This is a genomic window from Roseateles sp. GW821-FHT09G09, assembly GCF_059415965.1.
Genome location: NZ_JBWKOG010000009.1, coordinates 1 through 49,887 on the forward strand (window position 1 = coordinate 1; position 49,887 = coordinate 49,887).

Sequence of the window (49,887 nt, forward strand, 5' to 3'; positions counted from 1 at the left end):
TCGGCATGGCGCCGAAGCGCCTACCCTGGGCTGGTCGGCCTGTGGCGGCCTGGGCGTACTTTGCTACATACAAGGGCCGGGGTGAGGGCCAGCGGCGGTGGCACTCCTGAACCCCCTTGTTGATTCTTCTCCCGCTTGCGGGAGACTGACCTACAGCGCCTGCACCGCCGCCTCGCTCAGCAGTCGCCTGGCGGCGGCCAGCGGCGCCGGGTCGATCCACGCGCCGATGTCGAAGTCCGTCTGGATGAAGCCCCACTTCAGCAGGAACTTCTTCTGCACCTCCAGCGCGGCGACCGCCGTGTCCGCGAGGTCCGTCGTCTGCCGGCGCGGCAGGTCGTCGCCGTAGGCGCGCTTGACCCACGGCACCTTGCCGCCGGTCTCGCGGCTGATGTAGGCCAGCGTCTCGTACGGATGCTTGGCCGCCCAGTCGCTCACCGCGACGATGCGCGCCAGGAAGCGCGCCACGATGTCCGGATGACGGTCCAGCAGCGACTGGTGCACGGTGATCGGCCGCGGCGTCCCGTTGTGCGCGCGCACCAGCGGATCCGGATCCCGGCTGATGTCGAACACCACGTGCGCGCCCGTCTCATGCGTGAGCTCCAGCCCGCGATCCCCCTTCAGGTAGATCGCGTCCACGTCGCGGCGCTGCAACGCCGCGACCAGCAGCTCGTACTCGGTCTGCGAGCTGAGCAGCTGGGAGCCCGGCAACGGGCCGTCCGCGCTCGACGGGCCCGGCGAGCCCGGCGAACCCGGCGAGGCGGCGCCGGGCGCGGCGACCGGCTCGACCGGCACGTCGACCACCTCCACCTGGCTCAGCGACAGGCCCGCCAGGTCCAGCGCGACGAGGAAGCCATGCAGCGCCTCCGAGCGCCGGCTCTCGATCCGGTTGCTGTACAGCGGCAGGCCGATGCGGCGGCCGCGCAGGTCGCGCGGCTCGATCACGCCGCTGCCGGGACGGCTCACGATGCCCTGGTATTCGTCGAGCCAGTTCAGCCCGATGACGCGGCTGGCCGCGCCCTGCGAGCGCGCCCAGATCGCCGGCACGTTGCCGCCCTGGCGGAAGGAGTTGGGCAGGTGGTGGTCGTTGCGCGACTGGCGCAGCACCGGATCCGGCGTCTCCTCCAGCGTGAAGATCTTGATGCCGTCGGCGCGGAACTCGTCGTGGAACCAGCCGAGCTGGGAGGCCAGTCCCAGCGGCGTCGGATTGGGCGTGCGGGTGTACCACAGGATGTCGGGCACAGGGCTCATGGGCGATGCGATGTTCTGGTTGTGGGGGTTGGCCCGGGCGCGCAGCGCGATCGCGCGCGCGTCGTCGATGTCCCGGACCGTGCGGCCAGGCTCAGGCTTCCTCTGCCTGACCCTGTCCGTGGGTGAGCACGTGGTCGTTGGAGGTCTCCGCCTCGTCCGCCTCTTCCGTCTCTTCCGCTTCTTCCGTCTCCTCGGGGCTCGTGCCGTCCCCGATCAATCCATGCCGCTTCAGCAGCGTGCGCATGACATTGCGCGACACGCCCAGCAGCGCGCCGGCCCGCACCTGGTTGCGACCGCTGACGCGGTAGCTCTCCTCGACGAGCAGACGCTCGACCTCGTTGAACAGCGACTTGGGCGGCGACTCCAGCAGCGCCTGCACGGCGCGGCGGAGCAAGGCGGGCGGTGGTTCCGGCGCGGTGGCGGAGGCCTGCGGGAAGCTCGCGCCCTGCGGTGTGGGGGCGATCGACGTCGGCAACGCGTGCAGCGAATGCGGCGGAGCCGACGGCGAGGGCTCGGCCGGGGCATGCCGCCGCGTCGGCTGACCGGCGAGCTTCAGATGCTCGGGCCGGATCTCCTGCTCGGACGCGACCAGCAGCGCGAAGTGGATGACGTTCTCCAGCTCGCGGATGTTGCCGGGCCAGTCGTAGGCCTGCAGCGCGCGCAGGGCCGCGTCGCCCAGCCGCGGCTCGGGCAGGCCGAGCCGCTTGCTGTAGAGCGACAGGAAATGGCGCGCCAGCGGCCCGATGTCGCCGATGCGCTCGCGCAGCGGCGGCAGCCGCACCTGCACGATGTTGAGCCGGTAGAAGAGGTCGAGCCGGAAATGCCCCGCCGACACCGCCTCGCCCAGGTCGACGTTGGTCGCCGTGACGAGCCGGACATCGACCGGGATCGGCTTGCGCGAGCCGAGCCGCACCACCTCGCGTTCCTGCAGCACGCGCAGCAGCTTGACCTGCAGCGACAGCGGCAGGTCGCCGATCTCGTCGAGGAACAGCGTGCCGCGATGCGCGGCCTCGAACCAGCCCTCGCGCCGGCCCTGCGCGCCGGTGAAGGCGCCCGCCTCGTGGCCGAAGAGCTCGCTCTCCGCCAGGTGCTCGGTGATCGCGCCGCAGTTGATCGCCAGGAACGGACCGTTCCGCCCGCTCAGCGTGTGGATGTGCCGCGCGATCAGCTCCTTGCCCGTCCCCGAGTCCCCGCCGATCATCACCGGCGCGCCGCTCGGCGCGACCCGCTCGATCAGCTGCAGCACCGCCTGAGACGCCGGATCGACGAAGGCCAGCGAGCGCGCCCGGATCGACAACGGCCCGGCCGAGGCGCTGTCCAGGGTCAACAGCCCGGTGTCGTTGGCGTCGCTGGGTGGCATGGTCGGGCTTGCTCCTGGAGATGGCGTCGGTGGAGGCCCATGCTAGGAAGCCCGCCCCCGCGCAGGAACGAAGTTTTGCCTCGTTGCATATGCGGCCGGCGGTCATCGTCGCCGTCTTCGGCGTGGCGGCGGTCCGGATCACAGGTCCGTGTCGCGCAGCAGGTGCAGTTCCTGGGCGCGCTCGTAGAGCTTGCCCATCTTCCACTGCTGCTTCAGCACGCCGGGGCCGAGGTCGCGCGAACCGCCCAGCGCTTCGGCCAGCGCCTGGATCTGCGCGCCTTCCTCCAGCAGCAGGATGAACTCCGCCGTGTCGCGCAGGCCCTTGCGGCCCCAGACGGTGGCGCCGCCGTTGGCCTCCAGGATCGCGGAGACATGCGGGTTCTCGCGCAGGCGGTCGAGGATGAAGTCGACTTCCTGCTGGCGGCGGTCGATGTAGACCGGCAGCTCGCGGAACAGCTGGTGGCGCTGCACCGGCACGTAGCGGATCGGCAGCGTGCGGTGCGTCTGCGCCCAGGCGCCGAGGTAGGGCGCGTGCACGTGCGAGATCGTCGTGATCTCCGGATGCTCGATGAACAGCTTGGTGTAGCGCCCCTGTCCGGCCTTGGCGGCGGCGCCGACGTAGACCGTGCCGTCGAAGCCGGTCACGGTCGCGGTCAGCGGCCTGTTCCGGTCGAACGGCCCCGGGTAGTTCACCGAGACGAGCTTGTCCTCGCCCGGGATGCGCTCGATGAAGCCGACCGTGCCGAAGGCGGTGATCGTGCCGGTGTCGCGGTAGGCCTCGAAGATGACGGCGGCCTGCTGCTTCACCTGGGCGACGAACTCCTGCGCCGCGGCGCTCAGCGGCGGCGGTGCGTCGGTGGCGGGCGCGGCGGTCGAAGGTTCGATGACGGTGGACATGCGGTTCCTTTCGGAGAACGGGTGGACGATGAATCAGGCGGCGAGCGCCACGGTGGCGACGTTGAGGGCGGGCCAGCCCAGCAGCGCACGCGCCTGCGCCGCGGCCAGCTCGATGCGCGCCTGGCTGGCGACGCGGTCGGCGGCGAGCTGGTACTGCTCGAACTCGCTGTCGCGCACGTAGACGCCGGCGGGCACGGTGTGCAGCTCCAGGAAGCTGGCCAGCGGCCGCCACTGGTGCTCCAGCACCAGCGCGTGGCGGTCGCTGCCGCCGGTGGCGGCGAGCACTGCGACCTTGCCGCGCAGCCGCGTCGGATCGAGCAGGTCGATGAAATGCTTGAACAGCCCGCTGTAGGAGCCTTTGTAGACCGGCGAGCCAAACACGACGACGTCGGCCTGCGTCAGCAGCTCCTGCGCCGCGGCCACCGGCGCAGGCAGGCGCTCGAAGCTGGTGACGCCGGCCAGCGCGGGCGCCAGTTCGGCGATGTCGACGACGTCGATGCGGACATCGGTCCCGGCGGGTCGACCGTCGGCGACGCGCTCGGCGATCGCGGTGACGAGGCCGCGCGTGCGCGAGGGACGGCTCAGGCTGCCGCTGAGGGCGACGATGCGGGTCATGGTGAAGTCGCTTTCTTCATGGAGATCGGAGGAGCGAAGTACGGGGCGAAAGAGGCGGTAATGCGGGTCGGTGGGCGTTGCTCATGCCAGCCACAGCTTGTCGAAGCGCCAGGTCGGGAAGTGCGTGTGCTCCGGCTCGAGGCCGCCGACGCGCGTGCTCGCCGCGTCCAGCGTGTTGGCGAAGCCCCAGATGAGCAGGCTGCCGCGCTCGTACTGGATGCGTTGCGCCTCGTGCACCAGCGGCGCGCGCTTGACGGGATCGGGCTGCTGCATCGCGGCGGTGACCAGCTCGGTGAAGCGGGCATCGCGGAAGCGCGTCTTGTTGACCACCGCCTGCGGGCCGTCCGCGTGCAGCGCGGACACCAGCCACGCGTGGCCCAGCGATCCGCCGGTGCTCAAAGGCCAACTGGTGCGGCGCGGTCCGGCGAAGGTGGCGGCGTCCACCTGCTTGACGTCGATGCGCACGCCGGCCAGCTTGGCCTGCTCGGCGAAGACGAGCGCCGCGCGCGCGCCGGCGGCCGTCGTCACCAGCTCGACGCTGAGCGCGGCATGCCCCGCCGCGGCCAGCAGTGCGCGGGCCTGCGCCAGGTCTTGCCGACGCTGCGGGATCGAGTGGTCGAAGGTCGGGTCCTGCGGCGCGTACAGGTCGTTGGCGATGCGGCCCTGGCCGTTGAGCGCCCGGTCCACCAGCGCCTGCCGGTCGGCGATCAGCCGGAAGGCCTGCCGCACGCGCACGTCGTTGAACGGCGCGAGCTCGACGTTCATGTCGAAGGACTGCCAGTAGTTGGTCTCCGAGATCACCGTGCGCAAGCCCGACGACCGGCCGAGCAACGGCAGCTGTTCCGGCGAGATCGCGTTGACCACGTCGACCTGGCCGTTCTGCAGCGCCTGCAGGCGCGAGGTCTGGTCCTTGAAGTCGATGATCTCCAGCTCGTCGGGATACGGCCGGCCGGGTTTGAAGTAGTTCTCGAAGCGCGTGAACAGCGAGCGCTGGCCGGGGATGAACTCCTTGAGCTTGAACGGTCCCGCGCCGACCGGCTTCGTCGGGTCGTAGTCGGTCGGCACGATGCCGCCGAAGTTGACCCAGGCGTCGGCCAGCGGCACGTAGCCTCGGTTCTCGCGGAAGGTGACGCGCACGGTGCGGTCGTCCAGCTTCTTCAGCGCGTCGCGGTCGACGACCGAGACCAGGCCCGCGTACGGCGAGGCCAGCTGCGGATCGGTCAATCGGCGGATCGAGAAGATCACGTCGTCGGCGGTGATCGTCTTGCCGTGGTGGAACTCCAGGCCCTTGCGCAGCCGGATCGTCCAGGTCTTCGCGTCGGGCGAGACCTCGGCCGATTCAGCGAGCGCGGGCTCGGGCGCCATGTCGGCGCTCCACTCCCACAGCTTGCTGTAGAGCGCGAAGCCGCGCAGCGTCGAGGCGCCCGCCGTCGGCTTGTGCGCGTCGAGGTTGCCGGCCTGGCTGCCGTCGATGACGCCCAGGCGCAGGCGGCCGCCGCGACGCGGCGCGCCGGTCGGGCCCGAGGCGCTGATCGCGGGCGCGTTGGCCGCCGTGCCAGCGGTCGCGTTGGCCGCGGCGTTGCCGCCCGCGTCTGCTGAAGCCGAAGCGGCACCCGCGCCGCCGGAGCGCGCATCGCCGCAGCCGCTCAGCCCGATCGCGCCGATGCCGGACCAGCCGCCCAGCGCGATCGCACGGGCCAGCAGCTGGCGGCGGGACAGGTCGTGGTCGTCCATGCCGGGCTCCTCAGAAGTGATAGGCCACGCTGACCTGCGCGCTGCGCGAGGGGCTGGGCACCAGGAACTCGTTGGTCGTTCCGGTCAGTCCGGCGCTGAAGTTCTTCTCGTTGGTCAGGTTGCGGACCGTGAGGCTGAGCTCGTAGCGCGGCTGGCGGTAGTAGAGCGTCCAGTCGACCGCATGCTCGGCCGGCACCTTCACCGTCTGCGTGATGCTCGTGTACCAGGCGCTGGTCCACCAGGCCGAGAGCTGCGTGCCCAGGCCGTTGTCGAACTGGTAGTCGACGAAGCCGGAAGCCGAATGCTTCGGAATGCCCGGCGCCTGCAGCGATCCCGGCGCGGGGCGCTTGTTGAGCACGTTGCCGTCGCCGAAGACGGTGGCGTTGTCGGCGACGAAACCCCACGGCGAGAAGAACCCGCCCGAGCCGAAGCTGACGAAGTCGTAGCGCGCGTTGATGGCGCTGGCGTTGAGGCCGGCGGAGAGCTGACTCGACAGCTGCGCGCGGATCGCGGCCTCGGTCCCGTGGATGCGCAGCCGCGCGATCGAACCGTCCGGCGCGGGCGACAAGTCGCGCTCGGCCTTGTAGTACGCCAGCGAGGCGAACAGGCGGCCGGGGATCAGGTCCGCCTTGGCCCCGACCTCGCGCAGGTTGGACAGGCTGCGGAAGGCCAGTGGATTGAGCTGGTTGTTCGACCCCCAGGTCAGCACGTCGGCGAAGCCGCCGGTGTTGATCGCGTAGGAGCGGTCGACGGTCGCGTAGATCGTGCTCTGGTCGGTGGGTTTCCACAGCAGGTTGACCTGCGCGGCGGGCAGCCAGGTGCCGCGGTCGTCGGACGCGACCTGCGCGGCGGTGGCGGCGAGCGGGTTCTCGATGTGGGCGTCGACCTTCGTCGCGCTGAGCCCGACGTTGAGGCCGAAGCGGCCGTCCACCAGCGTGTTGAGCTGGGTGAAGACGCCGGTGTTGGTCCAGTCGCCGCGGGCGGTGTAGGTCGCGCCGCCGACGGTGGCGGAGCCACCCGCCTCGGCGTAGAGGCCGTTGGCGACGGGGTACATCCTGGGCAGGTTGAGGTGGCCGAAGGACGTCTGCTGCGGCACGCCCGCAGTGCCTATCCACGAGCCGGAGCCCGCCGGCACCGGCAGGCCGTAGATCGTTGCCGGCGTCTTGAGGCCCAGCGGCGCGGTCAGGTCATAGGGCGCGGTGAAGAAGCTGTTGTTGGCCGCGAGCGTGGTGAAGCTCTCGCGCCGCAGCGACACGCCGGTATTGCTCTGCAGGTCGATGCCGACGCCGCCCAGCTCGAAGTGGTGGCGCCCGCGCAGCTCGGTGCGGTTGTCCAGCAGGTGGTCGCTGAACTGCGTGAAGAAGCTGCCGACCGAGTCGCCGGTGTCCTTCGAGTACTGGAACAGCGTGCTGTTGGCCAGCGACCAGGATGAGGAGAGCTCGGCCACGACGCGCAACTGCGAGGTCGCGCGCTTGGCCGTGTTCTTGTCGTTGGGGTTGGAGAAGTCGGAGCGCGAGATCGAGGTCGCTCCGTTCCCCGGCGTCGTCGGGTCGTAGACCCAGCCGCGGACGGTGCCCGGGTTGGTGGCGCTGGTCAGGAAGGACGGCAACTGCGGGCCAGTCAGCAGCGGACCGGCGATGAACTGGTTCTTCGCATTGGGGGTGCGCTCGACCCAGCCGGTGATGGCGCTGTTGTAGGCGCCTGAGGCGTAGACCGGCGAGTAGTAGCGGGTCGTGGTGCCGACGGTCTGCGCGACGATGGGCGTCGCGCGGCCGCCCCAGTACTGGCCGCTGTCGACGGAGTCCTGCGTCGCGCGGTTCCAGCCGTGGATCACGTTGAAGTCGTAGTAGTCGTCGTACGCGAGGTTCCAGTCGACGCGCACCTTGCTCGTCGGTTTCCACGCGAGCGCACCGTAGAACGCGTTGTAGTTGTTGCTGACGCCGTCGTAGTAGTCGTCGGCCCGCTGCGGCGTGAGGCTGACGCGGTAGGCGAGGGTGTCGCTGACCGGGCCGGTGGTATCGAGCGTCAGCTTGCCCGTGCTCCAGCTGCCGTAGCTGCCGCTGAGCGTGGTGCGCTGGGTGCTGAAGTCCGGTTTCTTGGCGAGGTAGTTGGCGTAGCCGCCGCTGCGGCTGCTGGGCCCGAAGACCTGCGAGGGCGGGCCGGCGACGATGTCGACGCCTTCGAAGGCATTGGTGTTGAACGGGTGGCGGACGTTGTAGGTCCGCTGACCATCCTGGAAGAGCTCCGAGGCCTGGCCGCGGATCAGCGGCGCGATCGAGACGTTCTGGCCGCCGTTGCGGGTGATGCCCGGGGCGTAGCGGACGAGGTCGTCGGCGTTGCGCAGCGGCTCCCGGCGGAGCTGCTGCTCGTCGATCTGGAAGACCGAGCGGGGCACGTCGACGACGGCGGCGTCGAGGCCGTCGACCGAGCCGCTCGGCCGATCCGGCAGCACGGAGCCGGCACGCTTGCCGTTGATGCTGACGGACTCGATGCGCTGCGCGCGGGAGCCGCCGCCGGCGGGCTCCGGCGAGGCCACTTCGGCCGGGGCCGGAGAAGCCGCGGCGACGGTCTGTGCGAAGCCGTTCGCGCACAGCAGTCCACAAGCCATTCCGACGGCGGTGATCGGCAGGAAACGGGAAGGCGACGTGGAGCGGCGGATGGCTGTCTTCATGACCTCGAACGTGGGTGGAGTGGCAGGGAGAACCGTCCCTTCGCAGCATTCGTGCCAGCTCGTTCAATGCATCGGAAGGCCTTGGAAGGCCGATGAACACGCCATTCCCTCCGATCCGATAAGCATTTCAGGATTCGTCGCATGACGTGACCAGGCGGTCTGTTGCCATCGCAGCAGCGGTGTGCTGCTGTCGGGCCAGCGCTGCGCAGCGTTGCGCAGGGCCTCACCGGGGCGTGGCCTGGGGGACCGCGTCGAGCCCGGTGGCCGGGGGCGTCGCGCTCCGGCATGTCTCTTGCAGACGGTCCGCGGGTTCGATTCCGAATTCAGAAGGAGCGCCCCATGGGCATCAAGATTCTTTGGTACATCAGCAGCCCCGATGGCCCGGTGCCGTGGGAACGCGCGCATGCGTGGCAGAACGATCCGGCCCAGCTGATCGCGCAGGCGCGCAACATCGACCGGCTCGGTTTCTACGGCGCGCTGCTGGCGACCGACCAGCACGAGTCGCTGAGCCTGACCGGCCTGCTGGTCGCGCACACGGAGCGCATGCGCTTCCTGACTGCGCAGCATCCGGGGCTGATCACGCCCGCGAAGCTGGCGCAGATGGCGCTGACGGTGGACCGCTTCAGCCAGGGGCGGCTGCTGTTCAACGTCGTCAACGGCAACGACGCGGGGCTCAAGAGCATGGGCATGCCGATCCCGCACGACGAACGCTATGCCTACAGCTACGAGTTCTGGGACGCGTTCCAGCAGCTGTACGCGGGCTCCAACGACGGCTACCAGGGCAAGTACATCCAGATCGCCCCGCGCGCGGTGGTGCCGCTGCGCAATCCGCTGCCGCCGACGCAGACGCCGACGATGCCGCTGTGGGGCGCTGGGACGTCAGAGCCCGGCGTCGAGCATTCGGCCAAGTTGCTGGATTGGTACCTGAGCTTCGCGGACGCGCCGCCGCGGTTGGGCGACAAGTTCCGCCGCGTCGGCGCTCGCGCCGCGGCGCACGGGCGCAAGCTGCGCTTCGGCACGCGGCTGCAGATCATCGTGCGCGACACGGAAGAGGAGGCGTGGGCGCATGCGCAGTGGGTCCTCGATCAGACCTCGCATGAGACGGCGGTGCGGCTGGCTTCGCGACACCTCGGACCCAAGGGGCTCGATGAAGAGGTCGTCAGCGACGACCCGCTGGTCCAGCGCCGCATCGCCGCGCTACGCGCCGGCAAGCTGCCCGCGCTGCGCGACCTGGAGGTCTATCCCAACGTGTGGGTCGGACCGAGCCCCTTCGGCTTCGACATCCTGCATCCGTGGGCCGGCACGTGGATCGTCGGCAGCACCGAGCAGGTGGCGGAGCGCCTGAAGGAATTCCACGCGCAAGGCACGGAGGCGTTCATCCTGTCGGGCTGGCCGCTGGTGCCCGAAGCGCAGCGCATCGCGCGGACGCTGCTCCCGCTGCTGGACCTGGAGCACGGCTTCGACGTGCCGGCGTTCGATGAGAACGATCCTGTGCACGCGGAGCTGGCGGCGACCGTGCCGCCTTACGCGACGTCCCGAGGGCTCTGAACCGGGCGCGGCGGCGTCTCAGCGCAGACCTGCCGTCAACCGGCGCCAGGCCAAGCACCACGCAGGCATTGCGCTGGTGGACTGCCCGGGCCGCTGGCCCTCACCCCAGCCCTCTCCCGCAAGCGGGAGAGGGAGCAAGAGGGGCTAGCGTAAGCGGGAGAGGGAGCAAGATGGCGGCCTGCCCAGGCCGCTGGCCCTCACCCCAGCCCTCTCCCGCAAGCGGGAGAGGGAGCAATAGGAGCCAGCGCAGGCGGGAGAGGGAGCAAGAGGGGCCAGCGCAGGCGGGAGCGGGAGCAAGAGGAGCTAGCCCCTCGAGTCGAGCCGGTCGGACTCCCTCTCCCGCCTGCGGGAGAGGGTGGGGGTGAGGGCCAGCAGCCTCCGCAGGTGGAACGGCGGATCAAGCCGCCTTGCGTTGCGCGGCCTGCTCGCGACGCGCCACCTCCTCGCGCACGGCGGGGATGATGTAGCGCCCATAGTCGATCGCATCCGGCAACGGGTCGTAGCCCCGGTTCAGGAAGGTCGTGACGCCGATGTCGTAATACGCGAGCAGCGACTCGACGATCGTGTCCGGCGTGCCCACCAGCGACGTGCTGTCCGTGCCGCCGCCGATCGCCGTCGACGTGCCGAGGAACAGCGCCTTGTCATGCACCTCACCCTTCGCGGCCAGCGCGAGCTGGCGCTCGGCGCCGCCGCTCAGGCCGCTCTGTTCGATGCGCCCACGCGCCGCGGTGCCGGCCTTCAGCGCCGCCTCGATCTCGCGCGCCTTCTGCCAAGCCAGCTCATCAGTCGGACCGATGATCAGTCGAACCGACAGGCTCACGCCCGGCGCGGGCTTGTTCGCCTCGGCGGCGATCTCGCGCAGCTTGCGGATGCGCGCGGCCGTGTCCTCCAGACTCTCCGCCCACAGCGCGTAGAGGTCGGTGTGCTCGACGGCGACGCGATACGCGCCTTCCGACGATCCGCCCAGCGAGATCGGCACATGCGGCTGCTGGATCGGCTTGACCGGCGAGAACGCGCCTTCGAGCCGATAGAACCGGCCCTCGTAGTCGAACGGCTTGTCCTCGGTCCACACGCGGCGGACGATGTCCAGGTACTCGCCGGCGCGCTCGTAGCGCTCGGACTTGTCGTAGAGACGTTCGCCGTGACCGGGCTCCGGCGCGTGGCCGGTGATCGTGTGCAGCCGGATGCGACCACCGGTGGTCTGGTCGAGCGTCGCGAAGGCGCGCGCCGCCACGGTCGGTGGCACCAGGCCGGGCCGGTGCGCGATCATGAACCCGAGCTTGTCGGTGTGCGACGCGGCAAAGGCCGCGAGGTACAGCGGATCGCCGCCGCCGTTGGCGATCAGCACGCGGTCGAAACCGGCGTGCTCGTGGGCGCGAGCGAGGTCGCGCAGGTAGGTCAGGTCCAGGTGCGGCGAGGCGTTGGCCGCGCGCTGGGCCAGCTGGTTGCGCGGAAAGAGGCCGCCGACGAATTCGATGGGCATGGAGAGCTCCTCAGGGTGGGTGGGGCGATGGATCGTTGAATGCGGATCGTGGAAGCGACGAACGGACGGGGATCAGAAATCGACCCGCGCCGACACGGCGTAGAAGCCGCCGGCACCGGTGATGGGGCCGTTGTTGACGAAGGCGTAGCTCTGGAACTTGTTGAGCAGCGGATCCGGCAAGGTCGCCGGCTTGCGGTCGAACAGGTTGTTGGCGGTCAGCGCCAGGCGCACGGTGGGTGTGAGCTTCCAGGCGATCTCGAGGTCGGTGGTCCAGAGATTGCCGACGTCGTAGACGATCTCGCGCTGGCCGGCCCACGGTCCCGTCGTGGGAATCGCGGCCGGCGAACCGACGCGCTTGATCGTCCCGTAGTGCGTGAGCCGCGTCTGGACGGACCAGTCGTTGCGGCTCCAGTTCAGCGTGAAGATCTCCTTGTCGCGCGGCGCGAGGTACTTCAGCGTGTTCTGCTGCGCGACGCTGAAGACCGGCACGTTGTAGGCCTGCAGCACCGCGGGCGTGTCGGCGACGCGGGTGACGACGGTCTCGTTGTAGTTGAGCGCGGCGGACCAGCGCAGCCGGCCCCAGCCGTTGCCCTTCAACGCGCCGTCCAGCGTGACGTCGATGCCGCGCGTGCGGGTGTCCGCGGCATTGATGAAGTAGTTGATGCCGTCGGCGAATCCCAGGCCCGCCGCCTGCACCAGCGCGCCGGTGCCGGGGTAAAGGGCTTCGCGGAAGCTGGTCGAGGTGGCGATGCGGTCCTTGACCTTGATCTGGTAGACGTCGACCGCGACGTTCAGGTCCTGCAGCGGCGAGGCGACGACGCCGAAGCTCAGGTTGTCGGACTTCTCCGGCCTGAGCGGCCGGGCGCCGAGCGCGATGGCCTCGGGGGAGGAGACGCGCAACTGGTGGTTGGCGTAATCGTTGGCGATGTCAGTGGCGCGCTGCGACTGCGCGGCCAGCGGCGGCGCGTGGAAGCCGGAACTCACCGAGCCGCGCAGCGCGAAGCCCGAGGCGATCTCGAAGCGCGTCGCCAGCCGGCCGGTCGTCGTGCTGCCGAAGTCGGAGAACTTCTCGCGCCGCACCGCGGTGTCGACGACCCAGTCGCGCAGCGGCTTCAGCGAGAGACCGGCGTAGATTGCCTCGCTGTGGCGCTTGGCGTTGATGACGTCCTCGGGCCGGTTGCCGGTGTCGGCCTGCGAGCCCGAGAAGCCGTTGCCCAGCGGTTTGCCGGCGTTGGGCCCGTCGAGGACCGGCTGGCCGCCGTGCGCCCAGGACTGCTCGTCGCCGACGCCGCGCTTGAAACGCTCTTGGCGCAGCTCCGTGCCCAGCGACAGCTCGCCGGCCAGGCCGCCGAGGTCGAGCGTGCGGCGCAGGTCGCCGTTGGCCGTGTAGGCGGTGTAGGTCTGGTTGCCGAGGAAGAAATCGCGCTGGCTCGCCAGGCCATAGGTCGGGCTGACGGAGTTGTAGATGTAGGTGTCGATGTCGTCGCGGCCGACGCCGGCGCTGACGTCCCAGCGCCAGCCGGTGGCCTCGCCGCCGCGCACGCCGGCGGTGGCGGAGAGGTCGTTCTCGGTGATGCCGGAGAAGGGCGTGAAGCCGTCCGGGTAGAGCGCGCGGACCACCTCGTCGCGCGAAGGATGGCGGAAGTACTGCGGCGCGCGTGCCTTGCGGTGGGCGTAGGTCGCCAGGCCGTAGACCTCGATGCCGGCGCCGAGGTCCAGCCCCGCGTCGGCGCTCAGCGAGCCGAGCTCGAAGCCCTGCAGACCGCCCAGGCCGAAGACCTGGTGGCTGTTGCGCGTGGCTTCGCGAGGGTCAGGCGTTGCGCCGACGGGCAGCGTCGGATTCGAGGCGAGGCTGCCCGACGGCAGGATCGGCTGGCCCGACGCGTTGCGCGGGAAGTAGAAGAGGAAGGTCGATGGCACCGGGCTGTCGCGGAAGACCGGTCGCTGCTTGTCGTACTGGGCGGCCAGGCTCAGGTGGCCGTCCTTGCCCAGCGGCAGGCCGAGGCGGCCCTGGTACTGCTGGGTGAGGCCGTCGCCTTCGTAGTACTCGCCCACGCGCGCCTGCACGCTGCCGCCTTCGCGATCCTGGCGCGTGATGATGTTGATCACGCCGGCGATCGCGTCGGAGCCGTAGAGGGCGGAGGCGCCGTCGCGCAGCACCTCGATGCGCTCGATCGCGCCGGTCGGGATCAGCGAGAGGTCGGCTGGCGCGGACGCGGCGAAGCCGCCGGCGCCGAGCAGCGCGGTGCCGTGGCGACGCTTGCCGTTGATCAGCACCAGCGTGTGGTCCGGGTTCAATCCGCGCAACTGACCGCCGCGCACCAGCGTGCTGTTGCCGAAGCCGACCCAGTTGGGCAGGTTGAAGGACGGCACCAGCGAGTTCAGCGTCTCCAGCAGCCCGGGGCGGGCAGCGCCGGCTATCGCGTCGGCGGAGAAGACGTCGACCGGTGTCGGGCTGGATTGCACGGTGCGGGGTTCGGCGCGCGCGCCGGTCACCAGCACGGACGGCACGACGATGGCAGCCGTTCCGCTGGTCGCCGAGGCGGCCGAGGTGCTGGAGGCGGCGTCGGCCGAATCCTGGGCGAAGGCGGCTTCGCCGCTGGCGAGCAGCAATGAAGCAGTGAAGGCGCGGCCCGCGGGTCGGCGCGACAGGCGTCTGGTCATGGAGAAGTCCTTGAAGGCGGAGATGGGCGGGAAGTCAGGTCATTCGAGCGAGGGCGTACAGCGCGGCGCGATCGGCTCGCCGGCGGTGGCCTTCTTCGCGAAGGGCACCGAGTCCTTCAACGAGGCGTTGACGGTGGCGCTGCGGCCGAGTCCGGGGGAGGCTGCGCGCGGGAACTAGTTGCTGCTGGCGCCGGCGTTGGCGCGGCGTTCGCGCAGGGCTGCGCCGTACTCGGCCGGATCGACGCCGTTGAGGTAGTAGTTGCCGACGTGATGCAGGCGCCAGCGGATCGGGTCATGCGTCGTGTGGACGCGCGCATTGCGCCAGAAGCGGTCGAGGTTCCACTTCGTCAGGCTGGAATTGGCGCCGAGCAGCGAGAACATGTCGCTGGAGATCCGCAACGACGCGTCGTCCGAGGCCGCGCGCGCCGAGGCGACCGCCAGGATCAGCTCGTCCTGCAGCGGCTTGCTGTCGGGGTCGGCGCGATGTTCGTCGAAGAGCGCGGCGGCGTGGCGCAACAGCGCCTCGGCCGCGCGCACGGCGACGGCGTACTCGCCGATCGTCTTGATGATGTGAGGCTCCTGCGCGGCGGCATCGACCTCGGCGTCGACCCAGGGCCGCGTGTTGTGCCGCAGGTGGTGCACGGCGGCGTCGAGCGCGCCGCGCGCGATGCCGGTGTCGATCGCCGCATGCAGGATCTGCGGCCAGGTCAGGCCGGTGCGCGGCATGCCGCCGGGACCCTGCGGGCGACGCGGCACGAAGCGCTCGTCGACGACGACGTCGTTGAAGCGCGCGGTCCCGCTGACCGAATGCTGCTGGCCGAACGCATGCCAGTCGTCGAGCAGCTCCAGCCCGGGCGTGTCGCGGTGCAGCAGCACGTTGATCGGTCCCTCGGTGGAGCCGGCGCTCAGCGAGATCCATTCGGCCAGGTAGGAGCCGGTCGAGTAGAACTTGCTGCCGCGCAGGATCAGCCGGCCGTCGGGCTGGCGCTCGGCGAAGGTCTTGTGATCGAACTTGTTCTTGCCGCCGACCTCGGCCAGCGCGTTGCCGAAGCGCTTGCCGTCGAGGATGTCGGCGACCAGGCGGTCGCGGATCTCCGGCGCGAAGCCGACGCCCACGCCGCGGATCATCACGTTGTGGATCTGCAGCAGCTGGCCGACGCCGCCGTCGGCCACCGAGATCAGGCGCACCGTCTCGACGACGGTCTTCACCGAGGCGCCGAGGCCGCCGAGCTCCTTCGGCAGCGAGATCGCGGTGACGCCGGACTGCGACAGGATCTCGGCCTGGCGCAACGGCAGGCGGTCGTTCTGCGCGGGATCGGCGGAGATCTCGGCGATGGCGTCGGCGGCGTGGCGGGCGGCCTCGATGGCTTCGGCCTCGGAGGCGAGACGGCGCGCACGCGGGACGGCCAGGCTCGAAGGCGGCGAGGCGTCGGACGAGGAAGAGGCAGGCGACGTGGCGGTCGAAGGCGGAGTCGTGAGGGCAGTCGTGAGGGCAGTCATGCGGGCTGGGCCTGGTGTTGTTGGAGGCGTTGAAGCGATCAGGTGGAGAACCGGTAGCGGCGCGGAGGCGGCAACCGGCGCGTGTCCGCGGTCAGCGAGGGCGAGTCCACGACGAGCTGGCGCGTGTAGGGCTCGACGGGCGCGTCGAGCACGTGCTCGACGGGACCCTGTTCCACGATCACGCCGTGGCGCAGCACGGCGACATGGCGCGCGATGGCGCGGACCACGCCGAGGTCGTGCGTGACGAAGAGCAGCGCGAGGCCGTCGCGCTGCAGGCGCGCGAGCAGGTCCAGGATGGTCGACTGCACCGAGACGTCGAGGGCCGAGGTGATCTCGTCGCAGATCAGCAGCCGCGGCTCGCAGATCAGCGCGCGGGCGATGGCCACGCGCTGGCGCTCGCCGCCGGACAGCTCACGGGGGTAGGACTGGGCGGTCGTCGCCGGCAGCGCGACCTGCGTCAGCACGTGCTCGACGCGGCGGCGAGCCTCGGCGGCGTCGATGTCGAAGAAATGGCGCGCGGCCGTCGACAGCGTGTCACCGACGGTATGACGCGGGTTCAGCGAGCGGTACGGGTTCTGGAAGATGTACTGGACTTGGCGGCGCTGGTCTGCCGGGCGCTGCCGCGCCTTGAGCGGCAGGGGAGCGCCGGCGTAGCGGAGCGCGCCGGCCGCCTGCTCGCCGATGCCGGCCAGCGCGCGGGCCAGCGTGGTCTTGCCCGATCCGGACTCGCCGACCAGCGCCAGGCAGTCGCCCGGCGCCAGCGTCAGCGAGGCTTCGAAGAGCACCTGTCGCTCGCCGTACCAGGCGCTGAGGCGCTCAATCTCCAGCAGCGGCGCGGCGTCGCTGGCGACCGGCGCGGTCACGTCCGCAATCGCGCGCACGAACGCGGGACCGTCCTCCGGGTGGTGGCAGGCGAGCGCGTGCGAGCCACTGGCACCACCGACGCCAACGATGCCGCTGGCGGTGGCGGTGGCGGTGGTGAGGTGGGTGATATTGGTGATGGTGGTGAGCGAAGGCGCCAACGCGCGGCAATCGCCGTCCGCCAGCGGACAGCGTGCGGCGAAGGCGCAGCCGGCGGGCCGACGGCCAGGGGCCGGCGCGTGGCCGGGAATCGGGCTCGGCGCGCGACGTTCGGCCACATCCGGGATCGCGGCGAGCAGACCTTGCGTGTACGGATGGCGCGGGGACTCGAACAGCGCGCGCAGCTGCGCCTGCTCGACGACGCGGCCGGCGTAGAGCACCAGGACCTCGTCCGCCAGATGCCGCACCACGGCTAGGTCGTGCGACACGTAGACCGCCGCGACGCCGTGCCGCCGGCACAGCGCGCGCACGGTCTCCAGCACCTTGGCCTGGGTGGTGACGTCGAGCGCGGTCGTCGGCTCGTCCATCACGATCAGGCGCGGCCGCGTGACGAAGGCCAGCGCGAGCAATACGCGCTGCTGCTGTCCGCCGGACAGCTGGTGCGGGAAGCGGCGCAGGAACTCGGCGTCGGCCGGCAGACCGACGTCGGACAGCGTCTGGCGCACGCGTGCGTCGCGCTCGTCGACGGACAGGGCGGCCTCGTGGATCTCCAGCACCTCGCGCAGCTGCGTGCCGATGCGGCGCAGCGGATTGAGCGCCGCCGCCGGGTCCTGGGCGACGTGCGCGACGACGCGGCCGCGCAGGCGCCGCAGTGCGTCGGGGGCGAGGCCGAGCACCTCGGTCTCTCCCACACGCACGCTGCCGGCGGCGATGCGCGCGCCGTCGCGGGCGTGGCCGAGCAGCGCCAGCGCGATCGTGCTCTTGCCCGATCCGGACTCGCCGACGAGGCCGAGCACGCGTCCTGCGGTCAGCCGCAGCGAGATGTCGTCGACGATGTCGGCGCCAGAGGGCAGCTCGACGCGCAGGCCGGTGACCTCCAGCAGCGGCGGGCCGGCGGGCGCCTCGTTGGCGGAGAAGGGCGTTGCGGTCGGCGCGGCGACCTCGACGTGGCCCGCGGCATCGGGCGCTGCCCGGCCGCCGGAGCCTTCAGGATCGAGGGGGCGCAGTTCGAAGACGGCGGACATCTCAGCGCTCCTCGATCCGGGCGGCGGCGCGGCTCGCGCCTTCGGCCAGCAGGTTGGTGCCGAGCGCGAAGATCGCGACCAGCAGCACCGGCGCGGCCACCGCGAGCGGCTGCACCAGCAGGCCGGCGCGGTTCTCGTTGATCATCAGCCCCCAGTCGGCGGCGGGCGGCGCCACGCCGTAGCCGAGGAAGGCCAGCCCCGACAGCATCGCCACCGCCCAGGTCAGCATTACGCCCAGGTGCACCAGCAGCGGCGTGGCGATGTTGGGCAGGATCTCGCGCAGCACGATGCGGCTGCGCGGGTAGCCGAGCAGCTCGGCAGCCTCGACGAACTCCTGCCGCGCCACGTTCAGCGCGACGCCGCGCGCGAGCCGGATCACGCCCGGCACGAAGGCCAGCGCCACCGTGAGCACCACGATGCCGTGGCTGCGTCCGAGCATCGAGACGATCAGCAACACCAGGATGAGGTCGGGGAAGGCGAGGAAGACGTCTGCGGCCCAGACGATGGCCTGGTCGACGCGACCCCGCGCATACGCGGCCAGCACGCCCAGCACGGTGCCCAGGCCCAGCGCCAGGATCGAGGTCGTCAGCGACATCCACACCACCGAGCCGCCGCCCGCGAGCACGCGGGACAGCACGTCGTGGCCGAGGAAGTCGTGGCCCAGCGGCGCCCCGGCCGCCGGCGATCCGTAGGTCGGGCCGACCAGCGCGGTCGATTCATGCGGCGCGATCCAAGGGCCGACGAGGGCGATGAAGACCACCAGCAGCGTCGCGATCAGCCCCACGCGCACCGGTGCCTGGGAGAGCACGAGGCGCCAGAATCCGCGGCGAGCCGGCACCTGCGTCGCGTCGGCAGTGGAAGAGATCGTGCTCATCGGGCGTACCTCGGTCGGATCTGTCCGCGGCTCAGGCGCAGGGCGTGACGGCGGCCGGGCGATCGGGCGCGGATGCGGCCGGCCGTGCGGAGCCGCGGCGTGAGCAGCACGGTGGCCAGGTCGGCCGCCAGGTTGATCGCGACGATGCCGACGGTGATCACCAGCACGATGGCCTGGATCATGGGCATGTCGCGCATCTCGATCGCGGCGTTCAGCGTGTTGCCGATGCCGGGGTAGCTGAACACGACCTCCGCGATCAGCGCGCCGCCGAACAGCACCCGCAGCGTCATCGCCACGCCCTGGATCGCCGGGATGAGCGCGTTGGGCAGCGCATGGCGCCAGACGATGCGGCGCTCCGGGATGCCGCGCAGCCGGGCGGAGGTGATGTAGTCCGACTCCAGCACCTCGATCATCGACGCGCGCACCAGCCGCAACAGGTAAGGCGTGATCGACAGCGCCAGCGTCGCCGTCGGCAGCACGAGGTAGCGCCATTGCGTGAGCAGGCCGCGATCCGGCTCCAGCAGCGAGGCGGCGGGCAGCACCTTCCACACCGAGGTCGAGAACAGCAGCACCAGCACGATCGCGATCGCGAAGCCGGGGACGGCCTTCAGCAGCACCAGGCCGGAGATCGTCCAGCGGTCGACGCGGCCGTCGCGGCGCAGCGCGAGCCACACGCCGCCGACGAGCGCCAGCGGCAGCGCGGTCAGCGCGACGCAGATCGTCAGCAGCAGCGAGTTGGCGAAGCGCGCGCGCATCAGCTCGCCGACCGGCACGTTGGAATCGATCGATCGGCCCAGGTCGCCCGCCAGCATCTGCCCCGCCCAGTGGAGGTATTGGACGACGATGGGCTTGTTCAGCCCGAGCTGCTCGCGCAGCACCGCGATCGTGGCTTCGCTGGCCTCGGGGCCGAGGATGATGCGCGCCGGGTCGGACGGCAGCGCCTGCGTCGCCGCGAAGACGATGATCGAGATCGCCAGCACGACGCCGAGGCCGCCCAGCACGCGGCCTAAGAACCAGCGTGTCCACGAAGGCCAACGCCAATGCGTGCCGACGCGGCGCTGTGCGGGGAGGGCGATCGTGCTCATGCCGCGTTCTCCCGACGCCAGATCCGATCGGTCCGCCAGGCCGCGAAGCCGGTGCGGTCCGGCGTGACGCCGCCGATGCGCGTGGACACCGCGTCCAGCACGTCGGCGAAACCCCAGATCAGCAGGCCGCCGCGCTCATGCTGGATCTGCTGCGCCTCGTGGACGAGGGCGCGGCGTTTCTCGAGATCGGCCTGCGCCAGCGCCGCGGTGATCAGCTCACCGAAGCGCGGATCGCGGAAGTGGGTCTTGTTGCTCGCCGCGCGCGGGCCGTCGTGCTGCTGCACCGTCAGCAGGAAGGGGCGCGACACGCCGCCGCCGGTGCTGAAGGTCCAGCCGGTGCGGTTGGGCCCCGTGAACGTGGACGGATCGACCTGCTTGACGTTCACGGTCACGCCGGCCTCCTTGGCCTGCTGCGCGAAGACCAGCGCGGCCTTGGAGCCCGGCGTCACCAGCTCGACCTCCAGGCCATTGGGATGGCCGGCTGTCGCGAGCAGCTGGCGGGCTTCGGCCAGGTCGCGCTCGCGCTGGGGGATGGCGGCATTGAAGACGGGGTCGCCGGGCGAGTACAGGTCGTTGGCGACGCGGCCGCGGCCTTGCAGCACGCGGTCCACCAGCTCCTTGCGGTTGGCGATCAGGCGGAAGGCGCGTGCGACCTCGGGCTTGTCGAAGGGCGCCTTGGACAGGTTCATGTCCAGCGACTGCCAGGCGTCGGTCTGCGAGGCGACCACGCGGAAACGCGAGTCCCCTTCGAGGAGGCGCAACTGCTCCGGCGAGATGCCGGGCGCGATGTCGATCTGGCCGGCCTGCAGCGCCTGGAGGCGGGCGGTCTGGTCGGCGAAGTCGTGGATGTGGACCTCGTCGAACCAGGGCTGGTCGGGCTTGAAGTAGTGCGCGAAGCGCGTGAACACCGAGCGCTGACCCGGCGTGAAGCTCTTGAGCCGGTACGGTCCCGCGCCGACGACGTTGGTGACCGGGTGATAGTCGACCGGCACGATGCCGCCCCAGCTCATCCAGCATTCGGCCAATGCGACCAGGCCCTGGCCCTTGGCGAAGGGGATGCGCACGGTGCGCGCGTCAAGCTTGCGGACGGCGTCGCGCTGCAGCGAGTACAGATAGGCTGCGTACGGTGAGGCGAGGGCCGGGTCGGTCAGGCGGCGCAGCGAGAAGATGACGTCGTCGGCGTCGATGGTCTTGCCGTGGTGGAACTCGAGGTCCGGCTTGAGGCGGATCGTCCACTCGGTGCCGTCGGCGTTGACCTCGGCGGATTCGGCGAGGGCCAGCGTCGGGAGGCCGTCGAGGCCCCATTCCCACAGCTTCGCGTAGAGCGCCCAGCCGCGGAACGCGCCGCTGCCCACCGGCTTGTGCGCGTCGAGGTTGCCCGCCTGTCCGGCCTCGATGACGCCGAAGTGCACGGCGCCGCTGCTGCGACGGGGCGATCCCTCGGCGACGGCGGCACCGGACGCGGCGCTCGACGCGGCGGCGCTCGATGCCGAGGCGCCGGTTTCCGTGCGATCGCCGCAGGCGCTGAGCAGGCCGGCGCCGAACAGTCCGGCGGTGCCGGCGAGCCAGCCGTGGCGCAACAGCGCGCGGCGCAGCGGATCGGGTTCCTGGTCGAAGGAGTCGGACATCGTGGGCATTGCCGGAGGCGGTTCCATGGAGGGCGTTGCGGCAGGTTTCGCAGGATCCGTGCCATGCCGCCGAATATGCTTATGCGGTGGCATGGGCCTTCGGAATGCCGATGAACAGGGCGTTCCTGTCGATCAAGGGCGCGGGAGGCGCGGGCGATGCCGCCGTTGGAGAGGGGCTGCACGGAGCGCCGCAACAAGCTGCGCGGATCTGCGCAGGCGGTGTTGCAGGCTGTCCAGGGGCGGGGAGAGTCCGGCCAGGGCCGGCGGCGAAGCCGAAGCTTCGGCGCTCAACTCACTTCGCTCACCTCCGGCTCGCTGCGTTCAGACAGAACGCGCCTGGTCAGTTGTTGAGCTTCGGCTTCGCCGCCGGCCCCGGCCAGACTCTTGGAACTACCGAGCAGGTCGATCAGGCGCCAGCATTGAGCCGGAGGACTTCGAAACCGTGGTCGAGGTCGAGCAGCGGCAGCAGCAGGTCGGCGACGCGTTGCGCTTCGCTGATGAGCGGGAAGCCGGAGAGGATGAAGGCATGGGTGCCTTGCGTCTCGTGACGGCCATGTCGTCGGATCATCATGCGGCGGCGCGCAGCGATTCGGCGGTGCCGGCGGACTCGGCCGATGCAGCGGACTCGGCGAGGCGCTTGCGCGCTGCCTCCAGCGGGCGAGGATCGATCCAGGCGTCGAAGTCGAAGTCGCGGTCCAGGAAGCCGTGCGCCAGCTGGAAGTTCTTCTGCAGACGGAAGAGCTCGACGCGCTCCTGCGACAGATCCGGCGCGAGCGACAGGTGGAAGTCGTTGCGGTAGGCGCCGGAGACGCCCGCGCTGCCGGCGCGGGTCTCGCCCTGCAGGATCTCCAGCGTCTCCGTCAGATGCGTCTTCGCCCATTCGGCCGCGCGCAGCGTCTGCGTGAGGAAGCGGACCAGCAGGTCGAAGTGGTCGTCGATCAGCGACTGGTGGACGGTGATCGGGCGCGGCGTGCCGTTGTTGACGCGGAAGCGCTTCTCCGGCAGTTGGTCGAGGTCGATGCCGACCTTCGCGCCGAGCCGGATGGCGGCTTCCAGCGCGGCGGCGCCCTTGACGTAGACGGCGTCGACCTCGCCGCGCAACAGCGGGTGGATGCCTTCCCACAGGCCGGTGCCGAGGTCCTGTCGGGGCGAGACTCCCGCCGTGCCGTTCGCGGCCGCGGAGGCTGGCGAGCGGGGAAGACGCGGCGCACCCGGGGAGCCGGTGGATCCGACAGATCCGGCAGAACCGGCGAGATGGCCGAGGTCGCCTTCGCGCGGCGGCGCCGGCGGCAATTCGACGAGGTGGGCATCGTCCAGCGACAGGCCGACCGAGTTCAGCGCGCCCTTGTAGCCCTGCAGGCTCATGCCGCGCGCGATGCTGCGGCCGCGCCGGTTCTGCGCGATGTCGGCGGGACGGAAGGCCGGCAGCGCGAGGCGTTTGCCGCGCAGGTGCTCGGGGCGGCTGATGTCCGAGTCCGGGCGGACGAGGATGGCCTGGAATTCGTCGATCCAGGTGAGGCCGACGAGGCGCGTCGGCGCGCCCTGCGCGCGTGCCGGGATGGCGAGCAGGTTGCCGCCTTCGCGGACCAGCGTGCTCAGCTCATGGTCGTAGTGGTGGCGGGCCAGCTCGCCGCCGGTCTCCTGCAGGGTCTTGAGCTGGATGCCGTCGCGGGCGAACTCTTCGTCCAGCCAGCCGAGGCGGTAAGCCAGGCCGGTGGCCGTCGGGACGGGGCAGCGCGTGAACCAGACGGTGTCGACGGCGGGGGCGTCGCTGTTGGCGGAACTGTTGGCGGAACTGTTGGCGGCACTGGTGGCCGTACTGTTGGCAGTGGCGGTGTTGAGGTTGGAAGCGGTGGTCGGGGTGCTCATGGCGTGTCCTTGCGGGTGTCGATGACGCAGAGGCTCTGCCAGATCCGTGCCAGGTCTTGCGAGCCGGAAAATCCGTGTTCATCGGACTTCCCGGGCGGTCGAAGCGCGCTGAAAGCAGCACCCGCTGCTGCCTTCAAGCCAGCGCGGGGCTGCTTTCCGCGCCGTGTCCGGCGGCGGCGCCGGGGCCGACGCCGTTGGCCTTGCCGACGCCGTCTGATGCGCTGTCCACGGCGGCGCCGAACGACGCCTCTTCATAAGCGCGGTAGAGGCGCGAGTACGGGCCGCCGGCGGCGATGAGGACATCGTGCGGTCCGAGCTCGACGATCTGGCCCTGCTCGATGACCGCGATGCGGTCGGCGTCGCGGATCGTCGCCAGGCGGTGGGCGATGATGATCGCGGTCCGACCTTCGCAGAGCCGACGCAATGCGGCCTGGATGCGGCGCTCGGTCTGGACGTCGACGGCGGAGGTGGCCTCGTCCATCACGAGCACCGCGGGATCGGCGAGGTAGGCGCGCACCAGGCACACCAGCTGGCGCTGTCCCTGGCTCAGCTGACCGCCCATCGCGCCGACCGGCGTGTCGTAGCCCAGCGGCAGGCGCTCCAGCACGGCGTCGGCGCCGAGCTCGCGCGCGGCGGCGATGAGCCGCTCGTCATCCGCCTCCGGCGCGGCGATGCGCAGGTTGTCGAGGATGGTGCCGGAGAACAGCATGTTCTCCTGCAACACGACCCCCACGTGGCGGCGCAGCTGCCGCTGCGACAACGCGCGGATGTCGATGCCGTCGAGGCGGACGGCGCCGCCGCCGATGTCGTAGAAGCGCGTGAGCAGCTGCACCAGCGTGCTCTTGCCGTGGCCGGTCGGGCCGACGATCGCCAGCACCTCGCCCGGGGCGATCCGCAGATCGAGACCGCGGATGACCGGGCGCTCGGCCTCGTAAGCGAAGTCGACGCGATCGAAGTGGATGTCGCCGAGCACCCGCGCGAGCGCCTCCGGCTCGGCGGGGTCGGCGACCTCGGGCTCGGTGTCGAGCAGCAGGAAGATGCGCTGCGCCGACGCCGCGCCGCTGGTGTAGCGCTCCAGCAGGTCGGACAGCTCCTGCAGCGGGCCGAGGAAGAGCTGCACGTAGAAGAGGCACTGCACGACCTGGCCGAAGCTGAGCTCGCCGCGCGGCACCGCGTGCGCGCCGCCCCACAGCAGCATCACCATGCCGGCGCTGGCCAGCAGCGCGGTGTACGGCAGGAACCAGCCGGCCTTGCGGTTGCCGCGGACCAGCGTGCGGTTGAAGTCCTCCAGCAGCGCGCGGTAGCGGCGGCGGTTGGGCTCCTCCTGGACCATCTGCTGGAGGATGCGCACGCCGGAGACGGTCTCCACCAGGTGCGCGGTGAAGCGCGCGCGGGCCTCGGCGACGAGGCCCCAGTTCCGCTGCGAGATCTTCTTGAAGGCCCACAGGCCGAGCACCAGCGGCGGGACCACCGCGGCCAGGCCGAGGAACAGCGTCGGCGAGATCGCGTGGATCAGCACCGCCGCGACGCCGCATCGCAGCACGGCGGAGAGCAGCTCCGGCGGTCCCTGGATCAGCAGCGGCTCGAGCGCGTCCACGTCGCGATCCACGCGCGAGATGATGCGGCCCGCCTTGGTCTTGTCGAAGAAGCGGACGCTGAGGTCCTGCACATGCCGGTAGGCCTGCATGCGCAAGGTGTTGAGCACGCGCAGCGCGGCCTTGCCGGCGAGGAACTGCGACAGGCCCGAGATCGCGAAGCGCGCGGCCCAGGTCAGCGCCATGCCGACGCCCAGCCAGGCCGCCAGCCGCGCGTCGAGCGACCAGCCGGCGCCGTCCGCCACCAGCGCGTGGTCCAGCGCCTGACCGACGAACCACGGTCGCAGGAAGACCGCGCCGACCAGCAACGCCTCCAGCGTGACCACGGCGGCCAGCGCGCCGCGCACCGGACGCAGCAGCGGCAGCATCCGCCAGAACATCCCGCGGTCCAGCGCCTTGCGCGCGAGGGCCTGTTCGAGTTCGATGTCGGACAGCGGCCGCTGTCCTCGCAGGTCGCCGCGTGCCATCAGTCGAGTCCCAGCAGTTCGCGATAGGCCCGCAGGCCGGAGAGTTCGTGATGGCGGCCCGCGGCGGCGATGCGGCCGTCGACGAGCAGCAGCACCCGGTCGGCCTGCAGCACGGTGGACAGCTTGCTCGCGACCATCAGCACCGTCGTGCCGCCGGAGTCGCCGTCCGACGCCGTGTTCAAGGCGCGCAGGCGGTTGAGCACGCGTTGCTCGGTCAAGGCGTCCAGCGCGCTGGTGGCGTCGTCGAGCGCGAGCAGGCGAGGGCGCGCCAGCAGCGCGCGGGCGAGTGCCAGGCGTTGTCGCTGGCCGCCGGAGAGCGTGACGCCGCGATCGCCGACGCGCGTGGCGAGGCCGTCGTGCAGACGCTCCAGGACCTCGTCGGCGCAGGAGACGTGCAGCGCCTGCTCCAGCGCGTGCGCGTCGGCATCCGGCGCGGCCAGTCGCAGGTTGGCCTCCAGCGTGTCGGAGAAGAGGAACGCCTCCTGCGGAACGACCTGCACCGCGCGGCGCAGCACGTCCAGGCGCAGCTCGCGGATGTCGATCCAGCCGGCGGCGTCGTCGCCGACGCGCACGCGGCCGGCATCGACATCGAGCAGGCGCGGCAGCAGGCTCACCAGCGTGCTCTTGCCGGCGCCGGTCGCGCCCACGATGGCGACGACCTCGCCCGGCGCGATGCGCAGCGAGCAGCCGTCGAGGATGGCCGTGGTGCCGCCAGGCGCGCGCACGCCGACGTCCTCGAGGGACAGACCGAGCGGACGGAAGTCCCGCTCCGCCTGGATCAGCGGCACCGCGTGAACGAGCGGCGCCGAATGGACCAGATGCGCGGCGTCATCGACGTGAGGCGCGCGCACCGGCAGCGTCGCGCTGCCGCCTTCGATCGCGGGGACGGCGTCGAGCAGTTCCCAGATGCGCGCCGCCGACGAGCGCGCGTCCGCGAAGATCTGCAGCACGCGCCCGATGCCTTCGGCGCGGAAGATCAGCACGTTGGCCATCAGCAGCGCGGCGACCAGCTCACCGCGATGCAGCTGCCCGGCCTCGACCAGATGAAGCCCGAAGACCAGGATCCAGACCTGGCCCAGCGCGACGACCGCCTGAGGCAGCGGCACGCGCGCGCAGGCATAGGCCAGCGCGGCGGTGGCCTGCCGCATGAAGAGCCCGACCTGCGCCTCGAAGTGCGCCGCGCGGCGCGCCTCCAGCACGAAGGACTTGACGACGCGCACGCCGTTGACGCCTTCGGACAGTTCCTGGTTCACCTGGTCGTAGGCGGCGCCGGTGGCGCGGTCCAGCGCCACGAGGTGATGCGTCTGGCGCAGGAAGAGCGCGACCGCCACGCCGATCAGCAGCAGCGGCACGACGGCGAGTCCCGGGTGGTACCAGGCGAGCACGCCCAGCGTCGCGGCGACGACCAGGGTCAGCTCGAACACCTGGCGCCAGAAGTTGATCAGCGCGTCGCGCAGCTTGTCGGCGTCGCGGGTGGTGCGGGTGACCAGCTCGCCGACGCCGTGGCGCCAGTGGTAGCCGAGGTCCAGACGCTGGACCTGCACGAGGATGCGTTCGCGCAGCAGCGTCAGCAGGCGCTGGCCGCTGACCAGCGAGGACAGGCCCGCTCCGTACTGCAGCGCGCCGCGCAGCAGCGCGACGCCGAGCAGCCAGACGGACCAGGCCAGCACGCCGTCGACGGCGGCCCGCACGCCGTGCGGCGCGCCGAGCTCCAGCGCATGGACCGCGCGGCCCACCAGCCACTGCTGGCCGGCGAAGGCGATGTTGCCGAAGAGGAAGAGCAGCGCGGTGAGACTGAAGTGCCAGGGGATCTCGCGGTAGAGCAACAGGCTGCGCCACAGCGGCGAGGAGGAAGCAGGCGGGGATGCGGGCAAGGATGCAGGCAGGGACGCTGGCATGGACATGGCGGGAGCGCCCGACGATGTCGGGCATCGGGCTCCACATCGCAACTTCCGGGCCATGCCATCGGGCGTGGATTCGACGCGAATCGTGGCGATTCGATCGCGTTCCGGCGCACGCGGTCGCGGCGCGGCGCGGCGTGAGGACGGCCGCTGCGTGGATCTCAGCAGCGCTGCGCGGATCGGCGCAGCGGGTCGCCCAGGCGAAGGCTCCTCAGTCGAAGGGGAAGCGGCCTTCCGCGGCGATGGCGCTGAGCGGCAGGCGGGTGTTGGGCTGCTCGCGCGCCTGCAGCGCTTCGGGCAGCACGGACTTGTCGCCGCGACGGCCCAGCGCCACGATGACTTGCGGCGTGTAGTCCTCGGGGATCTCCAGCGAGCTGCGAGCCAGTTGGCGGTCGAAGCCGCCGATGCTGTGCGCGTGCCATCCCGACAGCGAGGCCTGCAACGCCAGGTGCGACCACGCGGCGCCCGCGTCGAAGGCGTGGGTGGAATTCGACTCCAGCGTGGACTTGCCCGGCGGCAGCCAGCGCTGCTGCGACACGACCAGCACCAGCGCCGACGCGCGATGCGCCCAGCTCTGGTTGGTGACGCTGAGCGTCTCGAACAGCGTGGCCCAGGCGGGCGTGCCGGCCAGCGCATACACGAAGCGCCATGGCTGCACGTTGTAGCCGGACGGCGCCCAGCGCGCGGCCTCGAGGAAGCGCAGCAGCGTGGCGGTGTCCAGCGACTCGCCGGTGAAGGCGCGCGGCGACCAGCGGTTCAGGAACAGCGGATCGATCGGATGGTCGGCCTCACGCGCAAGGGAAAGGGGGGCGGGAGTGACTGCGGGCTGGGCGGTGGACAGGACTTGGGACATGACGAGACTCCTTGGAACGGATCGCCGGACACCAAACGCCGGCGCGGGACGGGACCGACCTTGGCAGGTCGCGGGCCGTCGCGCCACGCAGAAAGTCGCATAAGCAATTGCGCAAGCTTCAGCGCGCTGAGGAAATCCCGCAGTGCTCGTGCTTGTCGCGCTGGGCGGCCATTCGCTCGAAAGAGGTAGAGACCTGGCACTGTTTGACGCGAATCAATGAATTCGGCCCGACTTGGGCGCTCCACGCCCAAGCGGTACGCGGTGCCCTCAGGGAATGCCGCGCCGTGCCGATCCCATTGAGCACTACAACCAGGGAGTTTCGATGTCTTCGCTTTTCAATCTCAGGATCGGCGCGCGTCTGGCCGTCGCATTCAGTTTGATGGTCCTGCTCATGCTGCTGATGGCGGGCGCCTCGCACGGCGGGTTGACGTCGGTCGACGGCCGCTTGGGCCAGGTCATCGGCGACCGGTACGTGAAGGTGCGGTCGGTGGGGCGCATCTTCGACGAGCTGAACCTGCAGGCCCGCAACGCGCGCAACGTGCTGCTGCTGGACACGACGCAGGAGCGCGAAGTGGAGCTGGCCTCGATCCGCGAGTCGCGTCAGCGCGCGGCGAAGGTCTATGACGAGCTGGTGCCGACGATCCAGGACACGAAGGCGAAGGCCTTGCTCGAAGAGTCGCTGGCGGTGCGCAAGACCTACGGGGAGGCGCTCGATGCGTTCTTCGCGCAGGTCAAGGCGGAGGACATGGACGGCGCGAAGCTGGTGCTGATGCAGAAGCTGCGCCCGTCGCAGCTGAGCTATGTGAATGCGCTGGGCAAGCTGGTGGAGCGACAGGAGGAGCTGATGGCGGAGTCCGGCTCACTGGCCAAGGAGGCGGTGCAGGAGACGACGCTGGTGCTGTGGATCGCGGTGATCGTCGGTGTGGTGGCAGGTGTTGCCTTCGGGGTGATGGCGACGCGGTCGGTGACGCGGCCGCTGGCGGAGGTGCGGCGCGCGATGGAGACGGTGGCCGGCGGGGATCTGACGGCGGACGTCCGAGTGACGCGCAGCGATGAGCTGGGGGATCTGCAGCAGAGCCTGGCGCGCATGGTGGAGGGCCTGCGCGGGCTGGTGCGCGAGGTGCGCAGCGGGGTGGACTCGGTGACGACGGCGTCGAGCCAGATCGCGGCGGGGAATCTGGACCTGTCGAGCCGGACCGAGGAACAGGCGAGCAGCCTGCAGCAGACGGCGAGCTCGATGGAGGAGATCACCGGGACCGTGCACCAGGCGGCGGACAGCGCGCGTCAGGCGACGTCGCTGGCGGCGGAGGCGTCGGGGACGGCGCGTCGGGGCGGCGAAGTCATTGGTCGCGTGGTCGCGACGATGGAGGCGATCACGGACAGCAGCCGGCGGATCGAGGACATCATCGGCGTGATCGACGGGATCGCGTTCCAGACGAACATCCTCGCGCTGAACGCCGCAGTGGAAGCGGCGAGGGCGGGGGAGCACGGACGCGGATTCGCCGTTGTGGCGAGTGAAGTGCGTGCGTTGGCGCAGCGCAGCGCGAGTGCGGCGCGGGAGATCAAGACCTTGATCGGCACGTCGGGCTTGTCGGTGGCGTCGGGTGGTCGCGAGGTCGCGGCAGCCGGCGACACGATGCGAGAGATCGTTGAGCAGATCAGACGCGTGAGCGAGCTGGTCAACGAAATCTCCGGCGCCGCCGGAGAACAAAGCCGGGGGATCGAGCAGATCAACCAGGCAATCACGCAGATGGATCAGGTGACGCAGCAGAACGCGGCGTTGGTTGAAGAGAGCGCCGCAGCCGCCAACAGCCTCGAAGCGCAGGCACAGCGGTTGGCGGAGTCGGTGGCGTCGTTCAGGACTGCGTGAAGGGAGCGGGCGGGCAACAAAAAGCGGACTGGCGCGAGACGCCAGACCGCTCATACAGTGAAATTCCAGATCGCATATTTCATGCGTACCGGAACTTCAGGGCGTTGCTTAGCAGTTGCTCATGCAAATATCATTCCCACGCGGCGAGCACGTCGAGCGACTGGAACACCAGTAGTTTTGATAAACGCCACCACCTCCGATATCGGGATCGCGAGGCTGATCTTCCAGAACAGCCCCGTTCGTGCGAACCAGTTGATCTGTCTTGTTCTCCACGCGGAGGCCCTTCAGTGAGGCGGTGATGTGCTGGACCCCAAACACACTGAGAAGCTGATAAGCATCTCTCACAGCGAGCGTATCTTCAATAACGCGGAAGTTGAAACTGGCCAGCCCCTTCTCGTTGAATACCAAGCTATTTACGAAGACGGCTTGACCATTTGCTCCGAGCTTTTCGAACGCCTTTCCGGCTGCGCCTCCCAGTTGAATCTGCTGGTAGAACTCGGCAAGACTTTTCGCTGGCGCCATTTCGCGTGCTAGCTCGATACGAGCCTTGCGGGCTGCCGCCGCATCAGTCTTTGCTTGCGAATTGACATCAGAAGCCCCCTGGGCCATTGCGATGCTACAAACAATGGCGGAGCAGAGGATCACTAGTTTTTTCATTGCTATTCCCTGATAGATATGCCATCGACAAAATGGCAATGAATGATAACAAACGCAAATGACGCAGAAAACATGTAAACTCTTACAGGCGGCATGACGGGATATTAAATGAGACAGTAAGCTGTCTGCAGAAATATGCAAGGCGTGTGAGACGATCGAGCACGTCGAAATGCAATTGGAAAATACGATGAAGTGGTCGCTAAAGTTGGTGTCTTTGCTGCTCGGAATGTTCGCGCTCTCGTTCGGGGCGAATACCCAGGCAGAGACTCGTGCATCTCTACAGATTGAGTCGCAAGACGATTTTGACTCATATAAGGAAGAATTCTGGAAGAGAGCTTTTGAACCAGAGGAGGTGTCTTCTGCACAATTGGATGCCATCGAAGCCCGTTTCATGCGTCGAGCAGTCGCTCATCCGCTTGTAGCTTCCGAATGGCGTCTTCTCATCCACTTGGCAATGAGAACATGGCGTTTTGACCGGATTGAGGCTTACCGTCAGATGGGGGAAATCCCCGCGCAGCTGCTGGAAGGCGTTTCGACGCCGCTTCCGGTTCAAACGGGTGCCATCGATGAGTCCGCCTTCTGGCGAATGAGTACACGCCCTGCTAAGCTAATTCAAGATGCCGCCCCACGTGAGCAAACGCCAATACTCGCGATTGTCTTTCATCCAAGTTGCGGTGTGTGCAAGCGGCTCTTGATTGATATTGGTGCCGACGCAGAGATGTTGCAGTTCTTCAGAAGTTGCAGCGTCTGGGTGGGAACTATTGAAGGGAACTTCAGCGTTGAGCGATATGCCGATTGGGCGGCCCATCATCCCGATTTGAATTTGCGATTTGTGCGAGATTGGAAAAGTTTGGCGTCATATTCGACATTTGAGACGCCGACCTTCCGTCTGCTCAAGGGTGGTGTCGTGGTTGACCAATTGATCGGTTGGCCGGTGGCGTCCGGAAAGGCTAGGTTGAGAGATTTTTTGAAATCACACGACGCTTCCTTGAGCTCGCGATGCGTGATGTCCGGAAAAAAGTGAACGGCGCCGAAAACTCGCTGGCCAACTTCAGCATCTCGTTGGCCTTGCGAAGCTGACGAACCCCACGTTCGAGTTCCTGCAGGCGCTAGGCCTCGCTGGTCGTCACGCCCTCGATGTCTCCCCCGTCTCAGGCCGACAGCAGTCCGATGCGAAAGTCCAGCAGGGCGCTAGACCAAAGAGGCGCCACTTCATTCCCCATGAAGAGTTTTTTGTGGTTGGTGCCGCTGCTTCGAACGTCGGTGGCGTGGTTCAGCGTGGCGTGACGGAAGGGGACACGCTTGGGCTGGCGTGGTCGACTCGTGCTCCAATCTTCCCCATGCAAATCGCTCAACGCTCTGCGGTCACTGCATCGCAGCTGCCATTGAACATTCGTCCTGTCCTCCGAAGCGCTCTGCTCGCCCTGTTGATCGTCGCGACGAGCCCGCTCGTTCGCGCGGAGGCGGAATACCCGTCGGCGCAAGATATGGTGGCGTTGGTCGAAGTGGTCGCCGTCGAGTGTGTCCGACTGGGTCATCTGAAGACCGATGATGTGGATCAGATGCGGCGCAACCTTCCCCGGCATTTCCATCGCGCGACGTATGCCGAGTACCTGGCCAGTCCCGCCTACGAGCGGACTGCGAAGGTGATGCGTGCAGACATCATCAAGGACGGCGTGACGAAGAAGTTCTGCGAAGGCCTGCGCAGCTTCGGGACTTTGGAGCCGGGCAACATGATGTTCGCCGAACGTGGACTGGACTACGCGGAGAGACTGGAGCGCTGAACGCTGGGCCTCTTTGAGGCTGGGTCGGACCCGGACGAAGCCTTGGGTCTCAAGGCGATGGCGTTCCATCAAGCGGACTCATGAAGAATGGGCGCAATGACGTGCGATGACCCGCTTGTGTCGCCCGATGCGGAAGGCGAAGCGGTTGCCACATGCCCCCGTCTGTGCGCTCTGCGGCGGCCTGCGTCCTCTATTCGAGTGTCTTCGCGGAGCCGACCCCATCGCCGTGCGTCCTCCGGAATCTTGCGCCAAGGTGTTGGCCGATGATCGGGCAAGGTTCATCGGGAGCGGCGTAGGCCAATGCTCCCTGGGCCCGCCTCAATTCCCACCTCCTGAGCAGCAGTCCGCGATGACGCCCGACGATCAGCAACGAGAACAACAAGGCCTTGACCCACGCGGACGCAGCGCGCTGCTGGCGGTCCTGTTGGGCGTCATGCTCTCCACGCTGGACACGGCCATTGCCAACGTCGCGCTGCCGACCATCGCCGCCGACCTGCAATCGCATGCCGCCGCGGCGATCTGGGTCATCAATGCCTACCAGCTCGCGGTCGTCGCCACGATGCTGCCCTTCGCCGCGCTCGGCGATGGCATTGGCCCGCGCCGTGTCTTTCTCGGAGGGCTGGTTCTGTTCACCGCCGCGTCCGGGCTGTGCATGGCGGCGACCAGCGTCGAACTGCTGGCGGCCGCGCGAGCTTTCCAAGGCATCGGCGCGGGCGCGATGATGAGCGTGAACATCGCGCTGATCCGGCAGATCTACCCGCCGACAAAACTGGGGCGCGGCGTGGGCCTCAATGCGCTGGTGGGGAGCATCGGCTTCGTGATCGGGCCGACGGTGGCCTCGGTGTTGCTGTCCGCGGCGAGTTGGCCCTGGCTGTTCGGCATCAACGTCCCCCTGGGCTTGCTGGCGATCGCATGTGCCTGGCCGACATTGCCGAGCAGCCCACCCCGCCCGCACGGCTTCGACGTGGGCACCGCGGTCCTGACGGCCACCAGCTTTGCGGCGCTGATCTTTGCATTGGGCTCCATGGCGCAGTTGGCCGCCTGGACGCAGGTGGTGCCCGCTGTCGCGCTGACGATCGTCGCCGGCGCGCTCCTGCTGCATCGCCAGCGCGGCCACGCCACGCCCATGCTGCCGGTGGACCTGTTGCGCCGGCCCATGTTTGCGCTGTCGGCGGTGACCGCGGTCTGCGCATTCGCCACCCAGGGCCTGGCCTTCGTCTCGCTGCCGTTCTATTTCGAGCAGGTCCTGCACCGCGACGCCGCCAACGCCGGGTACCTCATGACGTCGTGGCCGGTGGTCGTCGCGATCACCGCGCCGCTGGCCGGCCGGCTGTCGGACCGGCATGCGCCGGGGCTGCTGGGCGGCATCGGTCTCGCGCTGCTGGCGGTCGGCATGTGCGGGTTGGCGCTGCAGTCCCACCATCCCTCCTTGCCGATGCTGGTGCTGTGGATGGCGCTGTGCGGCGCAGGCTTCGGCTTCTTCCAGGCACCCAACCTGACCGCGCTGATGTCCAGCGCGCCTGCGCACCGCAGTGGCGGCGCCAGCGGCGTCATCGGTGTGGTGCGGCTGCTCGGACAGGCCAGCGGCGCCGCGCTGGTCGCCTTGTGCTTCCACCTGGCCGGCCTGCGTGACGGCCCAACCGTCGCCCTGGCGCTGGGCGGTGTGACTGCGGGGCTGGCAGCGGTGGCGAGTTTTGCGCGGCTGCGGGTCCGGGCTTAGAAGGCCAGGAGCCAATGCGCGGCAAGCCCTGACCCTCAAGTCTCTGCCGGCGACACCGGACCAGGGATCAACTGCTCACAGATAGCGCTTCTTGAGATCCATCATCAGGAGCCGGTCGGTGGCGCTTTGAGGCAGGCCACTGTTCAACTTGATTTGGTCCTTGAGCGCGGCTATCTGGTCGAGCTTTTTATCGGGATCCTGTTGCTCGTTGATGGCCTTCACTTCAGCCGGATGTTTCTCGACTGCACCGGAAATGAAGTCATGGAGTTCGGGAGACACTGTCTTCGCCGGTGCCGGCCTGTTCGAAGTGCCAGGCTGCATGGCGAGAAGTGCCGGAGACATCGAGGGGGGAATCGTCGCGACGGGGACCAGAGCCACCTTGGAAATGGCGCCTGGATTGACCTTGCGGTCGCCACTCATGCTGTTCACGAAATCCCCATCGTGGGCACTGGCAGCGTTGCTCGCGGCGTCCCACGACTTTCCTGTTTCGATCTTTCCTTCCTTGAACCCGGCGCCTTGCGGCACCACCACGGCGTACATGACATTGGTCTTGTCGGGCTTGACGTAGTCGTCGACGGGACGGTTGGACGTGTAGAGCCCGGATCCGTGAATGTTCATTCCGGCAACGCCGCCACCCAGGCCGTGATTCGCATCGGCAGAAAAGCCTTGATTCCGGATCGAGTTGGCGTTCTCCTGAGTGGTGACGTGATAGCCGAACACTTGGACAGGCCCATGCTGGCTCTGCAACGCGTCCTTGATCTTCGATTCGATTTCCGTTGCCTGCGCCTGGGTGGGAACCTGCGAGTGCATCGGAAGACCGGGAACGTCGATGACCTTTCCGCCGAGTTGGCTGGCTCCGGCGGCATGCGATGAGATGGCGCCGATCTGCGATGCCTGTGTCGGCATGGCTGATGCCAGTTGCCCGGTGCGGGTTGGCAGGACGGCGTTCTGTCTCATTCGCTTCGCCGGTTGATCCGTCGCGATGTCACTGTCATTACCCGGACGCTTGGTCGCGGTCGAATCGGCGGACAGGGGCAGGGATGGCCTGCGACTGGGGGCCGCGGTCAGGCCCGACAGTTCATATGAGCCTGGTGGCCGTGCGGCGCCACCTTCTCCCGTGGGCGTGCCATTGAGCGGATTCGATTGCTGAGCCCCGCCAATCTGATGGTTCGTCGTTGGCGCGTCACTGTGAAGCTTCATTGAAGGGCCTCGGGGAAAAGTATCTCGCCCGATGGTGTCGGCCTTCCGGAGCGCGCGACCGTGCGCACGCGAAGCTGGCTACGAGGAGGCGAATCAAGCCCTGACCCTCCTGGGGGATGCGATCCCCCTCACTCCCACTAAGGGACGAACCGCCGGAAGTCTTTGATTTAGATCAGAGAACGAAGTCCGGATTGGACGGAGCATGGACCCCGGTGCTTCAACCCACCACGAAGCCGCGCCGGTCCTGAGACCGACGCCGGGCCCTTGATCACTCGGTCACGGGCGAGATGGGCCTATCCGCGAGGACGGCCGCACGTCCTTCGTCGTGAGTTGAGCATCTCGCCCACCTCTCCGGTCGATCCGAAGGCATGGCGCCTTCAACGTCGGAGCCGGTGGACCATATGGCTCTTCGACCCGGTCTCTGTCACAGACCGTGCTTTGCTCGCTTCAGGCTGCAGTCGGACGCAAGTCATATGAAACGGTCCTCGCTGAAACTGAAGGGATCATTTGGATCGACCTGCACGATGGCTTCAACTGAGGGGAGGGCGCCGAGCCACTCGCAGGCGGTAGCGTCGAAGCAATCGATCAGCGTCGCGCGCGGCTCGTCAACGCTTCCACGCGTCGGCGTGTCGAGACATCCGAATCATCCAGCCAGATGATGCAGGCTTCTGGATTGACGTCGATGCCAGCGTCGGCAGCGCCAATCAAGGCTGCGGGGACGTAACACAGGAGCTGGCGTCGGGCTGAATCCCGTGGGTGGCCTGCCTGTGAAACGAACGATACCCAGGTGTCGTAGGCCGGCAGGTTGTCTATATCGAAGAAGCCGCCTGAAGCGTCTTGGGCAATGCCATCCGCAAGATTTTCATCCGGGAAATACAGCATGAACTTGCCAGTCACGACGAGCGGCGACTGATAGTTGACCGGCACGTTCTTATGGCGCAGTTGCTGTTGACGATTTCGGCCAAGCTCACTGAGCAGATGCTCTGGACCGTCATGAAACAGACTGGGACTGAGTGCCTCGGACCTGAGTTCGTGGAGATCCTTGAGCGAATCGCACCAGGCCACGGTTTCCGCCAGACGCGCGAGGAGTTGCTCGTCGGTCAGCTCTGAGCGGCCCTTGTCGCGGCGTTGCCAGACGTCCAGGTGCGCGGGATACGGCGCAGACACAAACGCAGAAGCGAAGTCCGCAGTCTGCCGTGCCGGCGGTTTTTTCTTCTTGAAGATTCCAAACACGAAGTGCTCCCTCGCTGTGAAGCGTCAAGACCTTATGTCCTGAAGCATTGAGCCTGGTCATTGGTGCGACGTCGCCGCTGCCGCTTGCGGAAGGGCTCCGTCACCCGTTTCTCCCATCGAAACGATGTGGCTGAGACGACCTTGGTGCATCGCCCGTCAGTGGATGACGCGCCGCTCCGGAGGCGCCTGGGACTCGGCCTCGGGGTTGTCGGTTGTGGGCACCCTGTGTGACTGCGTGTCCTTGGCGGCGATGAGCCGCAACTGGTACGAGACGATGCGTTTGAGCATCTCTGCGCGCGCGCCGGGCTCGATCACGACCGATTGGAAGCGACGTCGCGCGTCGTCGAATCGACCCATGCGGCGTTCCATTTCGCCGGCGATCAGCTGGTCGTTGAGGGCCGCCTCGGGCTTGTCCTTCGGCGCCTGATCGAGGTGCTCGATGATCTGTGCGCGATAACGATTGGCCTGTTCTTCGCCGTAGCTCTGCCAGGTCGCCTTGAGCAGTGTGAAAGCGAGCGGCCGGTGCTCGGCGCCGACAACGGTCATGAGGAAGGCAGCGCGCGCGTAGGGCGGCTCGGTGCGCACGCGTTGGCGGTAGTCGTCGGAATCGACAATGGCGGTGAGCTTGGTCAGTTCCTCGGGCGCGAAGTCGTGTTTGAAGATGACGAAGCCATTGCCCGGGCAGACCGGCAGCGGCCAGGGGGATTCGATGGCGCCATAGGGGCGGGTGTCGAGGTCGCTGCCGAAGGCCGTGCCGGAGCCGGCCATCAACTGCTTGAACGGTTCACCGCCGATGGGGCAGGTGAACTGGTCCTCGCGCGTGGTCATGGCGAACGACGCGGTCGCGAACCCCACCAGCAGGCCGAGCGAGGCCAGGCGGTGGACGGTCTTGTTCAATATCATGGGCTCCTCCGATGGGCGGGGAAATTCTCCACCACGGCGCAGACGTCCCTTCATGAAAACTTCCGCCATCCTCGTTCACATCAGTGCCACGCTGTTGTTCATCCTGGCAGTCGCCATCGGCAAGCCCGTGCTGTGCGTCATTGCGCTGGCCATGGAAGTCGGCTACGCGGCGCTGAGCGATAAGGGCAGGAAGTGAGACGGGCAATCCGCTAGCGACCTGTTCGCGATCGCCGCCCGCCCGGATCGGCGTTGTCCTGCGTCGCATGCGCGCGACGGCTTCAGCGCAGCGCCGCACGATTGCTATTTCGAAGACCACTTCGTCTCCGCCTTGAGCACCACATCCGCGGGCTGCACTTCAAAGCCTGCGACGAGCGTCCATGCGGCGTTCTCTTTCCGGTCCTTGTCCTGGCTGGCCCCCTCGATCACGATCAGGAAGTCGCCATACGGATTGGCGGCATTCCTCGGTGCCACGAACCGCTTGTGCAGGGCTTCCCAGTGTTCCGCGAGATACCGTCCCGCCGCGGCGGTTCCGCGATCGGTGAAGCCGCCGATCCAGAAATAGACGCATGCACCTGATCCGCTGCCGGTGTCGCTGGCGTGTCGAACGATCACGCCGTAGTCACGGGAACTCTCCGGGGCCGCCAGCCACCGCTGCACACTCCAGTTGCGAGGATGCAGCGTGGTGAACGCAGGGTCCGATCCCGCCACCCCGACCAGGCGCGACTGCCAGTTCCCCGGCAGCAGGCTGGTGCGGATCGAGAGGGCGTCGCCGATCGGCGTCATGTCGACGCGGAGCCATGCGGAAAACTGCCGCCTCAGCAACTCCGCCTCCTTGGTGAAGCCGAGGCCGAGCATCATCTTGAACGGCGCGGTCTCCGGTTTCTGATCGCGATCCTCGTCCACCGGCTTGAGCTGAGGCGCGGCCAGCCCTTCCTTGCGAAAAAGTTTCAGGATGGCCCGGCCCGCCTCCACGTCGTATCGGTTCACCCAGTGCCGGGCCTTGTACAGCCGGTGGTGAGGGGTGCGTTCCAGGGCCGCGTCGGTATCGTCCACCAGGCCCCGGAGCATCTTCTTCAACGGGTCGGTCTGCGCAATGATCTCCGCGTCTTCCGGACGTTCGGAGGCACCCTTGCCGAAAAACCTCTCGATCTTCCGGCGCTTGGTCGTCCACCAGACCGAATGCTGAACGCCGAGCTTGATGAGCTCGTAGGCGGTCACGATCACCAGAGAGCTTGCGACGCCGCCCAGGAAGATGCCCCAGAACGTCGACGTCCTGGTGAGCGTGATCTTGCCCGCCAGGGCCTTGAGTGGCGGGGCCGGGTCCTGGCCGGCAAGGACAAAGGTCTCGGGATCGAGGAACTTCCCCGCGCACCACAGGGCGACGACCCCGATCACCATCAGCACGCCCAGGGCACCGATCTTCGGTATCGACGTGTCCGGCTTCACCTCTTCCTTCATGGATTCCCTCTTTCTCGTCTTATGAAAGGGGACGTCCACGCAAGCGGGATGCCAGTGATGAAATTGCGACGGTGGATAGCCAGTTATCGATTCAGGACGCGCCGTCGACGCCGGAGTGTCAAGTTTCCCGGCTCATCAACCTGTATGAGGCGCGGGCCGGCAAGTCCTGACCCTGCTGATCGCTCGACCCTGGGCGGGATGGTCGTTTCGCGAGCGCGGCTTCAGGCAATCGCCTGGAAACTGATGTCGAGTCCGCCGCTCGCCGTCGCCTTGATGTCCCTGTAGGTCTTCTTCAGGAGCGCGATGTTGTCGATGAGGAAGTAGGCACTGCTGCTGGCATTGGGGCTGCCGAGAATGGCCTGGAATTCGCTGGTCCCTGGTTGGAACGTCCGCTCGCTGTTCCAGGCCACGTCATCCGGATACGCCATGAACACCGTGAGCACGGTTTCACGGTTGATGATGTTGTCGCGCTGGATCCGAGTGATGCCCGCGAGCGCGTCGTTGGCCTTTTTCTCCTGCTCGTCGTCGCCCTTGAAGTGATGCATCGCGGCGCTGCGCGCCTGCCTCCAGAGGATGTCCGAATTCTGCAGCCCCTTGTTGGCCGCTCTGGCCTTGTCCCTTGGCCTGACGCTCCAGTCCTTCTTGTCTACATAGCCGGCCATGTTCCATTCCGCCTTGATGTTGCCGCCAAGGACATCGAAGACGTTCGAGTAGTCTCCCGTGTACTCCCCCTTGGAAACGGTCGGTCTGACGGTATCGAAACCCGCGGAGTTGACCCGGTAGGTTCCGTTGCTCACTGCGTCGGGTTCGGTGCTTTCGTACTGGTTCGTGAAGGTGTTGTCCCTCTCCTGGTTCTTGGCGCGATAACGCTCCGCAGGATCGACACTGTTCTGAGTGTCGGTCTTGAAGTTCTTCACCGCGGCGTCCAGTGCCAGTTCCAGCTTCGCGCCTTTGTCCGCGTTGGCGTTGTAGATCGACACGCCCTTGTCCCAGATGGCCTTGGCCTTGACCGCAGGCGAATCGGTGTCCTTGACAAGATTCGTCGGTACGAACGAGGTCTCCGTGTATTGCTGGATCCACCAATCGTGCTTCGTCCTCTCGGTCGGCTCGACGGTGTTGCGTCGCTGCACGGGATCGACACCCGAACGACGCGCCGACTGGCCGAAGAGCGACTCGATCAGGCGCCGCTGAGCGACGAGGCGTGGGCTGTCGTCGACGGACAGGCCCGGGGTCGTCTCCGGAATGCGTTGCGCAGGGGCGGGGGCCGCCTTCGATCCGGTGGCCGCGCGAGAGCTCGATGGAGCGTCTGTCCTGGGATGCAGGTGTCTGTCCATGCTTGTCCTCTCTCTCGGCGGTGAAGTCATGCGTCGGCGGAGCGTAAGCCGATTGCCATCCCTGCGATATCGGTCATTTGCTGATCTTCTGATTCATCGGCGCGGCGCGTTCTATCCCACGCACTTGCCACTTTGTCCGCCGTCCTCTGGCAACGGCGTCCCCGGCAACTCCAGCGCATAGTGCAGCGACAACAACTGCCAGCCCGTGGGCCCCAGTTGCCATTGCGTGCTGTTCACGCCGACGTAGTCCGGCGCGGCTTGCGCCGGATCGCGGCGCGATTCGACCACGCTGTGCACTTCGGCGTGCCCCGCATATCGACGCAGTGCCCTGTGGATCTCGCATTCATGCAGGGCGCGCGGGCTCGGCTTGCCGACGGCGGCGATGAACGCCTCGGCGGACCAGCCGCGCACCTGCAGCTGGCTGGTTTGCGCATGGAGCTGCTGAGCCCAGATCCGCGCGTTCGGGTGCATCAACGCGCTCATTCGCGCCATGTCCGCGGGTTGTCCCGCCGCATGGGCGAAGGACTGCCACAGGGCGCTGACCTGCGTCTCCAGAGCCGCACGGCTGAAGGCCTGCGCCTCGGGACCGATCGTCTCCAGCAGCGCCGGCCAGCTCACACGGTAGACCTGCGAGAGTCCGGGCGCCGAGTCCGGCGCCGCGCGTGTCGACGCGAACAGCAACCAGCGTCCGTCCGCGGTGATCGACGGCGTGAATTCGAAGCCGGCGCCGTTGACCGGCGCCGGCAGTCGCAGCGCGGGGCCGAAGTCCTCGCCGACGCGTTCGGCTAGGTAGAGATCGGCGCCACCCTCGCTGCCGGCGCGATTGCTCCACCACACGGCGAAACGCCCATCAGGGCTGAGCGTGAAGTCGCTGTTCGCCGTTCCCTCGTTGATGGGGGCCGGGAGCGGGCTTGGCGGGAGGTTCTCATCGTCGTCGACGCGGTAAAGGGACAGCTTGCCCGGTCCGCCGACGCGCGTGGACGCGAAGTAGAGGCGCTTGCCGTAGCGCTCGGGACCGAGCTCCTGTTGCGGGCTCTGCACCGCATCGGCGAGTCGCCGGGGCGAGCTCCATTGCCCGGTGTCGCGATCCACCAGCACCGCTTCAAACAGATCGAGATCGTCGCCTCTAGCCTTGCCTTCCGCGGCGGGCCGGCTGGAGACGAAGGTCAAGGTCTTGCCGTCTCCGGACAGATGCGGGTCCGAGTCGCGCCAGCGTGGATCTGAGAAAGGCAGCGGCTCCGGGGTGCGCCAGGCGCCGCCGGGGCCTCGTCGCTGCCAGAAGATCTGCGATTGCTTGAAGCCGGCGGCGGAGCGCGCGAAGACGCGCAGGGTAGGGGTTTCCTGCAGGTTGTAGGTCTGCTTCTGCGGGTCTGCGTCCGGCAGCTCGACCCGTTCTACGACCAGCGCCATCGCCGCAGGCGTCGGCGCCGCGGCGGCTCCGGACGACGGGGCATGAAGCGCTGCCAGGAGGAGCAGGACCACGGGATTCAGTGCGCGTACGAGCATGGCGGTCAGGGCGGGAAGTCCGGAGAGCGTCGATGCTAGGAGCGGGCTCAAGATCTGGCCCCGCCATGCGATGAGTCCAGCGAAACACGTCGCGAGAACGGCTCGCGTCTGACGAGTCTGGCGATGGGGCTCAGTCTCAGCGCGCGCCGTGCTGCCGCAGCAGGGCAATCATCGGCTCGTCCTGGTTGTAGCGTGCTCGCGCCATCACGGAGGTGCCGTCCTTGGCGATGGCCTTCACGTCGGCGCGATGCTCGATCAGCAATTCGGCCATCTCCACATGGCCGGCGCCGGCCACCCACCACAACGGGGTCGCGCCCTCCGTATCGCGCGGATCGACCGGCACGCCCTGCTTGAGCAGCACGCGAGCGACTTCGTTCTCGCTCGAGTCGACCGCGCGGTGCAGCACCGTCGTGCGCCGCACCTCCGGATCGACGGCCTGCGGGTCGGCGCCGGCGGCGAGCAGGAAGGTCGCCGTTGCCGCGCGCGCGGACGACCGCGCGGTGCTCTCTCGCGCGCCGCTCGCCAGCGCCCACAGCGCCTCCGTGGCGACGTGCGCCTGTGTGGCGCGCAGCCGGGGCGCCAGGATCTGCAGCATCGGGAGCTGTCCGGCGGCGCCGGCGGACACATAGGCGCGCTTGATGACTTCCGGGCTCGGGGCTGCATCGAGCAGCAGACGCATCAGCGCCTCATCCCCGATGAACGCCGGCACCGAGAGCGCCGGCCCTTGCCCCGGCCCCCACTTGGACTGATCCGCCTTCGCCGCCAGCAGCCGCTTCACGACGGCGATCCGCCGCGCGCGGGTCGCCGCATCCAGTGCGGTCAACTCCTGACCCGACAGCTCGTCCACGGGTATCGCGGCCTGGAGGTACAGCTGCACGGCGACCTCGTCGCCTCGCGCGGCCGCGGCGACGAAGGCGTCCTGCGTGAACGGCTGACCGAGCTTCACCAGCTGCTGGCGAGGATCCTCCACGTGCTCGCGCTGAAACAGCGCCACCAGCTTCTTCGCCGAATCGGTGAAGCTCGCCAAGCCCGTGACGATCGCGGCGATCACCAGCAACACCGCGACCCAGCGTCGCTGCTTCAGGCGCGCGAGGTAGCGTTCGTGGAGGGGCGTCTGGGGCGCGGCATCGGGCATTGCAGATCCGTGTGAGAGGGCGACGAGCGCCTTTCTACTCCAGAGCGGCGTCGCCGCACGCCGGACGGCGGCGTCTGTCCTCGGGATACGGGTCGACCGCTCAGGGCAGTACCTTCACCTTGATGTTCCTGAAGTGCGCCTCGCTCTCCGGATCGTGGCCCTGCAGCGCGAAGGTGCCGCTGGCCAGGTAGCGCTTCTCCAGGCCCTTCTTGCGGACGATGGGCGACTCCTCGGTGTAGTCGGCCGTTTTCTCGCTGTTGACGAAGGTGGTGACGTGCTTGCCTTCGACGCGCACGGTCAGCGTGAACCACTGGTTGTCCGGCGACACGACCTTCAGGTAGTCCTGCACCCCCCACAGTCCGCCGGTGCGGCTGGGGTCGCTGTGGGAGTTGTTGACCTGCACCTCATAGCCCAGTTCGGGCCAACCCACCTCCTGCCACCTGGTGTGGAAGTAGACCCCGGAGTTGGCCTTGGGGAAGGTCATCACGTCGACCTTCAGCTCGAAGTTCTTGAAGTCGTGCTGCTGCACGGGGCCCGTGTAGAACAGGTGCGAGCGCGGACCGCGGACGACGATGGCGCCGTCCTTCACGCTGAAGGAGCCGGGCTGGTCGCTGGCGCGCCAGTTGTCCAGGCTCTTGCCGTCGAACAGCAGTTGCCAGCCGGCGGCGGATTCTTCGGCGGTGAGCGTGTTGGGCGCGTTGGGGGTGCTGGGCATGTCGGCGGCGTGGGCAGTGGCGGACAGGGCGAGGGCGGCGGCAGCCGCGGCGGCAAGAGGGGCAAGGCGCATCAGGCGACTCCAACGATTTGCAGGACCTTGGGCGGCGGGCCGTCGAAGGTGACGGAGGGGACGTTGCCGACGTAGCCGATGTCCTTCATGCCGTCGGGCGTCGTGTAGAAGCCGCCGGCCGTCAGGTCGCGGAAGCGCTTGAAGAAGCGCGCGGCGTTGGCGAACGTCGGCTTGGCGGACTCGGTCCAGCAGATGTCGTCGGCGATCTGCGACTGCTGCGCGACATCGAGCTGGTCGAAGCGCCTGCCGCCGAAGCGCTTCGCGCTTTCGGCCTCGAGCCAGGCCAGGCCGTCCACGATGACGGGCTTGTCCTTGGCCTGGTCGGGGTAGGGCGCGCTGACCCATTCGTCGATGAAGCGGTGCACCTGCAGCTGCGCGGCGCTGGGCGACTGGTCGTCGGCCGGGATGATGAGCCCGCACAGCGCCTGGGCGGTCCGGTTCTGCGCGGCGTTGAAGGTCAGCGGCCACAGCTCGCCGCTCTTGTAGCTCTTCGTCAGCGTGGGGTCGGTGCCGTAGCCGGCGGGCTTGCCGCCCTTTCGCCTGGCTGGCGTGGCGCCCGCCGAGACGCCAGCGCCGAGCACCGCGCTGGCGGCCAGCATCCATTGCAGGGTCGTTCTGCGGTCCATGCTCAGAGCTCCTTCTTGCGGAAGCGGTCGATGATGTGGTCGGCCTGTCGCCAGGCCAGCGCCATGATGGTCAGCGTGGGGTTCTTGTCGGCGTTGGAAGCGAAGGGCGCTCCGTCCGACAGGAACAGGTTGGGCACGTCCCAGGTCTGGCCCCAACGGTTGGTGACGGAGGTCCTGGCATCCGCGCCCATGATGGCGCCGCCGACCTCGTGGATGATGGAGCCGCCGGGCGCGATGGCCTTGCGGCCGTCCAGCTCGGGCCCGCCGCCGCTCACCTTGCCGCCCATGCCCTCGATGATCTCCGCGAAGGTCTTCTGCATGTGCGCGGCCTGCCGGGTCTCATGCTCGGCCCACTGCCAGTGGAAACGCAGCACGGGGATGCCGAAGCGGTCCTTGGTCGTCGGATCGATCTCGCAGAACGACTGGTCGTTGGGGATCATCTCCCCGCGGCCCGCGAAGTAGACGAAGGAGCCGAAGGTCCGGCGCACGTCCTGCTTGAACTTCGCGCCGTAGCTGCCCTTCGTCAGCCACTCCAGGCCCGCGCCGGTGCCGGAGCCGGGCATGCGGCGGCCGGTGCCCAGCTCGATGTGATAACCGCGGGGGAAGCCCAGGCCCTGCTCGGCCCAGCGCGCGCCCTGTTTGCCGTAGAGCCACCAGGGCGCGTACAGGTGCGAGCCGCCGGCGCCGTCCTCGTTGTGCGGGGGCAGGTTCTCCAGCAGCGGCACCTGGCCCGACAGGTCGCTGCCGACGGTGTCCATCACGTACTTGCCGACCTTGCCGCTGCTGTTGGCCAGGCCCTGCGGATAGGCGCCGGACTTGCTGTTCAGCAGGATGCGCACCGACTCGCAGGCGCTGGCGGACAGCACCACCACGCGGGCCTTGGCCTCGATGTGCTTACCGGTCTTGCGGTCGACGAAGCGCACGCCGCTTGCTTTGCCGTCCTTGGTCGTGACCTCGTAGACCATGGCATCGCACAGCACGTCCAGGTTGCCGCTGGCGATCGCGGGCGGCAGGTGCACCGCGGGGCTTTGGTAGGTCGCGCCGATGGAGCAGCCGCGCGAGCACGGCGTGGCCCAGAAGCAGGCGGCGCGCTCGCGCATGGACTGCGCGACCAGCGCCTGCGCGCGCGGGTTGCCGGGGTGGAGCAGGGCGGGGATGCGGGTGTCGTCGAGCTTGGCGGTCAGCACCGCGCGGTGAATGGGCACCACCGGGATGCCGAGCTTGCTGGCGCGCTGAGCGACGAGGCGTTCCCCCACGCGGGCGGCGGGGGCGGGCAGCAGGCAGCCGGCGGGCGAGTCGGGCGTGTTCTCCAGGCCTTCGTTGCTGCCGTAGATGCCCACCAGCATCTCGACCTTGTCGTAGTAGGGCGCCAGGTCCTCGTAGGCGACGGGCCAGTCGAAGCCCAGGCCGTCGCGGCTGTGGGGCTTGAAGTCGTAGGGCCCGTTGCGCAGCGAGATGCGGCCCCAGTGGTTGGTGCGGCCGCCCAGCATGCGGGCGCGCCACCAGTCGAAGCGTTGGTCCTCGTCGTCGGACGCCTGCGTGTAGGGCTCGCCCGGCACCTGCCAGCCGCCGTCCACCGTCGCGTCGTAGAAGCCGAAGGGCTTGTCCGGCGTGCCGGCGCCGCGCAGCGGGGCGTCGTGCGAGGCCTGGAACATCGGCGTCTCGGTGCGGAAGTCGTAGTACCGGCCGGCCTCCAGCATCAGCACCTTCACGCCTTCCAGCGCCAGCGTGTAGGCCGTCTGGCCGCCGCCGGCGCCCGAGCCGACGACGATGACGTCGTAATCGCGCGCCATGTTGCGCGTCGTCACAAAACCCATGCGCCCTCCTGAAGAAGTCGGCGGAGTTTGCCACCGCGGAAGAGGGCGTTTCGGGAAGTCATGGCGCCGCCCGGCGGCCGCGTGCGATTACGATCCCGGGCGGCTCCGGAGGTCTCGGAAGCCCCAATTGCAAAGACTGACCCTCCCCGGATCCGATGGCGACGCATGGTCACTGGCACCCCGCCAAAAATGCGTCGACGAACCCTCCGCCATGACGCTCTCCCGCCTTCGTTTCGCCGTGCTCTCGTTCCTCTTGACCCTGCTCGGCCTGGGCGCGGGGGTGATGATGGTCTATATCTCGCTGGATACCTTCGCCAGTGGCGGCTACAGCTATCGGGGGAGGTTCTTCACGGCAGATCGACACCCGTTGTCGTTCTGGGCACATGTGGCAATCGCCTGGGTGTCTGGCGTCATGGCGATCGCCGCCACGCCGCTGGCAGCGTGGGGTGCATGGAAGTCCACCGCGCAAGAGCAACGCGAGATCGAGCGCATGTTGCCGAAGATCTACGGCCCCACGCGTCGCTGGTTGATCGTCACGCTCGTGATCCTGCTGATTCCGTTCTTGCTGGCTGCGGTCTTCGCAAAGCAGTGACTCAGCCGCCGGCTGAGGCCGGGCTCAGCTCGAGCGTTTCCCGAACATGATGATGGCCATCCCGATCAGGCTGACGGCAGCACCCAGCCAATCCGTCCCGGTCGGCTTGATCTTGTCGATCACCATCAGCCAGATCACTGCGACGCCGATGTACACGCCGCCGTAGGCCGCGTAGACGCGTCCGGCGGCGGTGGGGTGCAGGGTGAGCAGCCACGCGAAGAGCGCGAGGCTCGCAGCAGCCGGAAGGAGCAGCCAGACCGGCTTGTCCTGCTTCAGCCAGAGGTAGGGGAGATAGCAGCCGACGATCTCGGCGAGCGCGGTCAGAACGAACAGGGCGAGGGTACGAAGCAGGTCCATGCCGGATTGTGCTGTGCGTGTCCGCTGCCCCTGGAAAACGTCAGCACCCGCGAGCTTCTGCAGATTTCCATGCTGCTCGCCAGCTGACCTTTTCAATTTCGGATTTCGCAACGAGACAACTTTGCGTGTCGTAGGGAATCTCCAGGCGGCTGTCATACGTTCTTTTGGCGAATGTGCGTTGGCGCACTGACGGCGAACCAATATCGAACATGGCAGAGCCAGGAATATCGCCCGCTGCGGTCGCGCGGAGTAAGTCACATCGTCGGGAGCGGGCGCGCTTCAATTGACCGGCGCGCCACCGATGATGGTGAGTTGCGATGCGTTACACGTATTCGCCACCATGACAAGAGGCGACATTGAGTTTCCGAACACCCAGAATCAAACGCGGCGCTCGTTATGGCGCGGCCTGTTTGCGAGGTTTGGCACTGGCAGTGACGGTGGGCTGTTCGGCCGCGGGCGTGCAGGCCCAGGATGCGCTGCTTGATCAGGCGTCCCAGCTGCTCTCCAAACGCGATGCGGCCGCTGCCTATGCCTTGTTGGCGCCGGCCGAATCCGCACGCGCCGGCGATCCCGCGTTCGACTACCTCCTCGGTATCGCCGCGCTGGATGCCGGTCATGTGACGCGAGCGATCTTCGCGCTGGAGCGTGCCGTGGACGCCCGTCCGGAGGACCGGCTGGCCCGGGCCGAATTGGGTCGTGCCTATCTCGCCGCCGGCGACACGGAACGGGCGCGCGAGCAATTGGCCCGAGCCCGCAGCGGCGACACGCCGCCGCAAGCCCAGGCCGCCATCGACCGCGTGCTTGGCGTCGTCGACCAGGTGGTCCCGCGAAGGACCGCGCGCGTTTCGGGCTATCTGGAGCTGGGCGCCGGCTACGACAGCAACGTCAACAGCGCGAGCAATCAAGGCGAATTCGCCATTCCGGCATTCGGCGGGATCGTCTTCCAGACGACGCCGGAGAGCCGCCGCCGGCATGCATTCGTCGGCAATGCCGCTGCGGGCGCGATCGCCGAGTTGCCCTTGTCGGCCGACTGGAGCCTGATCGGCGCCGCCAATCTGCGGCGCGCGGTGAATCGCGATGCCCACGACATGGACACCGTGCTGGTCGACGCGACGGCCGGCTTGCGGCACAGCGCCGGCGCGCACAGCCAGACGCTCGCCCTGCAGACCGGCGTTGCCTGGGTCGGCCCGGAGCGCTATCGCAATGCCAGCGGCTTCACGGCGCAATGGCAGACGCAGTTCACCGAGCAAGTGATGGCCAGCGCCTTCGGCCAGTGGTCGCGTCAGGACTTTCCCACCGAGAGCAGCCGCGACAACGACCGGGCGGTGTGGGGCCTGGGTCTGGCCCGCAACCTAGCGGGCGGCGCGACGCTGGCCTACGGCAGCGTCTACGTCGCGCGCGAGCGCACTGAGCCCGCCTTCGCGGCATTCGGGCATCGCGGACGCGGCGTGCGCGTGGGCGTGGAGCGACGCCTGTCCGGCGATCTCGTGCTTTCGGGCGAGGCGCAATTCGAGGACCGCCGCTACGGCGGCGAGGAACCCTTCTTCGACACCGTCCGGCACGACCGGCAAAAGGACGTGTCCGTCGGCCTGCGCCGCCGGATCGGCGAACGCTGGGAGATCACCGGCCAGCTCCGCTACACGCGCGCGGCGTCCAACGTCGTGCTCTACGACTACGTGCGCAACACCTTCCAGGTCACCTTCCACAGGAACTTCCCATGAGCCTCGACTCTCGACGTCCCCCTGATCGTCGCGCCGGCGGCCTGTCGATGCCCGGCTGGCGCCATGGCGTGGCGATGGCGGCGCTGTGCGCCGTGTCGGGCCTGGTCTGGGCGGCCCCGTCGGCCACCGTGCTGTTCTCGAGCGGCGAGGTGCGCGCGGTGTCGGCCAAGGGCGAGGTCCGCGAACTCAAGGCCGGCGCCCAGATCGAATCCGGCGAGACCGTGCAGACGGGCAAGGGACGCGTACAGCTGCGCATGGTCGACGGCGCCCTGATGGCGCTCAGCGAGCAGACCACGCTGCGACTGGACGACTACCGCGTGGCAGACGCTCCCGGTGGTGAGGAGCGCGGTTTCATGAGCCTGGTCCGCGGGGCGCTGCGCACGATCAGCGGCAGCATCGGTCACCCGCGCGCGGACGACTACCGGCTCGACACCCCGTCCGGCACGATCGGCATCCGGGGGACCGAGTACACGGCCGCCATCGGCGGCAGCGGCGGGCTGGAGGTGGGCGTGATCGGTGGCCTCGTGGCGGTGTGCAACGACGGCGGCTGCGTCGACGTGCCCAAGGGGCATGCGGCGCAGACGCCCAACCGGTTCGTGAAGCCCGCGGTCAGCGTGAAGCCGCTGGTGCTTCTGCAGCCGGCCAATGCCCGCGCGACGGTCGTGGCCGAAGCACCGGCGTCCGTCACGGCATCTCCCGCCGCCCGTGCCACGCCCACGTCGGGCGAGCAGGTGTCGCAGTTCCTCGTGGCCGCGCTGACCCCACCGGCGACGGTGACGCCCGGGTCGGATGGCGGCTCGTCGCCGGATGACGTGCTGCCCGCGCTGCCGGGCTCCACCGGCGTGGGTGCCTCTCCGGCACCCGGCAACGGCGGTGACGCCGCACCGATCGTCGTGGCACCCGCGCCCACACCGGCACCTGCACCTGCACCTGCACCAGCACCAGCACCAGCGCCAGCGCCAGCGCCAGCGCCAGCGCCAGCGCCTGCACCGGCACCGGCACCAGCGCCAGCGCCTGCACCAGCGCCTACACCTGCACCTGCACCTGCACCAGCACCAGCACCAGCGCCAGCGCCTGCACCAGCGCCTGCACCGGCGCCGGCACCAGCGCCCGCACCAGCGCCCGCACCAGCGCCCGCACCAGCGCCTGC

General features: G+C 68.6%; 40 protein-coding genes and 1 pseudogene. 10 read left to right on the forward strand and 31 right to left on the reverse strand.

Going from position 1 to position 49,887, the window contains the following annotated elements; genetic code table 11:
- Positions 1-150 precede the first annotated feature (150 nt).
- From AC07O8_RS22390 to AC07O8_RS22415, 6 genes are all read right to left on the reverse strand, one after another.
- On the reverse strand, positions 151-1,248 hold the full coding sequence (locus tag AC07O8_RS22390; protein ID WP_495050143.1) for an ABC transporter substrate-binding protein: 1,098 nt from the start codon (positions 1,246-1,248) through the stop codon (positions 151-153).
- Positions 1,249-1,339: 91 nt separating this feature from the next.
- Entirely contained in the window at positions 1,340-2,608 is a 1,269-nt protein-coding gene (locus tag AC07O8_RS22395) for a sigma-54 interaction domain-containing protein (RefSeq protein WP_495050144.1), read from the reverse strand.
- Positions 2,609-2,746: 138 nt separating this feature from the next.
- On the reverse strand, positions 2,747-3,505 hold the full coding sequence (locus tag AC07O8_RS22400; protein WP_495050145.1) for a class II aldolase/adducin family protein: 759 nt from the start codon (positions 3,503-3,505) through the stop codon (positions 2,747-2,749).
- Positions 3,506-3,538: 33 nt separating this feature from the next.
- Positions 3,539-4,120, reverse strand: coding sequence for an NAD(P)H-dependent oxidoreductase (locus AC07O8_RS22405; RefSeq protein WP_495050146.1), 582 nt, complete (start codon positions 4,118-4,120; stop codon positions 3,539-3,541).
- Positions 4,121-4,201: 81 nt separating this feature from the next.
- Entirely contained in the window at positions 4,202-5,854 is a 1,653-nt protein-coding gene (locus AC07O8_RS22410) for an ABC transporter substrate-binding protein (protein ID WP_495050147.1), read from the reverse strand.
- A gap of 10 nt (positions 5,855-5,864) precedes the next feature.
- Positions 5,865-8,525, reverse strand: coding sequence for a TonB-dependent receptor (locus tag AC07O8_RS22415; RefSeq protein ID WP_495050148.1), 2,661 nt, complete (start codon positions 8,523-8,525; stop codon positions 5,865-5,867).
- A 339-nt stretch (positions 8,526-8,864) separates the two neighbouring features.
- Here AC07O8_RS22415 and AC07O8_RS22420 point away from each other — a divergent pair, with 339 nt between their 5' ends.
- A complete protein-coding gene (locus tag AC07O8_RS22420) occupies positions 8,865-10,073 on the forward strand; it encodes an LLM class flavin-dependent oxidoreductase (RefSeq protein ID WP_495050149.1) in 1,209 nt (402 codons plus the stop codon).
- Positions 10,074-10,470: 397 nt separating this feature from the next.
- Here AC07O8_RS22420 and AC07O8_RS22425 read toward each other — a convergent pair whose 3' ends face one another.
- Positions 10,471-11,556, reverse strand: a complete 1,086-nt coding sequence (locus AC07O8_RS22425) for an LLM class flavin-dependent oxidoreductase (RefSeq protein WP_495050150.1) — start codon at positions 11,554-11,556, stop codon at positions 10,471-10,473.
- A gap of 72 nt (positions 11,557-11,628) precedes the next feature.
- Entirely contained in the window at positions 11,629-14,220 is a 2,592-nt protein-coding gene (locus AC07O8_RS22430) for a TonB-dependent receptor plug domain-containing protein (RefSeq protein ID WP_495050151.1), read from the reverse strand.
- On the opposite strand from AC07O8_RS22430, the gene AC07O8_RS22435 reads away from it, so the two are divergent.
- A complete protein-coding gene (locus AC07O8_RS22435; protein ID WP_495050152.1) occupies positions 14,219-14,398 on the forward strand; it encodes a hypothetical protein in 180 nt (59 codons plus the stop codon). The two genes, AC07O8_RS22430 and AC07O8_RS22435, sit on opposite strands and share 2 nt — an antisense overlap.
- On the opposite strand, the gene AC07O8_RS22440 is transcribed toward AC07O8_RS22435, so the two are convergent.
- From AC07O8_RS22440 to AC07O8_RS22485, 10 genes are all read right to left on the reverse strand, one after another.
- Entirely contained in the window at positions 14,395-15,720 is a 1,326-nt protein-coding gene (locus tag AC07O8_RS22440) for an acyl-CoA dehydrogenase family protein (protein ID WP_495050153.1), read from the reverse strand. The genes AC07O8_RS22435 and AC07O8_RS22440 overlap by 4 nt on opposite strands.
- Before the next feature lie 38 nt (positions 15,721-15,758).
- On the reverse strand, positions 15,759-17,765 hold the full coding sequence (locus AC07O8_RS22445; RefSeq protein ID WP_495050154.1) for a dipeptide ABC transporter ATP-binding protein: 2,007 nt from the start codon (positions 17,763-17,765) through the stop codon (positions 15,759-15,761).
- Position 17,766: 1 nt separating this feature from the next.
- Positions 17,767-18,639: an ABC transporter permease gene (locus AC07O8_RS22450; protein ID WP_495050155.1), complete on the reverse strand. Its 873-nt coding sequence runs from the start codon at positions 18,637-18,639 to the stop codon at positions 17,767-17,769.
- Positions 18,636-19,724, reverse strand: a complete 1,089-nt coding sequence (locus AC07O8_RS22455) for an ABC transporter permease (RefSeq protein ID WP_495050156.1) — start codon at positions 19,722-19,724, stop codon at positions 18,636-18,638. The genes AC07O8_RS22450 and AC07O8_RS22455 overlap by 4 nt, the downstream gene beginning before the upstream one ends.
- The gene (locus tag AC07O8_RS22460) at positions 19,721-21,352 is read right to left on the reverse strand and encodes an ABC transporter substrate-binding protein (protein ID WP_495050157.1); all 1,632 of its coding nucleotides are present in this window, start codon (positions 21,350-21,352) and stop codon (positions 19,721-19,723) included. The genes AC07O8_RS22455 and AC07O8_RS22460 overlap by 4 nt, the downstream gene beginning before the upstream one ends.
- A 406-nt stretch (positions 21,353-21,758) precedes the next feature.
- Positions 21,759-21,923, reverse strand: coding sequence for a hypothetical protein (locus AC07O8_RS22465; RefSeq protein WP_495050158.1), 165 nt, complete (start codon positions 21,921-21,923; stop codon positions 21,759-21,761).
- Complete coding sequence (locus tag AC07O8_RS22470) at positions 21,920-23,221, reverse strand: ABC transporter substrate-binding protein (protein ID WP_495050159.1); 1,302 nt, start codon at positions 23,219-23,221, stop codon at positions 21,920-21,922. Before AC07O8_RS22470 ends, AC07O8_RS22465 begins: the two co-directional genes overlap by 4 nt.
- Positions 23,222-23,354: 133 nt before the next feature.
- Positions 23,355-25,283 (reverse strand): ABC transporter ATP-binding protein, encoded by a 1,929-nt coding sequence (locus AC07O8_RS22475; protein WP_495050160.1) that lies wholly within the window; start codon positions 25,281-25,283, stop codon positions 23,355-23,357.
- A complete protein-coding gene (locus AC07O8_RS22480; RefSeq protein ID WP_495050161.1) occupies positions 25,283-27,157 on the reverse strand; it encodes an ABC transporter ATP-binding protein in 1,875 nt (624 codons plus the stop codon). Before AC07O8_RS22480 ends, AC07O8_RS22475 begins: the two co-directional genes overlap by 1 nt.
- Positions 27,158-27,395: 238 nt before the next feature.
- Positions 27,396-28,037 (reverse strand): nitroreductase family protein, encoded by a 642-nt coding sequence (locus tag AC07O8_RS22485; RefSeq protein ID WP_495050162.1) that lies wholly within the window; start codon positions 28,035-28,037, stop codon positions 27,396-27,398.
- Positions 28,038-28,359: 322 nt separating this feature from the next.
- On the opposite strand from AC07O8_RS22485, the gene AC07O8_RS22490 reads away from it, so the two are divergent.
- Positions 28,360-29,907, forward strand: coding sequence for a methyl-accepting chemotaxis protein (locus tag AC07O8_RS22490; RefSeq protein ID WP_495050163.1), 1,548 nt, complete (start codon positions 28,360-28,362; stop codon positions 29,905-29,907).
- A 108-nt stretch (positions 29,908-30,015) separates the two neighbouring features.
- On the opposite strand, the gene AC07O8_RS22495 is transcribed toward AC07O8_RS22490, so the two are convergent.
- Positions 30,016-30,564, reverse strand: a complete 549-nt coding sequence (locus AC07O8_RS22495; protein ID WP_495050164.1) for a hypothetical protein — start codon at positions 30,562-30,564, stop codon at positions 30,016-30,018.
- Positions 30,565-30,733: 169 nt separating this feature from the next.
- Here AC07O8_RS22495 and AC07O8_RS22500 point away from each other — a divergent pair, with 169 nt between their 5' ends.
- Positions 30,734-31,588 carry a hypothetical protein gene (locus tag AC07O8_RS22500; protein ID WP_495050165.1) on the forward strand — a complete coding sequence of 285 codons (855 nt, stop codon included), beginning with the start codon at positions 30,734-30,736 and terminating at the stop codon, positions 31,586-31,588.
- A 1-nt stretch (position 31,589) separates the two neighbouring features.
- On the opposite strand, the pseudogene AC07O8_RS22505 reads toward AC07O8_RS22500, so the two are convergent.
- Positions 31,590-31,715, reverse strand: a pseudogene (locus AC07O8_RS22505) (IS3 family transposase); the annotation flags it as partial.
- Positions 31,716-31,904: 189 nt separating this feature from the next.
- On the opposite strand from AC07O8_RS22505, the gene AC07O8_RS22510 reads away from it, so the two are divergent.
- Both AC07O8_RS22510 and AC07O8_RS22515 read left to right on the forward strand, forming a co-directional pair.
- A complete protein-coding gene (locus tag AC07O8_RS22510) occupies positions 31,905-32,348 on the forward strand; it encodes a hypothetical protein (protein WP_495050166.1) in 444 nt (147 codons plus the stop codon).
- A 349-nt stretch (positions 32,349-32,697) separates the two neighbouring features.
- On the forward strand, positions 32,698-34,068 hold the full coding sequence (locus AC07O8_RS22515) for an MFS transporter (protein WP_495050167.1): 1,371 nt from the start codon (positions 32,698-32,700) through the stop codon (positions 34,066-34,068).
- Positions 34,069-34,143: 75 nt separating this feature from the next.
- On the opposite strand, the gene AC07O8_RS22520 is transcribed toward AC07O8_RS22515, so the two are convergent.
- From AC07O8_RS22520 to AC07O8_RS22530, 3 genes are all read right to left on the reverse strand, one after another.
- Positions 34,144-35,268, reverse strand: a complete 1,125-nt coding sequence (locus AC07O8_RS22520) for a hypothetical protein (protein WP_495050168.1) — start codon at positions 35,266-35,268, stop codon at positions 34,144-34,146.
- A 585-nt stretch (positions 35,269-35,853) separates the two neighbouring features.
- Positions 35,854-36,501, reverse strand: coding sequence for a hypothetical protein (locus AC07O8_RS22525; protein WP_495050169.1), 648 nt, complete (start codon positions 36,499-36,501; stop codon positions 35,854-35,856).
- A 156-nt stretch (positions 36,502-36,657) separates the two neighbouring features.
- Positions 36,658-37,458: a hypothetical protein gene (locus AC07O8_RS22530; protein WP_495050170.1), complete on the reverse strand. Its 801-nt coding sequence runs from the start codon at positions 37,456-37,458 to the stop codon at positions 36,658-36,660.
- Between AC07O8_RS22530 and AC07O8_RS22535 the strand changes: the two genes are divergently transcribed.
- Positions 37,457-37,600 (forward strand): hypothetical protein, encoded by a 144-nt coding sequence (locus AC07O8_RS22535; protein WP_495050171.1) that lies wholly within the window; start codon positions 37,457-37,459, stop codon positions 37,598-37,600. The two genes, AC07O8_RS22530 and AC07O8_RS22535, sit on opposite strands and share 2 nt — an antisense overlap.
- Before the next feature lie 104 nt (positions 37,601-37,704).
- Here the strand turns inward: AC07O8_RS22535 and AC07O8_RS22540 are convergent, their stop codons facing one another.
- The 7 genes from AC07O8_RS22540 to AC07O8_RS22570 all read right to left on the reverse strand — a co-directional run bounded on the left by AC07O8_RS22540 (position 37,705) and on the right by AC07O8_RS22570 (position 46,067).
- Positions 37,705-38,862 (reverse strand): hypothetical protein, encoded by a 1,158-nt coding sequence (locus AC07O8_RS22540; RefSeq protein ID WP_495050172.1) that lies wholly within the window; start codon positions 38,860-38,862, stop codon positions 37,705-37,707.
- Between the two features lie 221 nt (positions 38,863-39,083).
- The gene (locus tag AC07O8_RS22545; protein ID WP_495050173.1) at positions 39,084-40,196 is read right to left on the reverse strand and encodes a hypothetical protein; all 1,113 of its coding nucleotides are present in this window, start codon (positions 40,194-40,196) and stop codon (positions 39,084-39,086) included.
- A gap of 111 nt (positions 40,197-40,307) precedes the next feature.
- A complete protein-coding gene (locus AC07O8_RS22550) occupies positions 40,308-41,678 on the reverse strand; it encodes a TolB family protein (RefSeq protein WP_495050174.1) in 1,371 nt (456 codons plus the stop codon).
- 160 nt (positions 41,679-41,838) lie between these two features.
- Entirely contained in the window at positions 41,839-42,837 is a 999-nt protein-coding gene (locus AC07O8_RS22555) for an ankyrin repeat domain-containing protein (RefSeq protein ID WP_495050175.1), read from the reverse strand.
- A gap of 100 nt (positions 42,838-42,937) precedes the next feature.
- Positions 42,938-43,624, reverse strand: coding sequence for a 3-keto-disaccharide hydrolase (locus AC07O8_RS22560; RefSeq protein ID WP_495050176.1), 687 nt, complete (start codon positions 43,622-43,624; stop codon positions 42,938-42,940).
- The gene (locus tag AC07O8_RS22565) at positions 43,624-44,250 is read right to left on the reverse strand and encodes a gluconate 2-dehydrogenase subunit 3 family protein (protein ID WP_495050177.1); all 627 of its coding nucleotides are present in this window, start codon (positions 44,248-44,250) and stop codon (positions 43,624-43,626) included. Before AC07O8_RS22565 ends, AC07O8_RS22560 begins: the two co-directional genes overlap by 1 nt.
- 2 nt (positions 44,251-44,252) lie before the next feature.
- On the reverse strand, positions 44,253-46,067 hold the full coding sequence (locus AC07O8_RS22570) for a GMC family oxidoreductase (RefSeq protein WP_495050178.1): 1,815 nt from the start codon (positions 46,065-46,067) through the stop codon (positions 44,253-44,255).
- Positions 46,068-46,278: 211 nt separating this feature from the next.
- Here AC07O8_RS22570 and AC07O8_RS22575 point away from each other — a divergent pair, with 211 nt between their 5' ends.
- Entirely contained in the window at positions 46,279-46,659 is a 381-nt protein-coding gene (locus AC07O8_RS22575; protein WP_495050179.1) for a hypothetical protein, read from the forward strand.
- 24 nt (positions 46,660-46,683) lie between these two features.
- On the opposite strand, the gene AC07O8_RS22580 is transcribed toward AC07O8_RS22575, so the two are convergent.
- Positions 46,684-47,016 (reverse strand): YnfA family protein, encoded by a 333-nt coding sequence (locus AC07O8_RS22580; RefSeq protein ID WP_495050180.1) that lies wholly within the window; start codon positions 47,014-47,016, stop codon positions 46,684-46,686.
- A 356-nt stretch (positions 47,017-47,372) separates the two neighbouring features.
- Here AC07O8_RS22580 and AC07O8_RS22585 point away from each other — a divergent pair, with 356 nt between their 5' ends.
- Complete coding sequence (locus tag AC07O8_RS22585) at positions 47,373-48,737, forward strand: surface lipoprotein assembly modifier (protein ID WP_495050181.1); 1,365 nt, start codon at positions 47,373-47,375, stop codon at positions 48,735-48,737.
- Positions 48,734-49,887, forward strand: a 1,154-nt coding sequence (locus AC07O8_RS22590; protein ID WP_495050182.1) for a FecR family protein, incomplete at its 3' end; no start/stop codon positions are given. The genes AC07O8_RS22585 and AC07O8_RS22590, both read left to right, overlap by 4 nt.

Coding starts and splice junctions, on each gene's coding strand:
- AC07O8_RS22500 (WP_495050165.1), top strand. CDS start 30,734: ATGCAATTGGAAAATACGATGAAGTGGTCGCTAAAGTTGGTGTCTTTG.
- AC07O8_RS22420 (WP_495050149.1), top strand. CDS start 8,865: ATGGGCATCAAGATTCTTTGGTACATCAGCAGCCCCGATGGCCCGGTG.
- AC07O8_RS22510 (WP_495050166.1), top strand. CDS start 31,905: ATGCAAATCGCTCAACGCTCTGCGGTCACTGCATCGCAGCTGCCATTG.
- AC07O8_RS22405 (WP_495050146.1), bottom strand. CDS start 4,120: ATGACCCGCATCGTCGCCCTCAGCGGCAGCCTGAGCCGTCCCTCGCGC.
- AC07O8_RS22490 (WP_495050163.1), top strand. CDS start 28,360: ATGTCTTCGCTTTTCAATCTCAGGATCGGCGCGCGTCTGGCCGTCGCA.
- AC07O8_RS22425 (WP_495050150.1), bottom strand. CDS start 11,556: ATGCCCATCGAATTCGTCGGCGGCCTCTTTCCGCGCAACCAGCTGGCC.
- AC07O8_RS22445 (WP_495050154.1), bottom strand. CDS start 17,765: ATGTCCGCCGTCTTCGAACTGCGCCCCCTCGATCCTGAAGGCTCCGGC.
- AC07O8_RS22565 (WP_495050177.1), bottom strand. CDS start 44,250: ATGGACCGCAGAACGACCCTGCAATGGATGCTGGCCGCCAGCGCGGTG.
- AC07O8_RS22580 (WP_495050180.1), bottom strand. CDS start 47,016: ATGGACCTGCTTCGTACCCTCGCCCTGTTCGTTCTGACCGCGCTCGCC.
- AC07O8_RS22575 (WP_495050179.1), top strand. CDS start 46,279: ATGACGCTCTCCCGCCTTCGTTTCGCCGTGCTCTCGTTCCTCTTGACC.
- AC07O8_RS22450 (WP_495050155.1), bottom strand. CDS start 18,639: ATGAGCACGATCTCTTCCACTGCCGACGCGACGCAGGTGCCGGCTCGC.
- AC07O8_RS22540 (WP_495050172.1), bottom strand. CDS start 38,862: ATGAAGGAAGAGGTGAAGCCGGACACGTCGATACCGAAGATCGGTGCC.
- AC07O8_RS22495 (WP_495050164.1), bottom strand. CDS start 30,564: ATGAAAAAACTAGTGATCCTCTGCTCCGCCATTGTTTGTAGCATCGCA.
- AC07O8_RS22440 (WP_495050153.1), bottom strand. CDS start 15,720: ATGACTGCCCTCACGACTGCCCTCACGACTCCGCCTTCGACCGCCACG.
- AC07O8_RS22520 (WP_495050168.1), bottom strand. CDS start 35,268: ATGAAGCTTCACAGTGACGCGCCAACGACGAACCATCAGATTGGCGGG.
- AC07O8_RS22515 (WP_495050167.1), top strand. CDS start 32,698: ATGACGCCCGACGATCAGCAACGAGAACAACAAGGCCTTGACCCACGC.
- AC07O8_RS22475 (WP_495050160.1), bottom strand. CDS start 25,283: ATGGCACGCGGCGACCTGCGAGGACAGCGGCCGCTGTCCGACATCGAA.
- AC07O8_RS22455 (WP_495050156.1), bottom strand. CDS start 19,724: ATGAGCACGATCGCCCTCCCCGCACAGCGCCGCGTCGGCACGCATTGG.
- AC07O8_RS22415 (WP_495050148.1), bottom strand. CDS start 8,525: ATGAAGACAGCCATCCGCCGCTCCACGTCGCCTTCCCGTTTCCTGCCG.
- AC07O8_RS22400 (WP_495050145.1), bottom strand. CDS start 3,505: ATGTCCACCGTCATCGAACCTTCGACCGCCGCGCCCGCCACCGACGCA.
- AC07O8_RS22410 (WP_495050147.1), bottom strand. CDS start 5,854: ATGGACGACCACGACCTGTCCCGCCGCCAGCTGCTGGCCCGTGCGATC.
- AC07O8_RS22570 (WP_495050178.1), bottom strand. CDS start 46,067: ATGGGTTTTGTGACGACGCGCAACATGGCGCGCGATTACGACGTCATC.
- AC07O8_RS22435 (WP_495050152.1), top strand. CDS start 14,219: ATGGAGAAGTCCTTGAAGGCGGAGATGGGCGGGAAGTCAGGTCATTCG.
- AC07O8_RS22555 (WP_495050175.1), bottom strand. CDS start 42,837: ATGCCCGATGCCGCGCCCCAGACGCCCCTCCACGAACGCTACCTCGCG.
- AC07O8_RS22530 (WP_495050170.1), bottom strand. CDS start 37,458: ATGAAGGGACGTCTGCGCCGTGGTGGAGAATTTCCCCGCCCATCGGAG.
- AC07O8_RS22460 (WP_495050157.1), bottom strand. CDS start 21,352: ATGTCCGACTCCTTCGACCAGGAACCCGATCCGCTGCGCCGCGCGCTG.
- AC07O8_RS22470 (WP_495050159.1), bottom strand. CDS start 23,221: ATGAGCACCCCGACCACCGCTTCCAACCTCAACACCGCCACTGCCAAC.
- AC07O8_RS22430 (WP_495050151.1), bottom strand. CDS start 14,220: ATGACCAGACGCCTGTCGCGCCGACCCGCGGGCCGCGCCTTCACTGCT.
- AC07O8_RS22465 (WP_495050158.1), bottom strand. CDS start 21,923: ATGATGATCCGACGACATGGCCGTCACGAGACGCAAGGCACCCATGCC.
- AC07O8_RS22535 (WP_495050171.1), top strand. CDS start 37,457: ATGAAAACTTCCGCCATCCTCGTTCACATCAGTGCCACGCTGTTGTTC.
- AC07O8_RS22560 (WP_495050176.1), bottom strand. CDS start 43,624: ATGCGCCTTGCCCCTCTTGCCGCCGCGGCTGCCGCCGCCCTCGCCCTG.
- AC07O8_RS22395 (WP_495050144.1), bottom strand. CDS start 2,608: ATGCCACCCAGCGACGCCAACGACACCGGGCTGTTGACCCTGGACAGC.
- AC07O8_RS22545 (WP_495050173.1), bottom strand. CDS start 40,196: ATGGACAGACACCTGCATCCCAGGACAGACGCTCCATCGAGCTCTCGC.
- AC07O8_RS22390 (WP_495050143.1), bottom strand. CDS start 1,248: ATGAGCCCTGTGCCCGACATCCTGTGGTACACCCGCACGCCCAATCCG.
- AC07O8_RS22485 (WP_495050162.1), bottom strand. CDS start 28,037: ATGTCCCAAGTCCTGTCCACCGCCCAGCCCGCAGTCACTCCCGCCCCC.